This is a genomic window from Pseudomonas sp. P1_F1_2, assembly GCF_056405815.1.
In genome coordinates, this window is the sequence record NZ_JBFUBK010000011.1 from 1 (window position 1) to 57,671 (window position 57,671).

At 59.2% G+C, this 57,671-nt stretch carries 42 protein-coding genes and 2 pseudogenes (1 of these 44 running past the window's edge); 27 read left to right on the forward strand and 17 right to left on the reverse strand.

The window, feature by feature from the left end; genetic code table 11:
* The coding region (locus AC1D2P_RS05135; protein WP_477811334.1) for an AAA family ATPase at positions 1–2,673 on the forward strand (2,673 nt) is incomplete at its 5' end.
* On the opposite strand, the gene AC1D2P_RS05140 is transcribed toward AC1D2P_RS05135, so the two are convergent.
* Complete coding sequence (locus AC1D2P_RS05140; RefSeq protein WP_109784733.1) at positions 2,670–3,506, reverse strand: hypothetical protein; 837 nt, start codon at positions 3,504–3,506, stop codon at positions 2,670–2,672. The genes AC1D2P_RS05135 and AC1D2P_RS05140 overlap by 4 nt on opposite strands.
* Before the next feature lie 234 nt (positions 3,507–3,740).
* On the opposite strand from AC1D2P_RS05140, the gene AC1D2P_RS05145 reads away from it, so the two are divergent.
* From AC1D2P_RS05145 to AC1D2P_RS05215, 15 genes and pseudogenes are all read left to right on the forward strand, one after another.
* Complete coding sequence (locus tag AC1D2P_RS05145; protein ID WP_077430226.1) at positions 3,741–3,956, forward strand: hypothetical protein; 216 nt, start codon at positions 3,741–3,743, stop codon at positions 3,954–3,956.
* 117 nt (positions 3,957–4,073) lie between these two features.
* Positions 4,074–5,597, forward strand: coding sequence for a TolC family protein (locus tag AC1D2P_RS05150; RefSeq protein ID WP_077430227.1), 1,524 nt, complete (start codon positions 4,074–4,076; stop codon positions 5,595–5,597).
* 30 nt (positions 5,598–5,627) lie between these two features.
* Positions 5,628–6,740 carry an efflux RND transporter periplasmic adaptor subunit gene (locus AC1D2P_RS05155; protein WP_109784731.1) on the forward strand — a complete coding sequence of 371 codons (1,113 nt, stop codon included), beginning with the start codon at positions 5,628–5,630 and terminating at the stop codon, positions 6,738–6,740.
* Positions 6,737–9,832 carry an efflux RND transporter permease subunit gene (locus tag AC1D2P_RS05160; protein ID WP_477757286.1) on the forward strand — a complete coding sequence of 1,032 codons (3,096 nt, stop codon included), beginning with the start codon at positions 6,737–6,739 and terminating at the stop codon, positions 9,830–9,832. Before AC1D2P_RS05155 ends, AC1D2P_RS05160 begins: the two co-directional genes overlap by 4 nt.
* Before the next feature lie 417 nt (positions 9,833–10,249).
* Entirely contained in the window at positions 10,250–10,519 is a 270-nt protein-coding gene (locus AC1D2P_RS05165) for a hypothetical protein (protein ID WP_477757404.1), read from the forward strand.
* Positions 10,520–10,650: 131 nt separating this feature from the next.
* Positions 10,651–11,484, forward strand: coding sequence for a phytanoyl-CoA dioxygenase family protein (locus AC1D2P_RS05170; RefSeq protein ID WP_258668330.1), 834 nt, complete (start codon positions 10,651–10,653; stop codon positions 11,482–11,484).
* 14 nt (positions 11,485–11,498) lie between these two features.
* Positions 11,499–11,915, forward strand: coding sequence for a RidA family protein (locus tag AC1D2P_RS05175; RefSeq protein WP_258668251.1), 417 nt, complete (start codon positions 11,499–11,501; stop codon positions 11,913–11,915).
* An 83-nt stretch (positions 11,916–11,998) separates the two neighbouring features.
* On the forward strand, positions 11,999–12,295 hold the full coding sequence (locus AC1D2P_RS05180) for an EthD family reductase (RefSeq protein WP_258668250.1): 297 nt from the start codon (positions 11,999–12,001) through the stop codon (positions 12,293–12,295).
* A 226-nt stretch (positions 12,296–12,521) separates the two neighbouring features.
* Entirely contained in the window at positions 12,522–13,202 is a 681-nt protein-coding gene (locus AC1D2P_RS05185; protein WP_258668248.1) for a TetR/AcrR family transcriptional regulator, read from the forward strand.
* 317 nt (positions 13,203–13,519) lie between these two features.
* A pseudogene (locus AC1D2P_RS05190) lies at positions 13,520–13,924 on the forward strand (flavin monoamine oxidase family protein); the annotation flags it as partial.
* A gap of 229 nt (positions 13,925–14,153) precedes the next feature.
* Positions 14,154–15,875 carry a response regulator gene (locus tag AC1D2P_RS05195; protein WP_258668247.1) on the forward strand — a complete coding sequence of 574 codons (1,722 nt, stop codon included), beginning with the start codon at positions 14,154–14,156 and terminating at the stop codon, positions 15,873–15,875.
* Positions 15,876–16,011: 136 nt separating this feature from the next.
* The gene (locus AC1D2P_RS05200) at positions 16,012–19,524 is read left to right on the forward strand and encodes a two-partner secretion domain-containing protein (RefSeq protein WP_258668246.1); all 3,513 of its coding nucleotides are present in this window, start codon (positions 16,012–16,014) and stop codon (positions 19,522–19,524) included.
* A gap of 5 nt (positions 19,525–19,529) precedes the next feature.
* Entirely contained in the window at positions 19,530–21,302 is a 1,773-nt protein-coding gene (locus AC1D2P_RS05205) for a ShlB/FhaC/HecB family hemolysin secretion/activation protein (RefSeq protein ID WP_258668245.1), read from the forward strand.
* A 69-nt stretch (positions 21,303–21,371) separates the two neighbouring features.
* Positions 21,372–21,581: a hypothetical protein gene (locus tag AC1D2P_RS05210; protein WP_258668244.1), complete on the forward strand. Its 210-nt coding sequence runs from the start codon at positions 21,372–21,374 to the stop codon at positions 21,579–21,581.
* 68 nt (positions 21,582–21,649) lie between these two features.
* Positions 21,650–21,874, forward strand: coding sequence for a hypothetical protein (locus AC1D2P_RS05215; protein WP_258668243.1), 225 nt, complete (start codon positions 21,650–21,652; stop codon positions 21,872–21,874).
* 10 nt (positions 21,875–21,884) lie between these two features.
* Here AC1D2P_RS05215 and AC1D2P_RS05220 read toward each other — a convergent pair whose 3' ends face one another.
* Together AC1D2P_RS05220 and AC1D2P_RS05225 are read right to left on the reverse strand one after the other, a co-directional pair.
* On the reverse strand, positions 21,885–22,208 hold the full coding sequence (locus tag AC1D2P_RS05220) for an MBL fold metallo-hydrolase (RefSeq protein ID WP_258668242.1): 324 nt from the start codon (positions 22,206–22,208) through the stop codon (positions 21,885–21,887).
* A gap of 527 nt (positions 22,209–22,735) precedes the next feature.
* Positions 22,736–22,885, reverse strand: a complete 150-nt coding sequence (locus AC1D2P_RS05225) for a hypothetical protein (RefSeq protein WP_258668241.1) — start codon at positions 22,883–22,885, stop codon at positions 22,736–22,738.
* On the opposite strand from AC1D2P_RS05225, the gene AC1D2P_RS05230 reads away from it, so the two are divergent.
* A complete protein-coding gene (locus tag AC1D2P_RS05230; RefSeq protein ID WP_258668240.1) occupies positions 22,875–26,723 on the forward strand; it encodes an autotransporter outer membrane beta-barrel domain-containing protein in 3,849 nt (1,282 codons plus the stop codon). The genes AC1D2P_RS05225 and AC1D2P_RS05230 overlap by 11 nt on opposite strands.
* 36 nt (positions 26,724–26,759) lie before the next feature.
* On the opposite strand, the pseudogene AC1D2P_RS05235 reads toward AC1D2P_RS05230, so the two are convergent.
* Positions 26,760–27,668: pseudogene (locus AC1D2P_RS05235) on the reverse strand (transposase); the annotation flags it as partial.
* A 274-nt stretch (positions 27,669–27,942) separates the two neighbouring features.
* Here AC1D2P_RS05235 and AC1D2P_RS05240 point away from each other — a divergent pair.
* The gene (locus AC1D2P_RS05240; RefSeq protein ID WP_258668239.1) at positions 27,943–28,341 is read left to right on the forward strand and encodes a LysE family translocator; all 399 of its coding nucleotides are present in this window, start codon (positions 27,943–27,945) and stop codon (positions 28,339–28,341) included.
* Between the two features lie 17 nt (positions 28,342–28,358).
* Complete coding sequence (locus tag AC1D2P_RS05245) at positions 28,359–28,691, forward strand: hypothetical protein (protein ID WP_258668238.1); 333 nt, start codon at positions 28,359–28,361, stop codon at positions 28,689–28,691.
* A gap of 833 nt (positions 28,692–29,524) precedes the next feature.
* Here the strand turns inward: AC1D2P_RS05245 and AC1D2P_RS05250 are convergent.
* From AC1D2P_RS05250 to AC1D2P_RS05270, 5 genes are all read right to left on the reverse strand, one after another.
* Positions 29,525–31,111 (reverse strand): arylsulfatase, encoded by a 1,587-nt coding sequence (locus AC1D2P_RS05250; protein ID WP_477757285.1) that lies wholly within the window; start codon positions 31,109–31,111, stop codon positions 29,525–29,527.
* 175 nt (positions 31,112–31,286) lie between these two features.
* On the reverse strand, positions 31,287–32,396 hold the full coding sequence (locus tag AC1D2P_RS05255) for a CaiB/BaiF CoA transferase family protein (protein WP_258668236.1): 1,110 nt from the start codon (positions 32,394–32,396) through the stop codon (positions 31,287–31,289).
* A gap of 93 nt (positions 32,397–32,489) precedes the next feature.
* The gene (locus AC1D2P_RS05260) at positions 32,490–33,575 is read right to left on the reverse strand and encodes a Zn-dependent alcohol dehydrogenase (protein ID WP_258668235.1); all 1,086 of its coding nucleotides are present in this window, start codon (positions 33,573–33,575) and stop codon (positions 32,490–32,492) included.
* A gap of 79 nt (positions 33,576–33,654) precedes the next feature.
* Complete coding sequence (locus AC1D2P_RS05265) at positions 33,655–34,776, reverse strand: acyl-CoA dehydrogenase family protein (RefSeq protein ID WP_258668234.1); 1,122 nt, start codon at positions 34,774–34,776, stop codon at positions 33,655–33,657.
* A complete protein-coding gene (locus AC1D2P_RS05270) occupies positions 34,773–35,915 on the reverse strand; it encodes an acyl-CoA dehydrogenase family protein (protein WP_477757284.1) in 1,143 nt (380 codons plus the stop codon). The genes AC1D2P_RS05265 and AC1D2P_RS05270 overlap by 4 nt, the downstream gene beginning before the upstream one ends.
* Before the next feature lie 143 nt (positions 35,916–36,058).
* On the opposite strand from AC1D2P_RS05270, the gene AC1D2P_RS05275 reads away from it, so the two are divergent.
* Together AC1D2P_RS05275 and AC1D2P_RS05280 are read left to right on the forward strand one after the other, a co-directional pair.
* Entirely contained in the window at positions 36,059–36,847 is a 789-nt protein-coding gene (locus AC1D2P_RS05275; RefSeq protein ID WP_477757283.1) for an enoyl-CoA hydratase/isomerase family protein, read from the forward strand.
* A gap of 10 nt (positions 36,848–36,857) precedes the next feature.
* Positions 36,858–37,505: a TetR/AcrR family transcriptional regulator gene (locus AC1D2P_RS05280; protein ID WP_477757282.1), complete on the forward strand. Its 648-nt coding sequence runs from the start codon at positions 36,858–36,860 to the stop codon at positions 37,503–37,505.
* Between the two features lie 58 nt (positions 37,506–37,563).
* Here AC1D2P_RS05280 and AC1D2P_RS05285 read toward each other — a convergent pair whose 3' ends face one another.
* Both AC1D2P_RS05285 and AC1D2P_RS05290 read right to left on the reverse strand, forming a co-directional pair.
* Entirely contained in the window at positions 37,564–38,976 is a 1,413-nt protein-coding gene (locus tag AC1D2P_RS05285) for a coniferyl aldehyde dehydrogenase (RefSeq protein ID WP_477811335.1), read from the reverse strand.
* A gap of 16 nt (positions 38,977–38,992) precedes the next feature.
* Positions 38,993–40,771, reverse strand: coding sequence for a hypothetical protein (locus tag AC1D2P_RS05290; RefSeq protein ID WP_477757280.1), 1,779 nt, complete (start codon positions 40,769–40,771; stop codon positions 38,993–38,995).
* Between the two features lie 286 nt (positions 40,772–41,057).
* On the opposite strand from AC1D2P_RS05290, the gene AC1D2P_RS05295 reads away from it, so the two are divergent.
* The 6 genes from AC1D2P_RS05295 (at position 41,058) to AC1D2P_RS05320 (ending at position 46,949) form a co-directional block, all read left to right on the forward strand.
* A complete protein-coding gene (locus AC1D2P_RS05295; RefSeq protein ID WP_258668228.1) occupies positions 41,058–42,197 on the forward strand; it encodes an acyl-CoA dehydrogenase family protein in 1,140 nt (379 codons plus the stop codon).
* A gap of 30 nt (positions 42,198–42,227) precedes the next feature.
* A complete protein-coding gene (locus AC1D2P_RS05300) occupies positions 42,228–43,415 on the forward strand; it encodes a lipid-transfer protein (RefSeq protein WP_258668227.1) in 1,188 nt (395 codons plus the stop codon).
* A 54-nt stretch (positions 43,416–43,469) separates the two neighbouring features.
* The gene (locus tag AC1D2P_RS05305) at positions 43,470–43,907 is read left to right on the forward strand and encodes a MaoC family dehydratase N-terminal domain-containing protein (RefSeq protein WP_258668226.1); all 438 of its coding nucleotides are present in this window, start codon (positions 43,470–43,472) and stop codon (positions 43,905–43,907) included.
* Positions 43,908–43,916: 9 nt separating this feature from the next.
* On the forward strand, positions 43,917–44,333 hold the full coding sequence (locus AC1D2P_RS05310) for a MaoC family dehydratase (protein ID WP_477757279.1): 417 nt from the start codon (positions 43,917–43,919) through the stop codon (positions 44,331–44,333).
* Between the two features lie 33 nt (positions 44,334–44,366).
* Positions 44,367–45,197: an SDR family NAD(P)-dependent oxidoreductase gene (locus tag AC1D2P_RS05315; protein WP_477757278.1), complete on the forward strand. Its 831-nt coding sequence runs from the start codon at positions 44,367–44,369 to the stop codon at positions 45,195–45,197.
* 183 nt (positions 45,198–45,380) lie between these two features.
* On the forward strand, positions 45,381–46,949 hold the full coding sequence (locus AC1D2P_RS05320; protein ID WP_477757277.1) for a long-chain-fatty-acid--CoA ligase: 1,569 nt from the start codon (positions 45,381–45,383) through the stop codon (positions 46,947–46,949).
* 320 nt (positions 46,950–47,269) lie between these two features.
* Here the strand turns inward: AC1D2P_RS05320 and AC1D2P_RS05325 are convergent, their stop codons facing one another.
* The 6 genes from AC1D2P_RS05325 to AC1D2P_RS05350 form a co-directional block, all read right to left on the reverse strand.
* A complete protein-coding gene (locus AC1D2P_RS05325) occupies positions 47,270–49,699 on the reverse strand; it encodes an efflux RND transporter permease subunit (protein ID WP_477757397.1) in 2,430 nt (809 codons plus the stop codon).
* Between the two features lie 26 nt (positions 49,700–49,725).
* Positions 49,726–50,802 (reverse strand): WD40/YVTN/BNR-like repeat-containing protein, encoded by a 1,077-nt coding sequence (locus AC1D2P_RS05330; RefSeq protein WP_477757276.1) that lies wholly within the window; start codon positions 50,800–50,802, stop codon positions 49,726–49,728.
* Positions 50,803–50,873: 71 nt separating this feature from the next.
* Positions 50,874–52,238 (reverse strand): DUF1329 domain-containing protein, encoded by a 1,365-nt coding sequence (locus AC1D2P_RS05335; protein WP_258668220.1) that lies wholly within the window; start codon positions 52,236–52,238, stop codon positions 50,874–50,876.
* A gap of 32 nt (positions 52,239–52,270) precedes the next feature.
* Positions 52,271–54,100, reverse strand: coding sequence for a DUF1302 domain-containing protein (locus AC1D2P_RS05340; RefSeq protein WP_477757275.1), 1,830 nt, complete (start codon positions 54,098–54,100; stop codon positions 52,271–52,273).
* A 350-nt stretch (positions 54,101–54,450) separates the two neighbouring features.
* Entirely contained in the window at positions 54,451–57,183 is a 2,733-nt protein-coding gene (locus AC1D2P_RS05345; RefSeq protein ID WP_258668217.1) for a winged helix-turn-helix domain-containing protein, read from the reverse strand.
* 127 nt (positions 57,184–57,310) lie between these two features.
* Positions 57,311–57,671, reverse strand: partial view of a lipid-transfer protein gene (locus AC1D2P_RS05350; protein WP_258668216.1) — the end only. It continues 833 nt past the right edge of the window; 361 of the gene's 1,194 nt are visible here — the last part of the coding sequence; the start codon falls outside the window, past its right edge; it ends in the stop codon at positions 57,311–57,313.

Below are 57,671 nucleotides of genomic sequence, written 5' to 3' on the forward strand. Positions count from 1 at the left end.
GTCCTGAAGACGGCCATCAGCGATCTGCGCAAAGTGTTGCGCGATGACCCCAAGCACCCTCGTTTTATCGAGACGGTGTCGCGGCGTGGCTATCGCTTCATCGCCGTATCGCCCCCTGCTGCTTCGATACCGCCTACTTCCATGGCAGTTACGGCGACCGACACACATCCGTTTCCGCCATTCATCGGTCGCATTGACGAGGCCTCGAGGCTGAAGCGGGCGTGGGAGCGAGCCGGTGTTGGCCAGCGTGCCGTGGTCTGGCTTGCTGGAGAACCGGGGATCGGCAAAACCACATTGATCGAACATTTCCTCGCCGGCCTTGGCGGCATCGCCTGCGCACGCGGCCATTGCATGGAGCACTTCGGCACCGGCGAGCCATACCTGCCGGTGCTGGAGGCATTAGCCGATCTGTGCCGCAACGACCCGAGCCTGCCGGCGTTGTTGCGCGATGTGGCACCCACCTGGCTGCTGCAATTGCCGTGGTTGAGTAGCACGCAGGAGCGAGACGCATTGCGGCGCGAGCTGGCCGGTGTCGGCCCGGAGCGCATGCTGAGGGAATTCGGTGAACTATTGGACCGCTACACAGAGCTGCGCCCTCTCTTGCTGGTCACCGAAGACCTGCACTGGAGCGACCGGGCGACGGTCCAGCTCATCAACTACATGGCGCGACGACGAGGCCCCGCCCGGCTCATGTGGCTGTCGAGCTTCCGCCTTGCCGAAGTGGTAGCGCTCGACCATCCGCTCAGCTCATTGCGACACGAACTGCGACTGCAACGCTTGTGCGAGGAAGTGGTGCTCGACCCTTTTTCGGAAACCGAGGTCGCCGACTATGTGGCGCTGCGTTCAGCCTCACTGGCACGCGATGAAGCCTTCGTGCGCGCCCTGCACGAACGGACCGACGGCGTGCCGTTGTTCGTTTCCTCGATCATCAGTGAAGTGATGGATGCAAAAGAAGACGAAACCACCATCGAAGCTCGACTGACGGATCTGGCGGTTCCCGACAACCTGGCCGCCATCATTGATCACTACATCGCCAAGCTGGGTCCGGAGCAACGTGCACTCCTTTCGGCGGCTGCGGTGTGCGGGGCCGACTTCCGGGTTGAGACGGTTTCGCTAGCCCTGGGGCGCAATCTCTCTTCAGTGATCGGCGCCTGTGAAGAACTGATGCGTGAGCAGGTATGGCTCACACATTCGCGGGCTCCCGATGTTGACGAGGCGGTAGAGCCTCCTTACTCGTTCCGGCACGCCCTGTTTCGCCAAGTGCTGTATGACCGCACGCCGCGTTCGTTGCGCATCGATCTCCATGGCCAGGTGGGCACTGCCCTCGAACGCGAGCGCTCGGCCGGTGTGTCGGTTGCGGCCTCGGAACTGGCGATGCACTTCGACCGTGCTCGGCTGCCGATGATCGCGCTGCGCTACTACGCCGAGGCCGCAGAAGCCGCGCTACAGCACTTCAGCCCGGACTTGTGCATCGGCCTCACTGAGCGCGCCCTGATCCTGCTTATGCATGCACCCAAAGGGGTGGAGCGCGATACGCTCGAAATTACCTTGGCCACGTTGCAGGGGGTTTCGGCCTTCCACATGTTCGGTGTCGGCAGCGAAGCCAAGGGGGCTTTCGAACGTGCGTACACACTGCTAGCGGATGTACCCGAGCACCCTATGCGCGGGCGCCTTCTGCACGGATTCGGCTATCTGCTCGGTTTGCGCGGCGATTATTCGCAGGCTTTGGAAGTGGCAGTGCGTGCTGAAGCGCTGTCCCGGAACGCAAACGATCAAGTGCTCATGCTGGCAGCATGCATCGTTCAGGGCGAGGTGCATCACCTCCAGGGTCGTACGAAAACGACTCGCCGCTGGTTAGAGCGCGCCCTCGCGATCGCCGAGCCGCTGGACATCGGGACCAACGAGATCTTTGCAGCGGATCCCCAAGTCATGCTGCACGGTATGCTGGCCATCGAGCTGGTGCGTTCTGGCCTGATTGAGCAAGGACGAACCCATATGCAGCGGGCACGAACCCGCGCACATGCGCTTCGACAACCCATGACATGGCTGGTCGCTGCATGGCAGGAGGTGTTGATCGAGGTACGACTGGGAAACCCTGAACGTGTGACAGTGTTGGCTGACGACATGCAGAAGCTCGTCGATGAAAATTCCCTCGCACTCGGGCGCACGGCTTGCCGCTGGTGGCGCGGCTGGGCCGACGCACGCAACGGTGCACCCCGCGACGGCTACCGAAATATCCGCGAGGCCTACGAGGAACATACCGGACTCGGCATGCGCTCCGGTGCCAGCGAAGTACTCGGCTACGCCGCCGAAGCGCGGCTACTGGCAGGCGATTACGACGCAGCGCACGTTGAATTGCAGGAAGCCTTCCGGGTGGGAGAGGAACTGGGCGAACGCGTATACCTGCCGCAGCTGTTGCTGCTGGAGGCCGCGATCGCGCGAGTTCAGGGTCGATCAGATGCCAGCAGCGTGGCGGTGCGGCGTGCGATTGAGGAGGCACGCGCCCAGGAAGCATCGTGGCTGGAGCTGCTCGCAAGGGTCGAGCTGTGTGAGCAACACGACGCTACCACTGAAGATCACCAGGCATTGGTGAGGCTGATTGACCAATTGCCCGAAACGCATGGGACTGAATTGGTAAAACGTGCGCGCGGCCTCATTATTTTCAGCCCCTAAAATTTGTCACCGCTATACAGATCAACCAATTCCTCTAAAGAACTAATTGTATTCTCCATAATCGTTAATTCTTTTTTAGCTTGAAGTTCCAACAACTCAACATCCGAAGTCAAACCCAGATCGTTCCGGATACCAATGAGAACTGAAACCTGAAACTCAGCAATGTCCTTGACGTTTGGCAACAAGCGCTTCAACAAATTAAGACGCTCTACTCTCACCCGTGTTTCAGCACCGTTCAGCGCCAGCCTTGCCTCTTCCGCCTCGTTAAAATAACGTTCATAAGACCCCATCACCGCGTCAATCATTTTCGAATCTGTAGGTGGCACTTCTTTCAACCTGTTGAGCTCAAGCAGCACTCGCTCGGACTCTGAAACTGCGCGTTCGCACTTTCTTTCCCAGCCATTTCTGTCACTGATAGCCTTACCAAGTACCGCTCTACTGAAGGCGGACTTCATCAAAAGATCGTTATATTTTGATACCAGCTCACCGACTAACGATGCCGTCACAGGCTCCGCCACTAGCTGAATCTGCGCGGCAACGGAAAAGAAATCGCTTAAACCAGGGCTAACGGTGAATGACTCATCCCTATCGGAAGGCTCGATTAATGAACTCAACGCTTTCGGCATTTTTTTCGCCGCATCCAGATAAACATCTCGCCTTAGCGACGCGGTACGCTCTTGAGACTTTATGGTCGCATCATGATTAAGTTGCATTTCCAACCGCGATTTATTGCTCCTGTTGGAAATAAGAACACCCCCGAGTGTCAGACCCGACGCTAACAAGCCAGACCAGACAACATCTGGAACTGATCGGATGAAATCAAAAAAATTCATTCCCTGATGCTCCTGGTAATGCCGTGTGAATGAACGTGCCTCAACGCCATGATCCGTCGAAATTCAATGTTCGAAAAGAGATCCCTGTAGCGTCATGAGTCAGTTTGGGGAACGATAGGTGACGACTGTTGTGGCAGACAGACGTTATCCGACCAAACCCTGACCTTTCGCTTACGACTCCTCCCAAGGGGCGGCTTACGCTGGCGTCGAACTTTCTCGATCCCCAGGTCTGCGATGAGCCTTAACCCTGAATCCAAATACCCGAGCCGACGCTCCTACGTCGTCAAATTGCGCAGTGATGCCGGACCGAAGGCCCTGATGGGCCGCCTCGAGAACCTGGTCACCGGGCGTCAGCGCGAGTTCTCGTCCGCCGAAGAGTTGCTGGAGTCAATTGGCTCTGATCTGGCGTCAGCAGACCGTGAACAGGCGATAGAAAGGGACGGCGAATGACCGTTCCGACATCGACATCACGTGTGCATGGCGACCGAACGGCGACGTTTCGCTGACTACTTCGCGCACAGAGGCCCCTACGCTGACGCCACCTCGAACTACACGAGTCCATTTCTAATGCTGCGACTTTCCACCCTCCCTCCGCTGCCTCGCCATACCGGTGGGATAACCTTGCAACGGACCCCATGCTCGACTGGGTTCGCCATGGCGGCAACCCTTGTCACTTCGATTGCCCTCGCCCTTTCCGGTTGCTCCACGCCGGTCGTCAAGCCATCAGTAGACGTGCCGAGCCACTTCGCCGCGAGTACGGCCTCCGAAATGGAGCCCGAGGCGGCGTGGTGGGAGGTCTACCACGACCCCTTACTGTCGGATCTGGTGCGCCGCGCCGCGCGTGAGAACCGCGACGTCAAGATGGCCGCCGAACGCTTGCGTGCAGCGCGAGCCGGAGAAACGGTCAGCCAATCCTGGCTGCTCCCGAGTGTCGGTGCATCGGTGTCCGGCAGCGACCGCAGCAGCGGCTTCAACTCGGCGGTAAAACAGGGCTATCCGGATACCAGGACCGCCAGTGCGGGTCTGGATGTCTCGTGGGAAATCGACCTGAGCGGCCGACTACGAGCCGGTGCAGCGGCGGCAGACGCCGATGCACTGGCCGCCGAACACAGCATGCGAGGCGTACGCCTGCTGGTGATGAGCGATGTCGTCAGCAACTATTTCACACTGGTCGGAGCACAGCGCCAGGTCGCGACGCTCCGCGCAATTTCGGCCATGCAGGATGAGACGCTGCGTCTGGTCTCCGCCCGTCAACAGGTGGGGCTGGCATCCGCCTTCGACGTCGAGCGTGCACAAACCGACGCCTTGTCGGCGCGGGCGCAGATTCCGCCGCTGGAAACCCAAGTGGCGGTGGCACGTCACCGTATCGCGGTGCTGATCGCCGACCAGTCTTTCAACACCACAAACATCCAGCCTCCGGGCGCAGACCTGGCCGATGTACCCGAGGCCAAGCCCGGTCAGCCCGCCGAGTTGCTGCAACGCCGACCGGACGTACTGGCGCTGATGGCACAGCTCGACGCCGCCAATGCCCGTCGCCAGCAAGCGAAAGCGGAGTGGTTCCCGCAACTCTTCCTCGGCGCGTCCTTCGGCCGCCAGGGTCTCAACCTGAACGGTGCCGATCTCGGCGCTGCGCGCTTCACCAACGTCGCGGGCCTGCTGGCGATGCCGCTCTTCAATGCGGGGCGCACACAAGCAATCAACGATGCGGCTGAAAGCGCTCAACAAGAGGCGCTGTTGCGCGCCGAAGACGGCATCGTGCGGGCGCTCGAGGATGTGGAAAACGCCCTGGTCACGCTGGCGCAGGAACGTCGCCGTTCCGGGTCACTGCAACTGGCCGCCGCGTCTGCGGAGACGGCACAGAATCGCGCTCAGTCGCTCTACACCCGCGGGCAGATCGACCTGTTGCCCCTGCTGGATTCGCAGCGTGCGCGCCTGACTGCACGCCTGAGTGCCAACGAAAGCAACACCCGACTGCTGCTCGACAGCGTGCAGCTTTACAAAGCACTGGGCGGGGGCTGGCAGGTGTTCGAACACCCCGCCAACCCGACCGCGTCCGCGTCCGCTAAAACCGACCGACCACCACTTTCCTGAGTTTTTGTCGTTTTCCAAAGAGGAACCGTCTTGAAGAATTCCCTTACTGCGGTCGGCGCCCTGGCCGTCGCCGTGATGCTTTGCGCGTGCAGCCCGGATCAGCCGTCCGTACCGGCCCCCAGAGCGGTACGTACCGTTGAAATCAACTACGACAATGCCCGCGACGTCAGTCGCTACACGGGCACCGTGCAATCGCGGCATGAAGTCGAGCAATCTTTTCGGGTGGGCGGCAAGGTGGCTCAACGCAAGGTTGATGTGGGTCAGTTGGTGCACGAAGGTGACATATTGGCTGTGCTGGACGACAGCGACTACCGCCTCGCGGAGGAAGCGTCGCAACAGCAGTGGGCGGCTGCCGTGGAGCAGACGCGTCAGGCGGAATCGGATCGCCAGCGCCTGACGGCCCTGAAGGCTGATGGCTCAGTCAGCGCAGCCGACGATGAGCGTGCGCACACCAATGCCCAGACCACACGTGCGACCGCCGAGGCCGAGGCACGTAAGCTTGAACTCGCACGCAATCGCCTCAAGTACACCGTGTTACGCGCGTCCCGCAGCGGCGTGGTCACGGCGGTACGCATCGAAGCGGGCCAGGTCGTTGCGGAGGGTCAGCCAGTGATCTCGGTGGCGAATCCGGACGAATCCGAGATCGTCATCGATGTGCCCGAAGATCAGCTGTCCACCTTCAAGGAGGCGCACTTCAAAGCCTCGCTGGCCAGCGCGCCGAACGAGACCTTCGATGTCACCCTGCGCGAGCTGTCGCCGCAGGCCGCCACGCAGACGCGCACCTATCGCGCCCGGCTCAAGCCGGTGCAGGCGCTGCCGCTGGGCGCCACGGCCACGGTCATGGCCGAGCGCGAGATGACCAGTGTCTCGGTCGCGGCGGTGCCCGCCACGGCACTGACGCAAAGCGGTGGCCAGCCATCGCTGTGGGTGGTCACGCCCGAGGGCAAGAATCCGCTGGGCACTGTCGAGCTGGTGCCTGTGGCGGTATTGGGCTATCGCAACGATGAAGTGCTCGTCTCCGGGCCACTGGCCGGCGCATTGGTCGTCACCGCCGGGGTGCAGAAGATGGCATCCGGACTGAAGGTCGCGCTTCCCGGCACGGCGATTGTTGACACGAACACCACGCAGCAGGCCGCCCGATGAACAATTTCAACCTCACCGACTGGGCGCTGCGCCATCGCGCCATCGTTCTGTTCATGCTCCTCATTGTCGCTGCGGCTGGCGCGTTCAGCTTCACCCGCCTCGGCCAGCTCGAAGATCCAAATTTTTCCGTACCCTCCATGACCGCCATGGTCATCTGGCCGGGCGCTACCGCCCAGCAGTTGCAGGACCAGGTCCTCAACCGCATGGAGAAAAAATTCGAGCAGATCGATAACTTCGAGAAGGTGGTCACCTACGCGCGGCAAGGCTACGCAGGCATGACACTCACCGTGCGCGGCGGCACTTCCAAGGCTGACCAGCGCGAGGCCTGGTACCAGGCGCGCAAGAAACTCAACGACCTGAGCCTGGAGATGCCTGACGGCGTGATCGGCCCGATCCTGAACGACGAGTACGGCGACGTGTATGGCCTGATGTACGCAGTCAAGGGCGACGGCGTCGGCCACGCCGACCTGACGGACGCGGCCGAGGACATCAAGCGCCAGATGCTGAAGGTGCCGATGGTCAAGAAGATCGATGTCATCGGCAAGCAGGCCAAGCGTGTCTACGTCGAGTTCTCTCACGAGCGCCTGGCAGCGCTGGGCATTACACCGCTCGCCATCGCCGAAAGCCTCAAGAGCCAGAACGCGATGTTGCCCGCTGGCCAGATTGATACCCGCGGCGACCGCGTCATGGTGCGCGTGAGTGGCCAGTTCACCAGCGATGAGGCTATCCGCAACGTGCCCATCTCCGCGGGCGGCCGGCTGATCAAGCTCGGCGACATCGCGACCGTTACACGTGGCTTCGAAGATCCGCCGACCTACACGGTCCGCCACAACGGCCAACCCGTGCTGATGCTCGGTATCACCATGACCAGCGAAGGCAACATCGTCGACCTTGGCAAGGCGATGGACACGGCCGTCGCGAAGATCCAGTCAGAACTTCCGCACGGCGTGGAGCTGGAGCTGGTGGCTGACCAGCCCACCACGGTGAAAGATGCAATCCTGGACTTCGGGCGCGCGTTGGCCGAGGCGCTGATCATCGTGATCGCGGTAAGTCTGGCCAGCCTGGGCTGGCGTGCCGGCCTCGTGGTCGCGGCCACGGTGCCGCTGGTGCTGGGCGGTGTGGCGCTGGTGATGTTGGCGATGGGCTGGAACCTCGAACGCATCTCGCTCGGCTCACTGATTATCGCGTTGGGACTGCTGGTGGATGACGCCATCATCGCCATCGAGATGATGGTGGCGAAGATGGAAACCGGCATGGACCGCGTGAAAGCGGCGGCCTTCTCCTACCAGTCCACCGCGATGCCGCGCCTGACCGGTGCGCTGATCACCGTCGTAGGCTTCTTGCCGATCGGCCTCTCGAAGTCCACCACCGGCGAGTACGCGGGCGGCATTTTCTGGATCGTCGGTGCCGCGGTGCTGTTCTCGTGGATCTGTTCCGGCATCTTCACGCCGTACCTGGCGGTCAAGATGCTGCCCAACGACTTGGGCACGCACCAGCATGCTGATCCGCACGACACCAAGTTCTACCGCTGCCTGCGCCGCCTGATCGACGCCGCCATCGAGCGCCGCTGGGTGGTCATCGGTGCGACGGTGGGCGCTCTGGTGCTAGCCCTCGCTTGCATCAAGTTGGTGCCGCAGCAATTCTTCCCCAACAGTTCGCGCCCTGAGCTGGTCATTGATTTACGCGTCAAGGAAGGCGCCTCGTTCGCCGCAACGACAGAGCAGGTCAAGCACATGGAGGAGATCCTGGCGAAGGACGAGGACGTGCGTTTCTATACTGCCTACACCGGCGCTGGCGCGCCGCGCTTCTATCTCTCGCTCAACCCCGAGCTGCCGAACCCGGGCTTTGCCCAGTTCGTTGTGATGACCAAGGATCTGGATGCACGCGAGCGGGTACGTGCGCGGCTGGTGGCCTCGGCCGACCAACAATTCCCGCAGGCGTGGGTGCGCGTGACCCGGCTCGAGTTGGGGCCACCTGTCGGCTACCCGGTGCAATTCCGCGTGGTAGGCCCCGATACCCAGGTGGTGCGCCAGATCGCCCGTGACGTGGAGAAGGTAGTTGCGTCCAACCCGAAGGTGCGCGACCTCCAGCTCGACTGGAACGACCCTGTGCGCACGATGAAGGTGGAACTTGATCAGGACAAGGCGAGCGCGCTGGGCCTCACGCCGGCCGACGTGTCGCTGGCGACCCAGACCGTGATGAACGGCGCAACCCTGTCACAGCTGCGTGAGCGCGAGGACCTGATCGACATCGTGGCCCGTGCCGTGCCAGAGGAACGCTTGAATCTCGACACACTGAAAAACATCAACCTTTACACACGCCAGGGCACCGTGGTGCCTCTGTCGCAAGTCGCACAGGTGCGCTCTGAACTGGAAGAACCGGTACTGTGGCGCCGCAATCGCGACATGGCGATCACTGTGCGTGCCGACGTGAAGGATGGAGAGCAAGGTGTATCGGTGACGCAGGAAATCCAGCCACTGCTTGAGGGCATCGAAGCGAAACTGCCGTCGGGCTACCGCATCGACACGGGTGGAGCGGTGGAGGAAAGCGACAAGGCCAACAAGGCGCTACTCGCGGTGGCACCGCTGATGCTGATCACCATCCTGCTGTTACTCATGCTGCAATTGCAGAACTTTTCCCGCATGTGGATGGTGATGCTAACCGCACCGCTGGGCCTGATTGGTGTTGTGCCCGCGCTGCTGGTGTTTCAGTCACCGCTGGGCTTCGTCGCGATCCTGGGCATCATCGCTCTGGGTGGCATGATCATGCGGAACGCGGTGATCCTGATCGATCAGGTACAAATCGAGATCGCCGGGGGGCGCGACCCTTGGAATGCTGTGCTGGATGCGGCCATTTACCGGGCCCGACCGGTGATGCTGACGGCGCTGGCCACCGTACTTGCAATGATCCCGCTGACGCGCAGTGTGTTTTGGGGGCCAATGGCAATTGCGATCATGGGCGGCCTTACCGTGGCAACGCTACTGACGATTTTCTTCGTCCCGGCGTTGTACGCCGCATGGTTCAAGGTGGGGCGCCAGATGGACGCTGACACCCAACCGGTGAGGGGGCACGCCGCACTCGCTGCGGAGTAATGAGTACCGTAGCGTTATGCCCCTGATTTAGCCCCGCTACTCCGTGCCATAAACTCTGTTTTGCTGATTACAGTCGTCATGGAAAACGGTCAGCCGATGACGACCGGAATGCTCAGGAAACGATTTGATGATGCACGGGAGGACGCCAGCATTCCGAAAGCTGACTTTCAGATGCGCGACTGACGGGCAAAGACGGCGACGGACAAGGAGGAATTGACAGGGAATATACGCGTAGCACGAGATCAACCAGGGCATACCACTGTGGGCATGACCGAACAGTACATTCGGATGCACAAAGGCATGAAGGTCACTCCTACGAAATGACCAGCTGTAGCGAATTGCGGAGTAGAGATTGGTTTTTGCGGAGCAAAAAAATAAGGGCTTGCATGAGATTTCTCACGCAAGCCCTTGATATTCATGGTGCCCGAAGCCGGAATCGTACGCATCTCTTTGTTATTGAAAATAAATGGAAATTTTGAGTTCGAAAAATTTTCTACCTCTATGTGTACCCTCAGTCTGCGAGCAGACTCGGTATTGAGCGTTGCTACCGGTTTCCACCGACAAGTAAAAACGACGAAGGTGCAAACGCTGACCGTCCAGAATCTGGTCAAGGCGTGGCTATTGAATGGCATGGCACGCAAAGACGGCAATGCCGAGTTGCAGCGCCGTTTTAACAAGGACCTATAGCCGGCGCCATCACATCAAAGAAATTGGCACATTCGGTGCCAGCCATAATTAACATAACGTTCGTTGCGCTAAATAAGCCTGGCTGCTAGGATCAATCTCACCTTAGTAACATTTCGTGGGAGAAAGCCGCTATACAAGACTCTCTGCGCAAGGCATTCCTGGAAGACGGAGCAGTCCTGATCAAAGGACTTTTAAACGAGAAGCAGCTGGCTCGATGTCGGACTGCCTACGACTGGGCAGTCCAGAACCACGGCCCCAACGCATTTCGAATGTTCGATGGGACCTTGCAACAGTCGCATGTCGACAACGCCAATCCGCTCGCCAAGGAGCGCCTGGAGGAATTGGTCTCTTCCCTCCCCTTTGGCCAGTTATTCGCACACCTCTGGGGTTCCGAAAACGTCTGGTATTTCGCCGAGGAAGTGTTCCTCAAGGTCGGCGGACGTGGTTCGCGCACACTCTGGCATCAGGACACCTCTTATTTGCCCTGGGCCGGCATGCATTGGGGAAATGCATGGATCAGCTTCGAATCCGTTCCCAAGCAGAATGCTTTGGAGATCATCCGGGGCTCGCACCGCGGAACGCGTTTTGATGGCACCACCTTCCTCGACCCGAACGACCCAACCCAACCCTTGCATGGAGGCGGGATGCTGCCTCGCCTTCCCGATATCGAGGCTGAGCGCGAGCAGGCACCCGATGCGTACGAAATTCTGTCGTGGGCAACGGAACCCGGGGATGTGGTCGTGCTCCATCCCGGCTCGCTACACGGCGGCGCACCGGTCGACGAAGCCTTCCCGGATCGCCACACCTTTGTTTTCCGCTTCTTTGGTGACGATGCAACCTTCAATCCCCTGCCGGAGCACAGCGATGCGGGTTATCCGAAGGAAGGCGTTCTCTTCACCGAAGAATTGATGACCTTGAAGCCGGGAGATCCCTTCCGTCACCCCACCTACCGCCAGCTCGTATGATCGGAGATCAAGCAATGAGTACCCAGAACCTGAAACGGCAAACCATCACCCCTCCCCAATCCCAAGTGCTCTACGATAACTATCACTTTCCGCAAGCGACGCGTGTCGGGGACATGATCTGGGTTTCCGGCCAGATCGGAATCGACGCCACAATGACACCGGGCAATGGTATCGAAGAGCAGGCGCACTTAACCTTCCAAGGCTTGAAAATCGCCCTTGAGGCGGCGGGCGCGACCCTGGCGGATGTTGTCGAGCTGATGACATTTCATACTGAGCTTCAAGCTGATACGCACGCATTCATGCAGGTCAGGCACCAGTACTTCCTCGACCGCTACCCGTCCTGGACCGCCATCGGCATCTCGCAACTGGCCCTTCCCGGGCTTCGCGTGGAAATTCGCGCCGTTGCGGTCGTGGGTTGCGGCGAAGCCTGATTTCACAAAAACATCGCTCTTCAGGTTGCCGACCCGCGCGTGATGCCCTCAGTGCCCCATCACAACAAGAGCAAGGACTACCCATGGCTACCCTTATCGTGAGCTACCCCTTAACCGAAGGTGCAAGATTCGACCGGGAGTACTACCTTTCCACTCACATCCCGCTCGCGCGCTCCGCATGGGGTGAGTCTGGACTGCAATCGGCGGAGGCCCTGTTCCCGGCCGTCGGTCCGCAGCCCCTCGCGGGCCTGGTGATTCTGCGCTTCAACAATCAAGCCGGAATCGATGCCGCGCTCACCTCCCCCAGGACGGCTGAGGTTCTCGGCGACGTGGCGAACTTCACCAATATCGCTCCGGTGATTTTCCGCGCGGACGACTGACGAATCGCACGGCTGCCCGAAGGCCGCTGATGCGCCCTTCGGGAGAGCCCTGGCATAGCGGACCAGCTTCTGCGTCGAGTCTTGCAAGGGTGCTTTCTTCAAATAAATTCCATATGCTGAGCCGCAAATAGCAAGTTGCAGCTTTTTCACTGCAACTGTTACTCCGATCAATAGAGCCAGCGAAAATTACCCCTTTCCTATGCCTGATTCACGACCCCAGACTCCCATGAACAATAGCTCTCGAGCGAGTGATAGCGAATCCGAACCGGTCTCCCGCCGGGGTCGGCCCGTAGGCGACCACAAGGCGAAACGGGCCGAGTTGCTGGCGGCGGCGATCGCGGTGATCGCATGCGAGGGCTATGCCGGAGCTTCGATGCGCAAAGTGGCGCAGCACGCCGGGTGCACGACGGGAGCGGTGACCTACTACTTCGCAAACAAGGAGGAGATGATCACCGCTGTCGCACAGAGCCTGTTCGACCAGATCGACACTTTGCTGGAGATCAACCAGGAGCGGATCGATATCAAGGCTCTCATCGAACAATGGCTCGATTGGACGAACACCGACGAGCCGGACGCATGGCTCGCATGGCTCCAATTGCTTGGCTACGCAAGGCACGAACCGGCTTTCGCAGGCGTCATCAAGCAACGATATGCAAGGTTCCGCCAGGTGTTTACATCGGTACTGGAGAGAGGGCAAAGCCAAGGCATAATCCGCGACGATATCCTCGCCGAGCTTCTCGCCGATCAGCTCAGCGCGATCAGCGATGGATGGATGATGATGTTGCCGATCGAACCTGAACGGTTCGGTTCGAGCCGAGGTCAATCCCTTCTCGATGCCCTCATGACCTTGATCACTCCACCCCAACCGCAAAAACCATCTCCCAAGAGAAAAGCAGTCGCTAAGTAAAGCAATTGTTGCGCGCAGCTGAGTTGGCTTTCACGGGCAGCGCGCTTCTCCAGGATCATCAGGTCGTGGCGCTGCGCACCGCGCTTTCTTGCCATGACCATTAAATGGCACCGGCTGCTTTGTTCTGACCGCCCTATCCAGCAGGACACCTGCCCTTATCATGCCGCGGCCCACTCCACCGGCGCCAAGGCCTGCGTCGTCGTCCCCCTCCTCAACACCAAACGCCCTTCTATTCTGCTTTGCACGGTTTCAAATGTGCTGTATTTTTACACAACAGCTGTTATGTAATACATACAATAGATATGACAGAGGCGAAGATGGATTCAGATAACGATGAATTGTCGCTGCCGGCGCGCCAGCGACGCTTGCTGCTTCAGGCGATTGGAAGCGTCACCTTGATCGGAGGGATCGCACTGAGCGGGCGGGCCACGGCTCAGGTGCCACGTGCTGGCCAGGACGACGTCCTTGACGTAGCCATCATCGGGGCAGGACTCGCCGGCCTGACTTCGGCGCGGGACCTGCGCCGCGCTGGCTGCGAGTCCTTCGTCGTACTCGAGGCCCGGGACCGTGTCGGTGGGCGCACCTACAACCACGACCTGGGCAAAGGCGTTGTGTCGGAAGCCGGTGGCGAGTGGATCGGCCCTGGCCAGACGGCCATCTTCGACCTGGCCCGCGAACTCGAGATCGACACCTTCCCGACCTGGTACCAGGGCAAAAACGTCTAAGCTGCGTGAAATCTGCGCCTGCAAACCTTTGCCGAAAGTAAAGATTTCAATCTCGGACGTGTATTCTTCAGCTGCGAAAACCATGGCCGACTTTTTCAACAGAACCGGCCATAGCGGACGTTCACACTCAATGATGATCGAATCGATCAATGACATTTTCTTTCGGCCTGAGCCGAGAGATTAGATGCGACTAAACTGACCGGACTTCCAGCCAGGACAGCCCGGAATGAGCCAAATTTTGATCGCCGACGAACAACCACTTTTTCGTCTTGGCATACGCCAGGTACTCGAAGCAGAGGGCCATTCCGTCATCGCAGAACTGGATGACGGGGCCGACGCCTTGCGCCAGACACTTCAGGTGAAACCGTCGTTGCTGATTCTGGATCTTGCGCTTCCACGCCTCGGCGGCCTGGAAGTCATCCGTCGCCTGCGCCGACAGGCCTGCAAGATACCGATCCTGGTACTGACCGCACAAAGCAGCGAGCACTTTGCAGGTCTCAGTCTGCAAGCCGGCAGCACGGGGTTCGTCAGTAAACAGGATGACTTACACGATTTTGGCGAAGCCGTGCGCACATTGCTGCACGGGCACAGCTATTTTCCCAGTCATCTGGTAGGCAATGTCGCACCACAGATCGGTTTGAAGGCTGAAGAAGCGCAACTGGGCAGCCTTTCGGCGCGAGAATTAACCGTGCTGCGCTACCTTGCCAACGGCCACAGCAATAAAGATATCGCCGATGAATTGGCGCTCAGTGATCGCACGGTAAGTACCTACAAGGCGCGCCTGCAGCGCAAACTCAATGTCGATTCGCTGGCCGAGGTTCTGGAAATCGCCTGGCGTCAGGGCATGATCGCCAGCATCGATCCGGTCGCCGAGGGCAGCGGAGCGGACAATTCCAAGCAGGAACGCTTCCACCAGATATTCGACGCGATGCCCATGCCGGTTTCCCTGCGAGATACTCAAGGTTATCTGCTGGCGTGCAATCGTCAGTACCTCGAGTTTCACGGCGTCACTCAGGAACAGGCCGTAGGTATGCGCATTATCGACAGCAGCGTGCTCACCCCGGAAGAAGCCTTGAAGCTGCACCAGGATTACCTGCAAGCCGTCACACTTGGCCAGCCTTTTAGTCTCCAGCAGGTTTTGCGCTACCGGGACCGTCAAATGACGGTGCGCAGTTGGGGCGTGCCTTTCCACGACGCTCAAGGAAACCTGACAGGGATGCTCTGTTCTTCGGTGGATATCACAGAGCAGGACCAGCAGATTTCGTTCTTGACCCGCGCCAGGGAGCAGCGCCGGTCCTTGACCCGCACCCGCACGTTGTTCCTGCATGATGCCGGCGAGCAACTCATGGAGCAGTTGGGCGATATCGTCAAATCAGTCCATCGGGCCTGTCACCAACAACCGGGCAACGAGCATTTGATCACCCTCCAGTCCGCAATTCTGACTGTGCAGGAACATATTCAGGTGCTGCTGGATGTGGTGCGAATTGAACGAGGAATCCTCGTTTTGATGCCTCGTGCCAATGAGCTGAATAAGCTGATCGGTCATGAGGTTGCGGACTTCAACCGAAGGCATCCTGGCGCACACGAGGCGATTGAGCTGAATGGCGATCCTGTGCCCGTCAACGTGTGGGTTGACCCGGATCGGTTCCGGCAAATGTTGCGTTCGATGTTCATGTATTGCCTGGACCTGGGACTGCCGGACATCACATTGCACGCTCAAGTGACGCCGTCTCCCCGGGCGGAGCTGCTCTGGCAACTGAACGTCGCACCCGGGCCAGTGTCGCGGGCCGAAGGCCTGGCCGAATACCTCACACAAAATGAAATCAGCCCGCAACTGGCGCTCTGTACCCGCTTGATCGTCCTGATGAGCGGTGAACTGTTGCTCGAACCCCCTTCAGCCGACGGGCCACTGGCCGTCTTAAGCCTACGATTCTCCCAAACACTTTAGTGCCGCCAACCTTGACCTGTAGTGATTGCACTACAGCGTTCTCATGATTCCCTGATCGTACCCGTACTGCCCTCCTCGCAAGAATGACTGCATCGGCCGCAACGCATTGCGCCACTTTCTTCGAGGACACACGGATATGAAAAACGCCAAGGGACACGCCCCCTTTCAACACCCCGATTTTTCGGTCAAACGCCTCAGCCAGGCCATCGTGATCGCCTTGGGCATTGCCAGCCTGGGCCTGAGTTGCCCCGTCACTTTTGCCCTAGACGCCTTGCCCCAACAAGGTGAAGTGATTTCCGGCGCGGCGAAAATCTCCCAAGACGGCAACAGTCTGCATATCCAGACCCAGACGCCCCGTACCGCTATCAACTGGCAGAAATTCTCCATCGGGCCTGACAACAAGGTGCACTTTCAGCAACCCGACGGCAGCTCCGTGACTTTGAACCGGGTCACCGGCGGCGACCCTTCCAATATCTACGGGATGCTCACCGCCAACGGCAAGCTGATCCTGCTCAACCCGGCGGGTATCTGGTTCGCGCCCAACTCGCAGATCTCTGCCAGTGCGCTGATCGCCGGCGCCGGCGTGATCACCGATGAACAACTCAAGGCATTCGCCGACATCGGCAAACTCGACATTCAGCTCAAAGGTCTTGTACGCAATGACGGCCAGATTTCCGTCCACGACAACGGCATCGTGGCATTGCTCGGCGCGCAGGTCGAAAACAACGGTGTGATTCAGGCCCGTAAAGGCCAGGTAACCCTGGCCACCGGCCCACAGGCATCGCTCGATTTTCAAGGTGACGGCCTTATCAGCCTGGCCATTGGCGGTACGCCTGGTGACGACAATTCGGTTGATCCGTCACTGACCGGCGGTGTCCAGAACAACGGGCACATCGAGGTCGGTGAAGGTGTTGTGGCAATGAGTGCGCAACGTGCGGCCAAACACCTGGATTCGGTGATCGGGGTCGGCGGCGCAGTGATTGCCGACTCGGTTAGCCAACAAGGCGGCAGCATCGTGCTGGGCAATGCCGATCGCACCGTGGTCAGCGGCAAGCTTTCTGCCAAAGGCAGCGATGGYGGCAATATCAGCGTTTCGGGCAAGCAAGTGACCCTGTCCTCGACCGCCGACCTGAATGCCTCCGGCAGCCAAGGCAAAGGCGGTTCGATCGCTGTGGGCGGCAGTTTCCAGGGTAAAGGCAATGCACCCTCTTCCACCCGCACCACGATTGAAAAAGGCGCCAAACTGGTGGCCGATGGTGCCCGCGACGGCGGCCAAGTGGTGGTGTGGTCCGACGGCACTACCCATTTTGCCGGCCAGACCAGCGCCAAAGGCGGCGACAAGGGCGGCATCATCGAGACCTCCGGCAAGATCCTGAGCATCAGCAAAGACGCCAGCATCAACGCCTCCGGTGGCAAACAGGCCGGCCTCTGGCTGCTCGACCCTGTGGCAGCGACCATCTCCAATATCGACAACGGCACGGACATCAGTGCCCAGACCATCGTCGACAGCCTGGCCAACAACGACGTACGCATCGAGGCCAGCGAACGCATCAACGTCAATGCCCCTATCGTCGCCAAAGACGTGGCCGCCGGCAAAAGCCTGGCGCTGATCGCCAGCGGTAACGTGGGCCAGGTCAGCACCTATGAAGGCACCGACAAAAACAATGACAGCGGTTCGGTGTACATCAAGGCACCGATCCTACTCAAGGACGGCAACCTGTTCATCAGCGCCACCGGTGACGTCAAACTGATCGATGACGCGCTCGCTGGCCAGACCGGTGATGCCGCGTGGGATCGTCGCGCGATCATCGATGTCGGCAAAGGTATCGTCTGGATCAAGACGTCCAATACCGCCTCAGTCACTCAAGACGCCAATACCGCACTGATCGGTTCACAGGTGGCCGTGCAAGGCGCCAGCGTGCGTCTCGATAGCCCGTTGAACCATGCCGGGACCCTGGCCGGTAAAGCTACCAACGGCATTTTCACCTTCAATCAAACCAATGCCGGCGGCACCAACGTGGGTACGGTCAGCGCACCCTACTCCGGCGAATCCTTGAGCGGTGTGACGGCTCAGCAGATCAAGTACATCGGCTCTCAAGACGTAGTAGCCGACAGCAACATGTACAAGGAAGTGGTTCTTGGGCAGAACGGCCAGGCCTTCGACTACCTGGTGTTTGAAGCCACCGGTTTTGTCGATGCGCAAGGCAATGAAATTCCTGCCAGTGAACTGCTGCACTACCTGGACAGTTCCGACTATCTGGTCAGCGGCTTGAAGTTCACCGACAGCGCCGGTGTGAAATGGGAACTCAAACCCAACGCGGCGAACAGCAATCTGACCACCGTCATCCGTGATGGTCAGGTGGTCAGCGAGCTGCCGGTCGGTTTCAGCTTTGATGCCAACAAAGGCATGGTCGTTGTCGCCAATCCTGACTACGCGCCCAACGCTGGTTGGGGGGTCGCCGATTACAACATCGCCGGGCCGATGAACCCTGACGAAATTCAACACAGCAGCCAGAACGGGTCTTCTGAACAGTTGGTGATCGGTCTTGGCGACAAAGTCACCTCTGCCAATGTGCTGTTCGGTTGGCTGATGAATGACCAGGATTGGGCGCAACCCATTGGGGATGCGCCGAAGCGGCCGCTGCTCGAACGTGCGCGAGTGCATTTTCTGCAGACCCAACAAGCGCCGGAGTCGGCCATCGTCTTGCAGGCGCAACAGGCCAATCTCGACCTTAACATCAATGATCAGTCGCGGCAGTATGGCGACGCCAATTCGGCATTCAGTCACTCAGGTCTGATTGCCCAGCAAAATGCTGCACAGGTAAAGGACGTAGACAGCTTCGTCGACCGGCAACTGGCGCAAGACCGCTTCATCCCCGGCGTCAGTTATAGCACTGCGGCGAACGAGCGTTCCAACGTCGGCAGCTACGCCATCAACGGTCAACTGACGGCCGATGAGTACGTCAGCAAGCGTTATGTCCTCGACACCCACGCCGGCAAACTGGTGATCAAACCTGTGCCACTGGTGGTGACGGCGAACGATCAGGCCAAGGAAGTCGGCCAGCAAGACCCGGCCCTGACCTATGACGGTAAAGGCTGGAAATTCGCTGATGACGAACAGCCTTTCAACCTTGATCGAGCCCCTGGCGAAAAACCCGGCAACTACAGCATTTTCGAAAAAGACGGGCAGCGACTGGTCAGCGCCAACTATGAAGTGACCTTCATCAACGGTGTGTTGACCATCAACGGCCCGGTCGCTGAAGACCCGATCACACCGGTTCCGGATGTTCCGCAAGTGCCCGGCCAACCCATTCCAATCCCCGAAACCGGGCCAGTGCAAACGTTCATCAATCGCGCCGACCCGGCAGCCGTTGCACAGGTTCCTGGCGACGAACGCTGCACCCCGCTGGAATCGCCATCGGCGGTCATCGCCAACCATACCGCGAGCCCTGCAATCGTACGTACTTACAGCGTGCAACTGATCTGCAAACCCCGTTCCCACGGTTCCGCACAACAGCAACTGCCAGATAAAGCCGAGTTGCTGGACTACGCCAATCGCCTGATTGACCGCGGCACTTATCCATTCCCCGAATGGAACCGCAGCGTGATGCCCAGAACCATTGACCAACACGCCAAGGGAGGCCTGTGAATATTATGAAAACTTCAACCCCATTTACTCTGCGTCCCTTGGCCATCGCACTGTGCGTATGCCTGGCCAGCGCATCGTTCGCCTCGACTGGCTTTGCCGCCACGCCTGTGCCCTTGAAACCACTCGATCCAGGTCGGGTCGAGTTTCCCAACGAGCAAGGCCTGCGTACATCACCCAACAACATGCCGGGCTCACTGGAACTGCCTGCCACAACCATCAGCCCTCAAGAAAAACTGGTCGAGGACCAACAAGCCCAGACACCGGTGATGAGTAGCAATGTGCCGTTCAAGGTGAACAAGGTGATTCTCGATGGCATCCACAGCTACCCCGCCGCCACCTTCAAGCCACTGCTGAGCCAACTGGAAGGACACGAAATAACGCTGGCACAGGTCAACGTGGTCGCGGATGCCATTACCCAGCGTTATCGTGCCGCCGGTTTCATTCTGGTCCGCACCTTCGTTCCTGCGCAGCACATCGATAAAGGTGAGTTGCATCTGCAAGTCATTGAGGGACGCGTCAACAGCGTCAAGGTCGATGGCACCAGCAACCGTGCGATCAACCACTACGCGAAAAATATCAATGATGAAGTGCCGCTCAAAGGCGAAACCCTGGAGCGCAATCTGCTGCTGATTAACGACCTGCCTGGCTACGAAGCCCGAGGCGTGCTGTCGGCCTCGCCAGTACGTGAAGGCAGCGACCTGAACTTGCAGACCGAACTTCGGCGCTGGGAAGGATTCGTCGGTGCAGACAACCGCGACAGCCGCTACTTCGGCCCTTGGCAAGCTTACGGTGGAGTGGCGCTGAATGATCCCTTCGAGATCGGCGATCAAATTTCCCTGCGTTATGGACGCTCGCTGGAGAGCGACAAAATGTCGTTCTACGAAGGCCAGTATGAGATGCCGGTCGGAAGCCAGGGCACGATGCTCAGTGTTCTGGCACAACACAACGACGGCAAACCCGATGTGGCTTCCATTCTCAATGCCAACAGTTCAGGCGATACCGTTGCCGTCAGGGTGATCCATCCATGGATTCGCACACGTGCGCAGACCGTCAAGACCTCGGCCGCCTTCACCTGGTTCAATGGTCAATCCGAGTACCTCAACGACCCGGACCTGCCCCCTTCGAGCGATGACCGCATTCGTGCCGTGCGCCTGGGCGCCAGTTGGGACTTCACCGACCACCATGGCGGCCGCAACCTGCTCAAAGGCGAATTGAGCCGTGGCTTGAACGTGATGGGTGCCAGCTCGAAAAACCGTACCAATCCATCGCGCGAAGGTGGTGAGACTGACTTCACCAAGCTGCAAGTCGATGCCCAACGTATCCAGGACCTCAGCGCCATTACCCCCGGTCTTGACCTATACTTGGCCGTGACCGGGCAGACCAACTTCGGCAACCGTTTACTCACCCCTGAACAGTTCGGCGTGGGTGGTAGCCAGTTCGGTCGAGGCTATGACCCCTCGGAAATTACCGGCGACAAAGGCGCCGCCGGCAAAGTCGAGTTGCAGTACAACCGTCAGCACCAGATCAAGGATTTCGTCGTACCGACCCAGTACTACGGCTATTGGGACATCGGCAAGGTGTGGAGCGAACAGCCAGCCTATACAGGCTCGGAAAGTCTGTCTTCCGCCGGCGTGGGTGCTCACGTGCAAGTTGGCAAGGATCTGTTCATTTCGCCGGAAGTGGCCTTCCCCCTAACCCGTTCGGTCAGCGCCGAAGAGCTAGAAGACCGCAACGGCAAGGAGCCTCGCCTCTACATCAACTTCCTCAAATTGTTCTAGCAATGACACCCACCGGTTATGGGCCAACAGGTCCATAACCGATGGGCCCTGTCTCCAAGGAGAACCCTCATGAACCGTCATTTTCGTGTGATCTGGAACAAAGCCCGGGTGTTGGTTACACACCACGCGCCGAACTTCGCCTTCACCCGTAACCACACCGCTGCGCTTCTCGAAGCCCTGGAAGTACAAGAAGGAGAAAACCTCGCCTGGATCATGCAACTGCACAGCCAGTCTGCGTCCAGCCGGAATCAATGCTGCATGCCTGATAGGAGAAGGTGAAGCTCAGCAACCGGTTGCTACTGAAAAACGCTTTTTGTGTGTTTGTACTTTTAACGAGAGATGAATCGATGGACGCCGTGTTTCATATTCAACAGCTTCAGCTAAAATTCCTAAAGTCGGCCTCAGTCAATGAAAACTGTGCCATAGATCTGCTGGCTATTCTTCACCGGTTGTCGGCAGAGGAAACCAGGAACGTCCTCGGCATCATTGACCTGCTGGTCAACGAGGCCGAGGTGTTGAGAGGGCTCTCAAAGGACGTCACGGCCAATCATTTCTTTGTACTGTCGCATTAACGCTGACGTCTCAGTGATCGAAGCGTTTGAAAGAGGTGTAAGGATCAAAGGGTATGTATCGTGACTGCCGGTCACGCATGACTTTGACCATGACAAAGTCTGGGTCCCGTGAGAAAAACAGACGTCCGCGCATCGTCACCAAATGATCGAGCAGACGTGCTTTATCGCCTGCCACGCATTCCGGATTCCGATCATAAGCACTGTTGATGTTCAGACTCAGAAAGTGAGTTCCCGGGATCAGATCGCCCACAAAAACAACCGGGCCAACGAGCAGCTGGATTTTCGGTAACAACTGTCCCGGTGTAGCAGTCGCTGACATGGAAGTGCCAGTCATTGCCGAGCTGCTCTCAGGCATGGCCATCGATCAGGATTAGGCGTGCGCTGTTTTTCCAAGCGTGAAGCGGCCCTAGATTCATAGACACCTTCGAGGGCCACTTCTGGCTGATTTCTGCTCTTGGCCAGAGGGGTAAAACGGCCAAAAACGGCCACCCCGTTATGTATGACGTAAGGTTAAGTCATAAGTTTGGAGTCCTCTTCTTACACTATTGGTTTATTGGATCCGAAATCAGACGAGGCAAGCGGCAAAAAATCACAGGTTGGACTACACCTAACACCAGACATACCCCAAGCAGTCTCAAGCGTCGGCCTGTTCGCCATCCGAATCGCGCGTAAATCACGGGTGAAGCGACGCTTCTGAGGGGGGATCTCGACAGGGTATTTCGAGGATTCACAGAGGGAGTTGATCGCAATGGCTCAGCACTTGAACTCGTCCGGGTTGTTCATTCATCGCATGCGGGCAATGAAAGGAAGCACAACGTATCCCCTACCTTTTCTCGCAAAAGTCTCGTCTCTAGGTATCAATCACGTATGGCGACTGCGGCTGCACACAGCAGCCACGGTAGCGCTTTTGGCCGGAATGGAGTCGCCAACGTGGGCCGCGAACTGCCCTTCACCGGTGGTGGCCAATAACACCACCTGCACAGTACCGGCCGGCACAACCGTGACAGTCAACGCCGTCAATGCCGTTGGCTTGAACGACAGCGGTCTGTTGGGGCAAATCATCGGTGACGGCATTACCGTCAATCTGGCGGCCGCCACCACTACCGGCGCAATAGCGCTGCAAGGCGCCGCCATCAGTTTTAATGCCAGCACTGTGACTACCACCTCCGTCGGGGCTGCCGCCAACGGACAAATCGGATTACGTGCGGCTGGCGCAGGCAGCACTGTCTCGGCGACCGGCGCCACGCTCGACCTGACACCCGCCTCAGGCACCTCGCTGAACATGGTCGGTGCTGGGGCCGATCATGGCGGTGCGCTGACGTTGAGCAACACTACCGTGCTGGTCACTGGTGGTGCCAATGGCACGGGCAACTATGGTTTGGTGGCGACCGGGGCGGGAAGCCAGGTCAACTTCAGCGGGGGCTCTGTCAACACCAATTCCCGGGGGGCCTTTGGGGTGTTGGCCGAGAACGGTGGGGGGGTCAATTTATCAAACGGAGCGCAGATCACTTCTGCCGGTACAACGAACGCGACCACGCTAGCAGGCAGCCATGCCCTGTACGCCACCGGTGCCGGCAGCCAGATCAATGCCACGGGCATCATGGCGAGCGCGTCCGGCCTCAATGCGTCAGCGGCGCTGGCCGACGCCGGTGGCACCTTGGTCTTGACCAGTAGCTCGTTCACCAACTCGGGGGCCGCCAACATAGACAGCACTCCCAATGCCGGGGTGCGGGCAGTCAACGGCGGCAAGATCGTGATGAGCGGAAGCGGCAGTGCGATATCCACTACGGGCGTGCGCGGCTTTGGCCTTTCTGTGGAGGGCGCCGGTTCGCAGGCGCAAGTGGCGGACACGGCCATCCAGTTGTCGGGCAGCCGCGCATTCGGGATTTCCATCAAGGCCGGTGGTAGTGCGCAGGTGAACAACAGCAGCGTTGCGCTCAACGGTGTCACCGGACCTTTCTCACCCGCAGTACAGGTAGAGGGCGTGGGCTCGACCTTGACGCTGACCAATAGCAGCATCAGCACCACGACCCCCACCATCGCCGTGGGCGTGACGGCCCGGGATGGCGCAAACCTCATCATCAGCAATAGCTCGATCACGACGACAGGCCCGAACTCCGCGGGGCTGACCGCCAGCAGTCTGACGGGCATACCCGGCACGGTGACGGCGAACAATGTGACGATCAACACTACCGGCGACGATAACGCCATGGGGGCGATTGCCGACCTCAACGGCACGATGATGCTCAACGGTGGCACGATCACCACCAGCGGTAACCAGGTCAGGCCATCGTCATTCGCCCATGGCCTTGGCGCACGCAATCCCGGCGGCACCCTGACTGCCAACGGTACGGTGGTCAACACTTCCGGGCTTTCCGCCATGGGTGCCTGGTCCGACGATGGCGGTCATTCGACCCTCAATGACGTCAGGATCACCACCTCAGGCGAGTTGGGTGTCGGGGTATTTGCGATAGCGGAACAGGTGGGTTCTCAATTCAGTGCCAATACCACGACCAACCGCACCACCGTGCAAACCACCGGCCTCAATGCCTACGGTGCACAGGCGCAATCGCGCAATGACCAGCCGGTTGATGTCGCCACGGTGACCCTGAACGACACGTCGATCACGACGCAGGGAACCGGTGCCGCAGGCCTTCGTGCAGTGCTCGAGAACTACGGTTCGACACCCACCGGTCGCGGGCAAGCCGATGTAGTTGCCAATCGCACCACGGTGCTCACTCAGGGCGTCGGCGCGCATGGTGCATTTTCCCGCGATAGTCCTACTTCGGTGACGATCAACCAGAGCTCGATCCACACCATCGGCGCGACCGCCCATGGCGCGGTCGCGGTCATCGGCGGGCGTATCGTCGGCACTGACTCGACGGTGGTGGCCAGCGGCGCCAACTCCATGGCGCTCTACGCCTTGGGCATACCGGCGGCGGTCTCCTCGGCCGACTTCACCCGCAGCACGCTGACCAACAGCAGCGGGCCGATTATTGGTGTTGCCGGCGATGCCAACATCACCCTGACCAACTCGACCGCGACGGGTGCCAGTGAGTGGCTGCGCGTGGGTACGCTCAGTGACTTCCCCTTGCTGACCGCTTCGCCTCCACCCCTGACCGGCCCGGCGGATTTCCCGGATGAAGTCACCGGCGCCTTGCCTCCGTTGCAATCTCCCCCGATCACAGCCCCTGCCCCGCCCGTAGTGCCTGGCCTGGCCAATATCAACCTCTCCGGATCGACGGTGGTCGGTTCGGCCTTCACGGCGCCCGGCAGCGTTTCCAACCTGACGCTGACCAATAACAGTGTCTGGCGCATGACGGGAGATTCCAATCTGACCAACCTGGTCAATGACCCCAGCCTGATCGATTTCTCCGCGCCCACAGGCGGTGTCTTCAAGACTCTCACCGTCAACAATTACAGCGGCGATGGCACCATTGCGCTCCATACATTCCTGGAGGGCGACGGCTCGCCTTCCGACAGACTGGTGATCGACGGGGGCACCGCAACGGCGCTGGCCACCGGCAACACGGCGTTGCTGGTCCGTAACGCCCGGGATGCCAGCGGCGTCCTTGGGCGAGGTGCCCTGACCACCGGCAACGGCATCCTCGTGGTGGATACGCAGAACGGCGGCACCACCGCCGCCAATGCTTTCCGCCTGGGCAATCGGGCGATCGCCGGCCCCTACGAATACACTTTGCATCGGGCGAGCGTGGATGCAACCAACGGTGAAGCGTGGTACCTGCGTTCCAGCGCCGATCCAACCCCACCGGTTCCGCCTGATACGCCTGATACGCCCACGCCCCCTACTCCGTCCGTGCCGAACTTCCGCCCGGAAACCTCGTTGTACGGAGCCATCCCGGCCATGGCGCTGGTTTATACCCGCGGCATGATCGACACCTTGCACGAGCGGGTTGCTGAAGAACGCCGGATGCCCACCGACCCGTTGCCCAAGGAGCATGAAGAAACCTACGGCCCGTCGCTCGGCTGGGGGCGGATGATCTTTCGCAATGGCGAACGAGAAAGCGGTCACAACGGCCCGTTTGGTAACTCCCCAGGCTACAACTATGACATGCAGGCCTTCCAGGTCGGTCTGGACCTTTATCGCGGCGAGGACACCGACGGCAGCCATGACCAGGCCGGGGTATCGCTGGCGGTCGGCAACATCTCGGGGGGAGTTGATCACTACAGCGGGATTGGCGCCGGTGATAACGAACTGCGTGCTTACAGCCTGGGTGGCTACTGGACGCACTTTGGGCCCGACGGTGGCTATGTGGACGGCGTGTTGCAACTGCACCGCTTCGACATCGAGGCCAAGCCGGGCGACATCGATGAACTGGACACCCAAGGCTGGGGCTACTCCGCATCACTGGAAACCGGTTACCCGTTTCTGGTCGATGAGGGCGATGAAGAACACAAGAATGAAAACCTGTACCTCGAGCCACAAGCCCAAGTGATCTATTCCCACATCGATCTCGACAACAGCGATGACATCGCTGCCGACGTGCGTTTCAGGGACGTCGACTCGCTGATCGGCCGACTTGGCGTGCGTCTGGCCAAGGACTGGTTCCGCGAGAACGACAAGGGCGAGGCACTGCGTACCAATGGCTGGCTACGTCCCAGCGTCTGGCATGAGTTCAAGGGACAACCCAAGACCGAATTTTCATCGGCCAACGGCTTCGTGCCCTTCGAGGCGGATATTGGGGGGAGCTGGTGGGAGGCCAACCTGGGCGTTGATTACCAGGCGGACAAGAAAGTCACTTTCTATATCTCCGCGGGCTATCAGAAGTCCTTCGATGGCGACAGCCACAGCTACGAGGGCATGCTGGGTGTAAAATACGACTTCTGATTCTGCCAGCGTGTGCTAGGGGTTCAGGCTGTGTGAATAGCCTCGGTCGGCCACCACCGTTAGCGATTCAGCCTCGATTTCATCACGCGCCTGGTTCGCCATATTGCACAGTTGCCCACGATCATTACTAACATTGGTCACCTCATGGGCAACGATCAAATGGTGCTTGTCGTCGACAGCTGTTTGGACGTTATAGCCAACCGTTCCGGTGCCTCGTCCGCTCGAGGCCATTGAGCGTTCATCTGGGTCTGTGAGGGAGATTTGCAGGTCTGGACTGTCGTGGAGCTGTGCCTCGATATCCTTGAGTTTCTGCATCTGCTTTTTCAGCGTTTCGATTTTTTCTTTCAGCCGCTCGGCCTTGGCCTCGGCCACTTCGGGCGTTGCCCGATCCGCCGAATCCATCGCCGCCAGATACCGGTCAATGCTCTGTTCGATCTGCTGCATGCATGCGTGCCTTCACTTTGCCCTGGGTGAAGGTACGGTCACGATTGTTGTCTGCTTTGAACTTGCTGCCATCGATGGCGATGAGCGATGCAGAGAAAAGATTGAGGTTGCGATAAAGCACTACGAACTGACGGCAGACGCTGCGAATGGCTTTGCCGTTGTCTTTGGGAAAGTCGGCGATGGTTTTGAAGTCAGGAGCCAAGCGCCCCGTCAGCCACATCAACTCGACGTTGCGCTGAGCCTCACGTGCAAGCCTGTGACTGGACTGAATCCGATTGAGATAGCCGTAGATATAGATTTTCAGCAACATCGCGGGATGGTAGGCCGGACGCCCCGTTGCAGCAGGATCAATACCTTCAAAACCCAAGTGCACCCAGGGCGAGTTTATCGACGAAAACGTCGACCACTCGCACTGGTTTTTCCTCAGCAACGTAATCGTCCAGGCACTCAGGCAGCAACGTCACTTGTGTCCGAGCCTCCACCTTCGATGAATCGCTTAATGATCGCCCCCGATACGATTTCGACGATCTGAAGGTTAGACAATCAATGGCGTTTTCACACAGCCTAGACCATTGATGCCTTTCGCTAGCGACCGCAATTCGTTGAAAGTAGCATGCCTACGGTTATGGGCTGTTGTGAACCTTCTGTAGAATGTAGTCATTCGCCTGCAAGGTGACTTTAACAATAAGAGCCTGAGGCATTTTATGATTGACGTTTCTGTAGCATTACTTTCGCAAGCGCTTGCGTTGCGCTCACACTGACGCCTGGCCCTGACATGCTGTTGATCGCTTCGCGGAGTCTGAACCAAGGTCGAGCGTCGGGTTTTGTTTCACTTGCAGGTATTCAGGCAGGCACTTATTGCCACGCATTAGCCGCAGCACTCGGACTGTCGCAGTTGATGACCGCTGTACCTGCGGCTTACGACCTCGTCAGATTTGCCGGTGCGGCGTACCTGGCATTTCTTGCCTGGAAAGCTCTTACCAGCAGCTCATCACCCCTGGCACCCGATGAAGCCTTGCCGCCCACGCCGCTGTTGCGCATTTTTCGACAAAGCCTGGTGACGAATCTGTTGAACCCAAAAATGGCGCTGTTTGTACTGGCCTTGTTTCCACAATTTGTGGACCCGACTAAAGGCTCGCTGTCGTACAAATGTGGGCATTTGCGACCATTTTAAATGCCATAGGACTGATCGTGAATGTTGCAGTGATTCTCTTGGCCAGCAAGGTCGGGAGTAAGCTGGCAAGCAATGCCAACATTGCCAAAAGACTCAATCAGCTATTGGGCGCGGTTTTTATGGGGCGGGCTGTTCGTTTGGCTCTGTTTACCGGGAAGTGGGTCGAAGCAGGGTGTCTGTTTTTGGCCGATTTCTGTCTGATGCCAAAAGGCCAAAAGGCCAAAAGCCCGCTCAATGGCGGGCTTCGTAATCGACTTTTCTTATGGCGCGTGGTTCAAACTCTCGCGCAATTCGTCCTCCAGCTTTCGACACACGTCTGCGACGATATTTTTCCCGACTTCCGGACCTGAGTAGCTGTCGACTGCCTCGCGGCATCGTTCGGCGGCTTCTCGGGCCTGTATTCTTTCCTTGTTTTCCGATGTGTTACTGACATAAAAACCGAACGCCACGTACAAGGCGATGGCGATAAGATGCCTGCAGCGATCTTGCTGCACAGGCCAAAACTTTTTTCTGTTGGTCGTGGCCACCCAGGTGAGATTCGTGTTTTTTGCCTGAGGTCCAATTGGCAGTGTTTGCATAAGATGGCATCAGTCATGATGACTTCCGCGCAATGGGGCAACTCTTTTTTCCAGCCTCCACAGATGAAACTCCTTTTTCAAAACAAAATTCTAACATTGGGGCTGAGGGGCCAGCGACGCGACTCTGTTTCTCGCTGAAGGTTTTCTAGCGTCGTGACGTCATCCCAAGCTGAGTCGCTCCCAATAGGTTCGAAAAAAAAATCCGATTTCGAAAGAGTGCTTTTGATCTTTTTTTGCCCGTCGCAATAAGCAAAAAACACCCTATTCAGTTAATTCGTCTGAGTTGAATACATCAGATCGAAGACACGGCCGAATGCGGTCGATAGAGGTACGTTCAGACACGACGAATCGCTAATGGGTACCGTCATAATCTATCCTCATCGCCCGCGCAACCCAGTAAAACTGAACTGCTCGCCTCCTCGCGCCTGGCAGATTGCTTATTCGATATTTGACGGCGAATCAATCATTTGAGCTTTAAATGCCCTAAAGCCGTTATGCATTAAAGGCCCAATGTTCTTTCACAGAGTTACTGGGCTAGCTGGAAGCAGCTTGGGGACGTGGACCGGGTGCCGCTCGCCGGTGAAACGAGCGGCGGTCGGGCGGACTTACTGTGCAGGTTGATCCTTCATCTTCTCGGCAATTTTCGCATCCACGGCAGCACGAATCTGGTCAATGCTGAAACTGGCCGGTTTTTGACTTGGCGGATAGTCGATGAAAGTTTGCAGGAACTTCGCGGCTTTGCTCACCGCTACCGCAGCGAGATAAATGTTCTTGCTCGACCAATCGTAATACTGGTCGGACACCACATCTGCACGCTCGTAGGGGTCCATGCGCAGGTTGAGAATCTTCGGTACCCGCAGGCAGACGAAGGGCTCGCTCCAGACCCGGAAACCGCCTGGCTGTTGTTGCTCACAGAACACCACTTTCCAATTGTCGAAGCGCATGGACACCAGCACCCCGTCATCGTTGAAGTAGTAGAACTCGTGCCGTGCGCCGGTTGGTTGCTGGCTGGTCAGGTACGGTAGTTGATTATAACCGTCGAGGTGCACCTTGAAGCTGGCTCCACCGGCAGTCGGAGCCCACCCCTTGAGTAGCTTGTCCTTGACGTCTGCGTCGCCAGCGGCCGCCAACAAGGTCGGAAACCAGTCCATGCCCGAGAACATATCATTAGACACCTCACCGGCCTTGATCTTGCCCGGCCAGCGGATCATCGCAGGCACCCGAAATGCGCCTTCCCAGTTGGAGTCCTTCTCGTTGCGAAACGGCGTGGTCGCCGCGTCTGGCCATGAAAACTGATTCGGGCCGTTGTCGGTGGTGTAAACCACGACGGTGTTGTCAGCAATTTTCAGATCGTCGAGGGTTTTCAGCAGCTTGCCAACATCATTGTCATGCTCAACCATGCCGTCGGCGTACTCATTACCGGGCATTCCGCTTTGGCCTCTCATCGAATCGCGCACATGGGTGAATGCGTGCATCCGGGTGGTGTTCATCCAGACAAAGAACGGTTTGTCCGCCTTCACCTGTTTCTCGATGAACGCTTGCGCCGCTGCGGTGGTTTCGTCGTCGATAGTCTCCATGCGCTTAGCGGTGAGGGCTCCAGTGTCTTCAATCTTGCCGTCGGCGAAGCTATGGATCACACCGCGCGGCGCGTAACTCTTGAGGAAATCAGGATCGTCTTTTGGCCAGTAGGGGCGTTCGGGTTCTTCTTCGGCATTGAGGTGGTACAGGTTGCCGAAAAACTCGTCGAACCCGTGGGCGGTGGGCAAGTATTCGTCCCGGTCACCTAGGTGGTTCTTGCCGAATTGGCCAGTCGCATAACCTTGGGATTTAAGGGCTTGGGCAATGGTGATGTCACGTTTTTGCAGGCCCACAGGCGCACCTGGCATGCCCACTTTGGATAGGCCTGTACGCAGCGGCGTCTGACCGGTAATGAACGAAGAACGTCCAGCGGTGCAACTGTTCTCCGCGTAGTAATCAGTGAACAGCATGCCTTCTTTGGCGATACGGTCGATATTCGGAGTCTTGTAGCCGACCACGCCCATGGAGTAGGCGCTGATGTTGGTCTGGCCGATGTCATCACCGAAGATCACGAGGATGTTGGGTTTTTCAGCGGCTCCGGCAGTAGCCGAAATCGCCATCACCGAGATTGCCACCAAGGCCAATCGCGGTAGCCATTTGTGTTTGCGGGTCATATTGACTGCTCCCATACGCCTTAGTCGAGGTTAACCACCAACCCTGTATGGCAGCACTAACTAAAAATCATTAGGGTCAATGCGACCAGACAGGTGCCCTACAGCCACCATGATTCACGGTAGACCAATTGAGGTTTCCAGCTTTTTTAATCGATGGTTGGCTGCTTTTGAGGCTTCAAGACCAAAGCCCCTCGCCATTCGCATCGAGTGCCGCTTTGACTTGTTCTGTATTTTCGCCACGGGTCGGTGTAGGGCCCGGCGTCACCACTTGGCTATCAAAGCGTGGTGCGGGGTGGGCCTGCAACATGCCATCACGCTCGAAATACACACCTCGCGCGACCATGTGCGGATGCTCGACAGACTCATGCGGGCCGAGTACCGGAGCAAAACATACGTCTGTGCCTTCGAACAGCTCGCACCAGTGCTCGCGAGTACGGCCAATAAAGATTTGTTCGAACGCCGAGCGCATTTCGCTCCAGTGCCCTTTATCCCATTGTTTGGCGAAGCGAGGGTCATCGACCAGGCCTAGTTTTTCCAGTAATAGTGCATAAAACTGGGGTTCCATCGCCCCCAGGGTAATGTAGTGGTTGTCGGCGCAACGATAAGTAGCGTAGAAATGGGAGCCATCGTGCATGCTCTTGCCTCGCTGCTCCTGGATACCACCACGGGAAGCCATCGACATCAGCAACTGCATCATGTGCGCCGATCCGTCGACGATCGCGGCATCCACCACTGTGCCGTTTCCTGTAGTGCGCGCATTGAGGATGCCGGCCAGTAGACCCACCGCGAGATAGAGTGCCCCGCCACCGATGTCGCCGATTAGCGTGATAGGGGAAGACGGCGCTTCTCCCTCTGTTCCGCAGTAATACATCGCTCCGGACAGCGAGATATAGTTGTTGTCGTGGCCTGCCGCATGAGCCATCGGGCCACTCTGCCCCCAGCCTGTCATACGCCCGTAAACCAACCTCGGATTACGGGCCAGCAACACCTCTGGACCAAGCCCTAGACGCTCCATCACCCCGGGGCGCATCCCTTCGATTAACGCGTCCGCATTTTCGATCAACTTCAGCACAGTCTCACGCCCCTCGAGCGTTTTCAGATCGACTACGACAGAGCGCTTGCCACGATTCATCGTATTCGTCGAGGCTTTCTTCTCGCCTGTAACATAGGTAGTTTCGCCACGCTCAACGGCGATGACTTGCGCCCCGAGATCTGCCAGATGCATGGCACAAAACGGTCCGGGACCGATGCCGCAGATTTCTACAATTTTAATGTCGCCAAGCATGGGTATCCTCTTCTCTCGTCCGTTTTTGGTTTGCTAGTCGGAGTCGGGCGGTAACCGCGTCTACGCGCCCTGCCCCGACCACTCAGCCAAATCTCATTGATCGAAGACGATCACCGAACGCGCCAACTCGCCACGACGCATTTCGTCGAAGGCAACATTGATATCCTCCAGTTTGATGCGCTGCGAAATCATCTCGTCGAGTTTGAGTCGGCCCTGCATGTAGAAATCGGTCAAGCTCGGCAGATCGACCGGAAAGCGGTTAGAGCCCATGATCGACCCTTGGATGCGGCGCGCTTGCAGGAGCTGGAAAGGGTCGATTTCGAGCTTGATGCCAGGTTTCATCATGCCAATGATCGTGGCGCAACCGCCGCGTTTGAGCATGCCGAACGCCTGCTCCGCGGTCTGCTTGAGGCCGATGCATTCGAACGAATGATCCACACCGCCCCGGGTCAGCTCCACCACCTGCTGGACCGTTTCGCCCTGCTTGGCGTTGATGACATCGGTAGCGCCAAACTGCCGGGCCAATTCCAGCTTGGAGTCCACCATGTCGATGGCGATGATGCGACCGGCACCGGCCAGCACCGCGCCATTGATCGCGGCCAGGCCGATGCCGCCGCAGCCCAGCACCGCCACGGTTTCGCCGGGACGTACTTTGGCGGTGTTGAACACTGCACCGGTCCCAGTGGTCACGGCGCAGCCGAGCAGTGCGGCGCGGTCCAGCGGCATGTCACGGCGAATGGCAACCAGCGCATGCTCGTGAACCAACATCTGTTCGGCATAGGCGGACAGGTTGGCAAATTGCGGCATGGGTTTTTGCACGTACGTCAGGCGTGGCTCATCACCTTTGCCGCGACGTGTTTCCGGCGATACGCACAGCGACAAGTGGCCGGTGACGCAATGCGCGCAGTGGCCGCAATAGACTGACAGGCACGTGACCACATGATCCCCAGGTTTGACGGTGCGCACGTCCGAGCCCACCTGTTCGACGATACCGGCAGCCTCGTGGCCGAGAACCACCGGTGCGGGATGTGGGTACATCCCGTCGACGACGTGCAGGTCTGAGTGACAGACACCGACAGCGACCGTGCGGACCAGCACTTCACGCGGACCCGGCTTGCTGATTCCGACGTCCTCGATCGTCAAAGGGGAGCCCGGTGTATGGAAAACGGCAGCTTTCATGATGTACCTCGGTAAACATTATTGTTTTGTGGGCGTGAATGGTCAGTCCATTCACGCGATGACTGAATAAGCCGGCACTTCACAAACTTCGATCGGTCAACCCTACCCAGAACCCCTCGGAACCCGCGGCAATCGCCGCCTTGCCGAGCACCTTGGCCCAATGGGCATCGCTGCCGAACTCGTCACGCCAGGCCCACAGGCGACGCGTCGCAAAATGCAGTGTGTGTTCATGGGTAAAACCGATAGCGCCGTGCACCTGATGGGCCACGGACGCGGCCAGCGTTGCGGCTTCGCCGGCACACACCTTGGCCACCGCGATGTCGAATGCCAGGGTGCTGTGATTGCCGGCGGCCCCGAGGAACAGATCGCTCGCGCTACGCAAGGCAACTTGCACCGCCATCCGCGCCGCGCCTGTGGCACCGGCCATTTGAGCCAGGTATTGCTGGAGGACCTGTTGCTTGCTGATCGGCTTGCCAAATTGCACGCGTTCATTGGCGTACAACACGGCCTTATCGACGGCGGCTTCAAGCGTGCCCACCAGCGTGCAAGCGCGCACCAATGCACCGAGATGCCATATCGGCTCGGGCAGATCGGCCAGTTGCAGATGACCGGTAGCCTGACTGCTGGCGTTGGCGAACACCAGGGTGTCGCGCTCTTCATCGGCAAAATTGCTACCGGCTGCCAGGGTCACGGCTGCCTGGCGCAGGTCAACCAGCGCCAGGCGTTGGCCATCGGCAACAACCGCCCAGCGACATGTACGGGCCCAGGGCACGTTGACGGCTCGGCCCTCGAGGTGCCCCCCCTCTTGATCAAGTCGTAGATCGCCCAGTCGGCCGGCTTGAATCAGGGTGATCGAACCTTCTGGCACTTCCATCCCGGCGTGCGCCAGCAGTGCTGCCGCGAGCATGGTTTCCGCCAGTGGCAGGGGCGCCTGCCAGTAACCAATGGCGCGCAAAACCGGGCTGGCGTCGAGCCAGTTGGCACCACTCCCCCCAGCGCTTTCCGGTACCAGCGCACCGGGCAGACCGTTGTCGACGACCTGCTGCCATAACGCATCTGCGCGGTGGCCAGCATCGAAGCGCTCGAGCAATTCACGGGTGACGTGTTTGGCAAACAGACGCTCGACGCTGTCGGCGATCATGGTTTGCAAATCCGAAGGGGTGCCATCGTCCGCACCCTGGTTATTGATTGCTGTGTTCATCGCAGTCCAAGACCCCCGGCAATAATGCCGCGCAGAATTTCACGAGTGCCGCCACGCAAGGAGAAGGACGGTGCACTCTGAGTCAGGAATCGCATCGCTTGGTCGAGGTCGGAGCCTGGCTCGCGCTGATCGCCGAACAGGTCGTGAGCGACGTCAGGAATCGCCTGTTCGAGCAAGGCCCCTTGGTCCTTGACCACCGTCGCCGGGATGGCCGGGTTTTCGCCACGGGCGAGCATGCCGGCGACGCCCAGCGACATCTGCCGCAACGTCGCGTAACGCGCTGCCAGACGACCCAGGCCGACTGCGTGCCGGCTATCTTGCGGGTCGGCCTCGTCCAGCATGGCGAGATACAACTGGGTGCTGCTCAGGTAACGCTCCGGACCGCTGCGTTCCAACGCAAGCTCCGCGGTGACCTGCTGCCAGCCATTGCCCAACTGCCCAATGACGAAATCATCGGGAACGAAGACGTTTTCCAGGAACACTTCGTTGAAGTCATGCTCGCCGAGCATGTTGTAGATCGGGCGCACGGTCACACCGGGAGCCTTGAGGTCGATCAGCAATTGCGACAGCCCCGCGCGCCGATTGCTCTCCTCCTTCGGTCCGGTCCGCAGCAGCGTAATCATGTAGTGGGCCAGGTGGGCGCCTGATGTCCAGACTTTGCTGCCGTTGACGATCCAGCCACCTTCGGTTTTTTCCGCACGGGTGCGCACCGCCGCCAGGTCGGAACCGACGTCGGGCTCGCTCATGCCGATTGCCATAAGTATCTCGCCGCAGGTGATGCCGGGAACGATCTGCGGTGCCAAAACTTCCGGAGAAAACTTGATCAGCAACGGACCGCTCTGACGTTCGGCGACCCAGTGCGCCCCAACCGGTGCGCCTGCCGCCAGCAGTTCTTCCAGAACCACGTAGCGCTCCAGCGCACTGCGTTCGTGACCGCCATAGCGCGCGGGCCAGGTCATGCCCAGCCAGCCGCGCTCACCGAGCTTGCGGGTGAATTCCGGAACAAGGCCGACGAGACCTTTGGCACGCTCGGCCGGTGAATAGTGCTTCAACTCTTCGGCGAGAAACGCACGAACCTCTGCGCGTAACGCTTGCGCCTTGGCGTCTAGCCTACAGGGCTTGATATCGAGTGCCTGCATGGGGGGTCTGCTCATGTGGTGTTGAGTTACGGTCGACCAACACACTTGCTGGTCAGCCAATAAGTAAATAAGCTATCAGCATTCTCGTCACAGGATCAAGCGCCATCGATCCAGTCAATTTCCCTTCCCCTACGGAGCCTCAGATGACTACCCTCGCCCCCTTTACTCCCGGCCGCGGCTTGACCCTGGAACTGCAAGGGCATGTCGCCACACTTGAGTTCAGCCGACCGCCGCTGAACTTCTTCGATCAGGAACTGATCATGGATCTGCTGGCGGCATTGGCGCATCTGGATCAATTGCCGGCCTGCCGCGTCGTTATCCTGCAGGCCGAAGGCAAAACGTTCTGCGCGGGCGCCGACTTCACGGGACTGGCGGAGAACGGGGAAAAAATTCGCCCTCGTCAGCTGTACACACACGCCGTGCGCCTGTTTCGCACGGCCAAGCCACTGATTGTCGTGGTGGAAGGCGCCGCCATCGGCGGAGGCCTGGGTTTAGCACTGGTGGGCGACTACCGTGTCACCAGCGAGAAGGCCCGTTTCTCGGCAAATTTCAACCGCCTGGGCATGCACCAGGGGTTCGGCATTTCTGTTACGCTGCCGCGCGTCGTCGGCATCCAGATGGCCTCACTGTTGATCGCCACCGGCCGCCGTATCGACGGCGCGCAAGCGGTACGTATTGGCTTGGCGGACGTGCTCGCCGAGCCGGGCCAGGAGCGCCAGGCGGCTCGTGCCCTGGCTGAAGAAATCGCCATGAGTGCACCGCTTGCCGTCATGTCGAGTCGCCAAACACTGCGTGCCGGCCTCGCCGATTCAGTGGAGGCAATCATCGATCGCGAGGCCAGCGAACAAGAGTGGCAAGTCCTCACCAGCGACTTTGCCGAGGGCAACAAGGCGATGCGCGAGCGTCGCGATCCTGAATTCACCGGTAACTGATATTTCGTCTATGGACACTCCCGACCCAAGCACACCCAACAGCCCCCGTCGAACCCAAGTGGAACGACGCGCCGAAGCCGAACAAAGCATGCTGGAAGCCGCACGCCAGATCGTCGCGCGCAAGGGCTGGATCGGCATCACCCTGGCCGAGGTCGGTCTACAGGCGGGTTACAGCCGCGGCCTGGCGGCGCATCACTTCGGCACCAAAGCCAGGCTGCTACGTGCGTTGGCCGGGTTCGTGAATACCCGGTTCATGGAAGTCATCGATGACAAGGCGCCCCAGCGTCAACCCGGGCTGGGCACTTTGCTTGGGTACATCGATGCGTACTTCCTGCGTGACGACGCCGAATGGACCAACGCCCGTGCCTTGCTGGCGCTTATGGCCGAGGGCGTGACGCTCGAATCGGAATCTGGGGCGATACTGGCCGAGTACAACAACTCGGTACGAATGACCCTGGCAAAGCAGGTGAACATCGGCATCGCCAACGGCGAAATCCATGCTGGCACCGATCCGCTGGCAGCCGCCACCCTGTTGATTGGAACGATGCGCGGCATGATGCTCCAGCTGTTACTCGATCCATCGACGGCGGACCCGGCACGGGTGCACAAGCAACTGCGCCGACTGATCGAGACCCTGCTAACCCTGCCCAGCGATTAATTCTGGGCTATAAAAAACGCCCACCGGTTCTCACCGGTGAGCGCTATTCCTTCAAGGCTTATCGCTTGATCATCGCATCAATCATCTGCCGCACTTGCTCGGTGAAGGGTGGACGGGTGATGTCCGGCCCCTCTGCCGCACGCAGTATTGGCTTGGGATGGCTGAACGTAATAAAACCCTGGTGCCCCAGATAGCTGCCCATGCCACTGTTGCCAACCCCGCCAAACGGCAGGCTGTCGACACTGGCGTGAAGCGCCACGTTATTGACCGTTACTCCACCCGAGACCGTACGCTCGAGGACAAACTGCTCCTCGGCCACATCGCTGCCGAAGTAGTACAGCCCCAGCGGACGCGGATGAGCGTTGATGTAGCCCACCACCTCTCGCATGTCCTTGTATGGCTTGACCGGCAACAGAGGACCAAAGATCTCGTCTTGCATGATCTTCAGTTCATCACCCGGATCGCACAGCAAGGTCGGGATCATCTTGTGGTGAGGCTGGTCGGAGAAATCTTCATCCGCCGGGTTCATTTCGATTAACTCGACACCCGYCAAACGGGCCTCATCCAGGTAACTCTGCAAGCGCGCGAAGTGACGGGCGTTGATGACCGAGGTGTAGTCCGGATTGTCCTTGAGGCTCGGGTAAAGTCTAGCGACCGCCGCTTTGGCGTGCACGATGAACGCCTCCATCGACTCCTCGGGAACAAACACATGATCCGGTGCCAGGCAGACCTGTCCGGCATTCAACAACTTGCCGGCCATGATCTTGCTCGCGGCAGCCTTCAGATCGGCGGAGCGCGACACGATGGTGGGCGACTTGCCACCCAGCTCCAGGGTGACCGGCACCAGGTTCTCGGCAGCGGCGCGCATCACATGCTTGCCAACGCTGCTCGCACCGGTGAACAGCAGATGGTCGAAAGGCAGGCTACAGAACGCCTGACCGACTTCGGCGTCCCCGGTGACGATGGCGATTTCATCCTCGGCGAAGGTGGCGCTGAACATCCGCTGCATCAGTTCGGCACATTTGGGGTTCAACTCAGAGACCTTGACCATCGCCCGGTTACCGGCCGACAAGGCGCTGGCCAGCCCCTGGATCACCATGCCCACCGGAAAATTCCAGGCGGTCACGATGCCCACCACGCCTAGTGGCTGGTACTGAATCCAGGCCTCGCCACGATCGGCAGCGCGTTGCTCGGGCTGCATCCACTCGGCAATTCTGGCCTTGGTTTTCTTCAGTGACGAGAGTGGGCCCAACACGTCGATGATGCGCGTCAGATCGTGGCTGCGATGGCCGAAGTCGGCCGCAGTGGCTTCAACGATTTCCTGTTTGTACTCAACCAGCATGCCGATAAGGCGGTTGAACAATTCGCAGCGTTGTTCGGCGGTCCAGATGTCGTTGGACAGGTAAGCCGTGCGCTGCCTGGCGAGGATTTCGCGCAGTCGCACCACTTCGGGTAGTTCAATCTTGCTCATTGGAGGATTTACCTTCTCATTGTGGGTCGTTACGACCCTTCAGGTCGGCGCTGGACACTGACTGCACGCCGCTGTCGTTGAAATCGACTTTCTTCATTTTGGTGGTATCCAGACGCACCAGGCCGAAGGCCATGCCGTACTCAATGGCACCGTCTTCGTTGACTTTGACGGACGAGTACATGCCATTGAAGCGAGGGTCGCTGCCGGTGTGGACCGTCAATACGGTTTTACCCGTGTCGAGGTCCATCCCGATGTGATAACGGTCGTTCCAGTTGCGCGTGAAGTAACCGTCAATGATCGCCATACGGCCGCCGCCACTGATCATCGGCACGGACGAGATCGACGATACGTCGTTGCGCATCCACAACTGTTTCCACGTATCGGTCTTGTGGTCCCACTTCAACATGGCGACGCCTTTGGGCCCTGGACGGGTGGCACCGTTCAGGATGCTCACGTAGAAATGATCACGCGCCAGATACGGCGCATCCTTGCTGACCAGGTTATTCACAACGAAGGCATAGTCGCCATACGCGGACACCGACTGCTCGGACTGCACGATCTTGCTGTCCGGGCCCATGTTCACCTCCCGCTGATCAGCAATGCGTGCCGACAGCGTTCCGGGCTTCTGCTTCCAGTCAGCAGGCATCTGGTCGCGCCAGAAAGCCACCATGCGCATTTTTTGCGCGCCGTCGGTGATGACTACCAGCTTGTCTTCGTCAGGCCCGAAGCCCATCAACGTGGGAGTGGAGCCCGTGCCATCGGCGATTTTCGGGGCCGAGACGCGAATGCCTCGATCATAGGCGGCTTTCCAGGCACCACTGGCTTCATCGCTGTGAATCTTGCCGTTGGCGTCCACCACCAACCGGTACATGTTCTGATTCGACGCGACATAGACCGCGCCGCCGCCCGCCTCATCACCGCTGGCAAAGGCGTTGAGAAACAACTCGTCCTGCCCCTCGACGGCATAGGTGTCGACCACCTCCAGGGTTTTCGGATTGAGGGTGATCACCTTGCCGCCAACGGTATTAAGGACCAGAAAGCCGTTGAAGGTCATGCCCATGCCGAAATTGAAGTCGGCAGGGAAGTCAGTGCCACGCTTAACTTTTTCGTTGTCGTACAGTGTCTCCGGCAGCACCTTGACCAATGGAGCGACCATGCCCGATCCTGGTTTTTTCCAATCGACTTGATCAATGCGGAAAATCTGCCGGCCACCGGCACCAATGAAAGCATCCTCACGGGTCAACACCGAATAGAGCGCCCCGCCACGAAGCTGGTCAGTGATGCTGGTGAGCATCCGGTTGGGCTGTGCGCGCATGTAATCGAGCAGGCCTTTCTCGTCCTTGGCATCCAGGAACCGTTTGACGTCCTGGGTCTGCTTGAGACGCTCCTCGTCGCCAAGTTTCTGAAAGCCGGGCAAATTAAGTGGCATATCGACACGCGCCACCTCAACCAGCTTGCCATCGATTTTCTGGTATTTGCGCAGGCCCAGGCCGGACCACCACCACGTCACGTCAACGTCGGCGACCTTGTCGTCGAAGTGCGGCATACCGCCTGCTTCACTCGGGAAGTAGGTCACCGACTCCGGGGTCAATTCGTAGGAACCATGCGGCACCGCAATCTCGGTGCTGTCAGTCTGCGCGCTGTTCCAATGCGCCTGATTGTTATAGGTGTTGGCCAGATAAGGGTTCATCGGCGGTGGTGCAGCCTGGGCAGCGGCCGCAACGGACAAGGCTGCCAACGTCAGGCCCGCGCTCAACTTCACGAAGCGAGGTTTTGTGATTGTTATGCTTCTCATGGTGGAAACTCCTTGAAGGAATGACTCGGTGCCCGGGCGCTCACGGCGCGGGATCAACACCAACCCGCAGAGCCTACTAAGCCCCTCTGATTCACCCCCCCCCCATGATGAGTAGGTCACCAGGGAAGACCGGCAAAGCACTGCCCTTGCCACCCTCAAAATCCTCCCCCCCCACCGTGGGGAGGGATGCTACGACAGACGCCCCGGCAGCATTCCTCCAGTCCTTCGAGCACATGGCTTCCCCTGTTGAGCCGTTTGCCGATTTTTTCAGACACTGGAGTACGTAATGCACATTCAAAGATCCATCTTCCGCGAAGACCATGAAATGCTCCGCGAAACCGCCCGCCGCTTCTTTGAGCGTGAGTGTGTTCCGCGTCAAGCCCAATGGGACGAGGCCGGTAAAGTCGACCGCGAGACCTGGTTGAAGGCCGGTCGAGAAGGTTTGTTGTGCACCATGATTCCGGAAGAATACGGTGGCGGCGGTGGCGACTTCGGCCACTCGACGGTCATCAACGAGGAAATGCACCGCGCTGGCGTTTCCGGCGTCAGTTTCGGCCTGCACTCGGACATCATTGCGATGTATATCGTGCGCTTTGGTACCGAGGAGCAAAAGCATCGCTGGCTGCCGAGTATCTGCAGCGGCCAAACCATCCTCGCCCTCGGCATGACAGAGCCAGGTAGCGGCAGCGATCTGAAAGCTGCGCGTACCACCGCAGTCCGCGATGGCGACGACTACGTCATCAATGGCAGCAAGACCTTTATCAGCAATGGCCTCAACTGCGACATGGTTTTGCTGGCCTGCAAAACAGACCTGACGGCGGGTTCCAAAGGCATCAGCCTGATCATGGTTGAAACCAGCCGTGAAGGTTTTCGACGTGGTCGCAAGCTCGAAAAAGTCGGCCAGCGTGCGTCCGACACCGCAGAGATGTTTTTCGACGATGTGCGCGTGCCCGTCAGCAACCTGTTAGGTGAAGAAGGCAAAGGCTTCGCCTACATGATGCAGGAGCTGCCACAGGAGCGACTGGGCATCGCCATCTACGCCGCTATTCACCTGGAACGCTTGCTGGAGCTGACCGTCGAGTACGTCAAGGACCGCAAGGCCTTCGGCGGAACGGTGTGGGATTTCCAGAACACCCAATTCAAGCTGGCCGACGCCAAGGCCGCCTCTGTCGCGGTACGCACCATGGTCGACTACTACATCAGCGAGCATATGCGTCGCAAGTTGACCGTGGAAGAGGCCGCCATCGCCAAACTCTTCGCCACCGAGACCCTGTGGAAGCACCTGGACGACATGGTCCAGATGCACGGCGGTTACGGCTACATGCTCGAGTACCCGATCGCCCGCGCCTTTGTCGACTTGCGCATATCACGCGTCTTCGGCGGCAGCAACGAAACCCAGCGCGATTTGATCGCTCGCAAACTGTAATCCCCCTCCTCTTTTTCCGAGACCCATGACATGAGCGATAAAGTTATTGTTGCCGGCGTCGGCATGATTCCGTTCAGCAAACCCGGCGCAAGCCCGACCTACACCGAGATGGGCGCCGAGGCCCTGCGCCGTGCCTTGAAAGATGCCGGCATTGGCTACGACAAAATTCAGATGGCCTTCACCGGTTACGTATTTGGCGATTCCACCAGCGGCCAGACCGCGCTGTACGAAGTGGGCCTCACCGGTATTCCGGTGGTCAACGTCAACAACAATTGCTCCACCGGCTCCACCGCACTGTTTCTGGCCCGTGCCGCCGTGGCCAGCGGCCAGGTCGAATGCGCCCTGGCGTTGGGCTTCGAGCAGATGCAGGCCGGCGCGCTGAGATCGCATTGGGATGACCGCCCGCGTCCCCGCGCGCGTTTCCTGCACGTACTCGAGACGCTCACCGCCGATGCCGCAGACATCCCTCAGGCCTTGCGTGGTTTCGGCGGCGCCGGTCGCGAGCACATGCAACGCTACGGCACCTCGATGGAAGCCTTCGCCGCGATCCGCGCCAAGGCCAGCCGCCACGCGGCCAACAACCCGTTGGCGCTGTTCAAGAACGTGGTGACCACCGAAGAGGTAATGAACGACAAGGTCATCTGGCCCGGCGTCATGACTCGCCTGATGGCGTGCCCGCCAACCTGCGGTGGCGCCGCGGCGATCGTCTGCAGCGAAGCCTTTGCGAAAAAGCACGGTCTGCGCACCGACGTGGCGATCCTCGCCCAGTCGATGACCACGGACTCGGTGGTGTCTTTCGATCCACCGTCGATGATCAGCTTCGCCGGTTTTCACATGGCCCAGGCGGCGGCCAACCAGGTCTACGAACAAGCCGGCATCGGCCCTGAAGACATTCGCGTGGTCGAGTTGCATGACTGCTTCGCCCATAACGAACTGCTGACCTATGAAGCCCTGGGTTTTTGCCCGATCGGTGGCGCCGAACGTTTCATCCTCGATGGCGACAACACCTACGGCGGCCAGGTCGTGACCAACCCGTCCGGCGGTCTGCTCTCCAAGGGTCACCCGCTGGGCGCAACCGGTCTGGCCCAATGCTATGAGCTGACCCATCAGCTGCGCGGTACCGCCGACAAACGCCAGGTGGACGGTGTGCAGATTGCCCTGCAACACAACCTGGGCCTAGGTGGCGCCTGCGTCGTCACGCTGTTTGGCAAGAACTGATCGCCACGCTAGCGCGCCTGATGAAGGCGCGTTTTTGACTAGGAGCCAAATGAAATGGCAGACAAAAATCTGATCGGGCACAGAACTGGAGTGTTCAGTGTTGACGTCGAAAAGGGCCGCCTGCGCTTCTTCGCCAAGGCCATCGGCGAGACCGACCCGATCTACACCGACGAAGCTGCCGCGAAGGCTGCTGGCCACCGCGCTTTGCCGGTCCCCCCGACGTTCCTCAAGTGCATGGAAAGCGAAGGCCGCGACGTGGTGGAACTGCTCAACCTGGTCGGCTTCGACCTCGGTCGGGTCCTTCACGCCGAGCAGTCCTTCGTCTACCACAAGATGGCTTTTGCAGGCGATGTGCTGACCTTCGACGGCTTCATTTCCGACATCTACGAAAAAAAAGGTGGCGCCCTGCAGTTCGTGGTCATGGAGGCCCGGGTGACCAATCAGCATGGCGAGCACATCGCCGACATCCGCTCCTCCCTTGTGCAGCGCTAAGGAGTCCTCATGACCGTTCAATATTCCGATATCCAGGTCGGTGACGAGATCCCGCTGCTCAAGCTGCAGCCGGTCAATCGCACCACGCTGGCCTTCTATTGCGGCGCTTCGGGTGACCACAACCCGATCCACGTCGACCTCGACTTCGCCCGCAAGTCGGGGATGGACGATGTATTCGCCCACGGCATGTTGTCTGCGGCGTACCTCGGTCGTCTGCTGACCGCCTGGGTGTCGCAGAGCCAGGTGCGCAGCCTGTCAGTCCGCTTTACCGGCATCACTCTGCTCGGCCATGTACCCACCTGCACCGGCAAGGTCACGGAGAAGTTCGAGGAGGCCGGCGAACAGCGCGTGCGCCTGGCACTTCGCTGCACCAACCAGTACGGCGACGAGAAGCTGGCCGGTGAAGCCATCGTCGCCCTGGCTTGATTTTTCAACCCACACACTCTCAGGAACAACACAATGAAAAAGCTTGAAGGTAAAGTCGCCCTGGTCACGGGTTCCGGTCGTGGGATCGGTCGTAGCGTTGCGCTGCAACTGGCCGCTTATGGCGCCAAAGTGGTGGTCAATGACCTGGACGCGGCCCCGGCCGAAGAAGTGGTAGCAGAAATTCGCAATGCCGGTGGCGAAGCGATTGCCTGTGTTGGCAGCGTGACCACCGCCGATTTCGCTGAGCGTTTCGTGCAGACCGCGGTACAGAACTACGGCGCCATCGACATCATCATCAACAACGCGGGTTACACCTGGGACAACGTCATCCAGAAAATGACCGACGAACAGTGGTACGCCATCATCGATTGCCACCTGACTGCGCCGTTCCGCATCCTGCGTGCGGCTCAGCCAATCATGAGCGCCCAGGCCAAGAAAGATGCCGCCGAAGGCCGCGAAGTGTTCCGCAAGGTCGTCAACATTTCCTCGGTTGCCGCGGGTGGCAACGCCGGTCAATCCAACTACTCCGCCGCCAAGGCCGGCATCATCGGCATGACCAAGACCCTGGCCAAGGAGTGGGGCCGCTTGAAAGTTAACGTCAACGCCGTGGCCTTCGGTTTCATTGAAACCCGACTGACCCAGCCACTGGCCGGCAACGAGAGCAAGACCGTCAACATCGAAGGCCGTGAAATCAAGGTCGGCGTCCAACAGGAACGCCTCGATAATGCCAGCACTGCCATTCCTCTGGGCCGCCCGGGTACGGCGCAAGAAGCCGCCGGTTCGGTGGTGATGCTGTGCCTACCGGAAGCCAACTACGTGACGGGGCAAGCATTGGTGTGCGGCGGCGGCTACGGCAACCTCTAAACGGCCGTTCGTCTCCCCGGGCACTCTTCCCGCCCAAGGCTGGAAGAATGCCCGGACAATGAAAAAGTGGCATCCAGGACACCTTGCCAATCACTTTCGATGACATCGACGTTCCGCCCGGCTGCCTGGCCGGCGACAGCGAGAAAGCAAGGAGTCCTTACAAAAATAAGATTGGAGGTTTCGATGTACATGACTCAAGGGCTGCAACGCCATCGACAGCAGCGCCCCAATGCCACGGCAATCCGTTTTCAAGGCCGCAGTGTGACTTTCGCTCAGTTGGCTGATCGCGTTGCCCGGCTCGCTGGCGCGCTCAAACGCCTAGGCGTGGCCAGTGGTGAGCGTGTGGCAATGCTCTCACTCAATTCCCAACGCTACATCGAGTATTACCAGGCAGTGCCATGGGCCGATGCCGTGCTCAACCCGGTGAATATCCGCTGGAGCGCGGCAGAAATCGTCTATTCCCTGAATGACTCGCAGACCTGCGTGTTAATCGTCGACGACGCCTTTCAAAAGCTGGGTACCCAGGTAGCCGTCGAGGCAAAGAGCGTTCGGTTGATGATCTACGCCGGTGACGGCGAAACACCCGAGGGCATGCTCAATTACGAAACGCTGATCGCCGAAAATGAACCGGTGGAAGACGCACACCGATGCGGCGACGCCCTGCTGGGAATTTTCTACACCGGCGGCACCACCGGTTTTCCCAAAGGCGTCATGCTCAGTCACAACAACATCGGTATCTCCGCCCTCGCCAACCAGGATCGTGTGGGCTATGGCACACATACGCGCTACCTGCACGCCATGCCGATGTTCCATCTGGCCGACCTGGCCGCGATTGTCGTGCTGTTCCTCAGCGGTGGTATGCATATCGTGCTGCCGGCCTTCAAAACGCAAGAGGTGCTCGAGCAGATCAGCCAGGAGCAAGCCACCGACACCTTCTTGGCGCCGACCATGCTGCAAATGCTCCTCGACTGGCACCAGGCAAATCCCCCCCGAACAGCACTGGACCTGAGCTCGCTTCGGGAAATCACCTACGGCGCCTCGCCCATCACCCCCGTCTTGCTCAATCGCGCCCGTCAGACCTTCCCGGCGGCCCAGTTCGCCCAAGGCTATGGCATGACCGAAATGGCGCCCGGGATCACCATGCTGGGTGCCGAATACCACTGTGAGGAACATCAGCGCAGCGGCAAGATGTATTCGGCCGGGCTGCCGATCAGTTGCGTGGAAATCCGCATCGCCGATGCCGAGGACCGTGAAGTACCCCGTGGTACAGTCGGCGAGATTCTTGTGCGCGGGCCGAACGTCATGCTCGGTTACTGGAACAAGCCGGAGGCCACCGCCGAAGCGTTACGCGGCGGCTGGATGCATACCGGTGACGGCGGCTACATGGACGCCAACGGTTTCATTTACATCTGCGATCGCTTGAAGGACATGATCGTCAGCGGCGGCGAGAACATCTTTACCGCTGAAGTCGAAAACGCCATTGTCAGCCATCCGTCCGTTGCCCAGGCGGCGGTCATTGGCATCCCTTGCGACAAGTGGGGGGAAACTGTGCACGCGGTGATCGTCCTCAAGCCGGGCGCCAGCGTGCCTGAAATCGAAGTGATCGCACACTGCCGTGCACTCATTGCTGGCTACAAGTTGCCACGTAGCATCGAGTTCCGTGAGGCGCTGCCGATGTCCAGCATTGGCAAGGTGCTAAAGAACGAACTGCGCAAACCGTTCTGGGAAAACCGTCAGAGCAACGTTAACTGAGGTTCGCGCCGGTGTTCAGCAACCGGCATCCACGGCGACAGAGGGTTAACTTGTTGGCCGCCAGGACCACGTAGACAAACAAGCAACGCATTCGCCCGGTTAATGACCGGGCTTTTTTTTGCAAGAAGAAGGCTCGGGCCCGTGTGTCAGTCCGCTATCGCGAGCAGGCCCACGCCTGCCTTTGATCGAGGATAACGTAAGGCTCGCGGGGCAACACAGAACGAAATGCAAGAGTCCGGCTGGCCGGCGATGGCGTCTTTAACGTCAGCCATCGCCAGCAAGCCGGACTCCTAATATGGGTTTGTATAGGTTGGTTTGCCTTATCGCACTTTGCGCAACAGAAAGTGCGACAGCGCCGGGATCAGCACCAGTGCCCCGACCATGTTCCAGATGAACATGAACGTCAGCAAAATCCCCATGTCTGCCTGAAATTTGATCGGCGACCAGGCCCAGGTGATCACACCCGCGGCCAGGGTAATGCCGACCAGTGCAACCACCTTGCCGGTAAAGGCCACTGCATTCTTGTAGGCCTCGGTCAACGACAAACCAGCACGTTGCTGCGCCAATTGCACGCTCAGCAGGTACAGGGCGTAATCCACACCGATCCCCACACCCAATGCGATGACGGGCAACGTGGCCACCTTCACGCCCATGCCCAGCCAGACCATCAACGCTTCACACAAGATCGAGGTCAGCATCAGCGGCACGACGGCCACCACCACCGCGCGCCAACTGCGGAAGGTAATGAAACACAGAACAATCACCGCGCCGTAAACGTACAGCAGCATGGTGTGGTTGGCCTCGCGCACCACAATATTGGTCGCAGCCTCGATCCCGGCACTGCCGGCGGCGAGCATGAACTGACGGTCACCGGTACTGTGTTCACGGGCGAAGGTTTCGGCCACCTGCACCACGCGGTTCAGCGTCTCGGCCTTGTGATCCGACAGATAGGCCACGATCGGCATCATCGAACAATCGTTGTTGAACAAATCAGGGCTGCTGACCGAGGCCTGCTGGGCGCCGTAGTTCAGCACATTCTGGTTGCGGGCGATGGTCTGCCATTTCGGATTGCCCTCGTAGGAACCGGCCGTGATTTGCTGGACCGCGTTCACCAGCGACACCGTGGTTTGTACGCCCGGTTGCTGCTGCAGCAACCAACCCAAGCGATCGGCTTCCACCAGGGTTTCGTACTTCAAGCAACCTTCAGAGGGGGTCTTGAGCATGATCGCGAACTGATCGCTGGACAGCGAGTAGTTGGCGGTGATGTAGGCATTGTCGCGGTTGTAGCGTGAGTCCGAGCGTAGTTCAGGGGCACCGGGGTCAAGGTCACCAATCTTCAGGTGACTGCTGACGACGAGACCGCCGACGGCCAGCAAACCTGCAATGCCCACGGCAACCGTTGCCCAGCGGCGCTCAGTGAAGCGGTCCAGAAAGGTCCAGACCACGCCCACCCCCTTGCCGCGCAGCTCCTGATTTTCTGCACGCAAACTGCGCACCGCGGCCTTTGTGCTGACGCCACAATAGGACAGCAGCACCGGCAGCAGCACCAGGTTGGTGAAAATCAGCACCGCGACGCCGATGCTCGCGGTGATCGCCAGGTCCTGGATCACCGGGATGTCGATCAGCATCAGCACCGCAAAACCCACGGCATCGGCGAGCAGCGCGGTCAGACCGGCGAGAAACAAGCGGCGGAAGGTATACCGCGCGGCGACGAGTTGGTGCGTGCCGCGCCCGACGTCCTGCATGATCCCGTTCATCTTCTGCGCGCCATGGGACACGCCAATGGCAAACACCAGGAACGGCACCAACATCGAGAACGGATCGAGCGCAAAACCGAACAGCGCTACAAGGCCCAACTGCCAGGCGACCGCCACCACCGAACACAGGATCACCAGTGCGGTGCTGCGCACACACCGGGTGAAGTAAAAAATAATCGCCGTGGCAATCAAGGCGGCGGCACCGAAGTACAGCATGACTTGCATCAGGCCATCCAACAGGTCGCCGACCAGTTTGGCGAAGCCGATCACCCGGATCTTGATCGGGCCTTTGCCCTCTTCCCCACTGACGCGAACATGTCCTTCAAACTCATACTTGTCGCGCAGTTTCTCTTCCAGGTTTTTCGAAAACTGGTGGTAGTCGATTCCTTCGCCTGTGACCGGGTCTTTTTCTAGCAGCGGCACGAAGATCATGCTCGACTTGAAGTTGTTACCGATCAGGCTGCCGACGATCCCCGAGCGTGCAATATTCTGGCGCAACTGCTGCACGCTTTGCGTTGAGCCGTCATAGGAATCGGGCATCACCGGGCCACCCTGGAAGCCTTCCTCGGTGACTTCGGTCCAGCGCACCGCTGGCGTCCACAGAGACTTCATCCAGGCACGGTCGACGCCAGGGGTCACGAACAATTCGTCATTGATTTCCTTCAGCGCATTGAGGTAATCCGGGTCGAAAATATCGCCACTGCTGCTTTCCACCGCGACCCGCACCGCATTGCCCAACCCGCGTAGCGACTGGCGGTTTTCCAGATAATTTTTGATGAACGGCTGACTCTGCGGAATCATCTTTTCGAAGCTGGCATTGAGCGTCAGCCGTGTGATCGCAAAGTAACTGAGCGCAACCGTCACCAGCAGACACGCCAATACCACCCACAGGCGGTTGTTGAAAATCAGCCGCTCAAGGGCGTTACCGGAGCGCGCGTCGAAGCCCTTCAGCTCACGGATGACCGGCATTGTGTCGAGTTCGTAGTGACCCATCATGGAGTTCTCTTTGTTCTACCGGACTATTCGAGGGGTATCAGGCGTAGGCCACGGGTGCCCGCGAGCACCAATGAACCGCCGCTGGCAACGTGTGCGGCGGCGACCGGTGCCAGCGAGGTGTTCGGTTGGAGGTGAAAACTGGCGCCGTCGTCGCTGCTAACCAGCACGTGACCAGCCTGACTGACCAGTACAATCCGGCCATCGGCCGTGACGCTGCTGGCGGTGACACTCAGGGGTAAGCCCAGGTCGACTTTGATCCAACTACCCCCGCTGTCGGTGCTGCGGTAGACATTGCCGCGCAAGCCGAATACCAGCACAATACCGGGTTTACCGGTGATGCCGAAGAAGCTGCCGTTGTACGGCGTCGGGGTGGAAACGAAGCGCCCCCGGACACGGTCCAGTTTCAGCACCAGGCCTTGTTCACCGGCGATGAACAGGTCATCACCGATCGGGCGTATCGCGTAGAGGTTCAGCGCCGTCGGGTTATCGGTACGGTCCAGCCACGGTGTCCAGTGAATGCCGCCGTCATCGGTGCGCAAAATCAGGTTGAAGGCACCGACGATATACCCCACCCGTTCGCTCTCGAACCAGACATCCAGAAAAGGCTTGTCGGCACCCTCTTCTATCATCCGCTGAGCGTCAGCAACCCGCGCTTGCAGGTCCGGATTGTCCGGTTGGTCGGCGAGTTGCTCCTGGTAGTAAGCGAGCAGGTTCGGGCCGACTTGCCGGCCGTCGAGTTGGCGGGTCCAGGTCTGGCCCGCGTCACTGCTGTGCAGGACCACACCGTCATGCCCGACGGCCCAACCCTGTTGCGCAGTCGGAAAATGCACCGCGACCAGGTGCGAACTGACGGGCACGTGTGCCTGCTGCCAGCCCTGGCCGTTGTCGTCGGAATAGAGAATGTGGCCGCGCTGCCCCACAGCGAACAAACGCGTACCGGCCTGCGTAATACCTGTGAGCATGCCGTGGCTGGCGAGCGCACTCGGCATGGCTTCAGTGTCCAGCACATCGACAAATTCACCGGCAAACGAAGTTCGGGGGAATGGCACCGCCAACGCTGCCGTCAGCGAAGCGAGCAGAACCCACTTGATCATTGTCATTTTCATCTCGACTCAAAAACCACCGGGACTCAACGAACAGTCCCGGAGGTGTACGCCTACTTCAGACCGGGTTAGCGAACGCCTGTGCCCGCCAGTGATTCAGGGGACCATTGGGCCTTGGACTGCGGCTGGATGTAGCTCATGCCGCCGTAAGCACCGTATAAGCCCGTCACGCTGTAAGTGCCTGCCGCGAAGTCATAGATCATGTGGTTAAGGGTGTCCGGCGCCTGCGCGTCATAGCTGTAGGTCAGATGAGCAAAGCCACCACGGTACAGTTGGCCGCGCGTGTCATATTCGTCGGACGCCAAAATGGTCCAGCTGTCTTCGTCGATGTAGAAGGTGCGCTTGCTGTAGATATGGCGTTTGCCCGGCTTCAACGTCGCCTCGACTACCCACACACGATGCTGTTCCCAGCGCACTAAATCAGGGTTCAGGTGCTTGGCCGTGACGATGTCAGCAGGGTTCTTGTGGTAGTTCAGCTTGTAGGTGTTGTACGGCACGAGCATTTCTTTCTTGCCGACCAGCTTGAAGTCGAACCGGTCCATCGCGCCGTTGAACAGGAAGGTGTCGTCGTAAGTCATGACACCCGAGGTGCCCGGGTTCGGCGTGTCATAGGCCAGATCCGGCGCCAACTTGACGCGACGTTGCCCCGGCAGGTACTGCCAGGCCCGGCGTGGCTGTTTCAGCGAGTTGACCGCATCGAGCACCAGGATGGCTTCACCGACACGTCGCGCCGGCCCCGTATAGGTCAGTTTGAGTTTGTAGTAAGTCTCATCCGGAGCCACCGGGCCCGCCGGGCGCTTGGGATCGTAGACCGGACATTCGATGCCGGCGACACCCGAAGAGGCCAGCGAGGAGGAACCGGTCGCATCATTGACCCACGTATCATACTTGTTGGTCATGGCCGCCCCTTGATACCGCAAGAGGTGGTTCCACATCGCTTCATTGCCAGTGCCGGGAATAGGGAACGGCACGCCCGGCAGGGCATTTTCCAGCGCCAGGCCGTCGTCGCCGGTCTTCGCCGCCAACGCGTTTGCAGCCGTGTTCTCCAGCACCTTCTGTGGCAAGGCCACCGTGCGGTGAGTCGGGTAAACGTCTACCCGAAAGCTTGGATAACGCTTGAGCAGTTCCTGGGTCGTCGCGGTCAGCTTGTCCGCGTACTCGGCGGCATTTTTGCCGCTGACCACCACGCGTGGTTTTTCGCTTTCGAACGGGTCTGGGCGGAACGTATCACCAGCCTTGAATCCCGCAGGAATAGAGGTGAGGCCACCGGTGTACGCCGGGATGTTGCCATCGGCGCTAGCGGATTTATCGGCGCCAACCGCCGTCAGGCTAGTGCCGAGTTTGGCAGCCTGGTCTGGGGTTACCGCTGCATGGGCAGCACCGGCGATGACCAGCGCCAACGTAGCCGTCAGTAGATTTTTAGCAAACTTCATGGGTTGTCTCCTGTTATCAGGCAACACTGCGATCAGAATGTGGTTTTGAACGTCGCCGTGACCATGCCGCGGTCACTGATCTGGGCACTTGAGCCCGCAAACGTGGTGGGTTGACCGACGACACAGCTGTAACTCCCGTTGACGCCCGGCGTTGCACCGTCGCCTGGCCTGCCTACGCTGCCGGGGGATTTACACATATCGAAATCGCCAAAATTGGCCACATACTTCAAGTCGAAACGGTACTCATCGTGCACGTCCATGCCGACGCCAACCGAGTAGCTGCCGGTGCCCGTGTTGCCGCCCATCTGTACCGAAGAATCACCGCTGAGACCGACGGTATAAGAGACCGGCATATACATGTTGATGCCGGGGAATACCTGGTACCAGGTCGGGTTGAAGTTCATGCCCAGGACGTAGTTATCCTTGGAGACCTTGTCGATACCGTGGTACCAGTCCTCGCCTTTGAACAATTGCTCGTTATCCGTGACGGACAGCCAGCGGCTGTAGGCAAGTTCGACCAGCAACGAAGAGCTGTCCCACACCGGCGTGTTGCCGAAGGTTGCCAAGCCGTTGAGCACGGCATGCACGGTATTACCGCGAGCGACGGCGTTTTCGCCATTAAAGCTGGAGATGAAGCCGGGTGTACCCGCAGCGGCCGCAGCCGGGCTGACGGTCGCGGCAACACTGGACAGCGGCATGTTGTGGCGGTAGTTCACATCCAGCCCGACGCTGACCCCCTCGATGTTTTTCGACAGGCTGATACCGTAGATATCAATGTCATCGGCATAAAACTGGTTGTAGCTGCCCACCACACCCGAGATCAGCTGCGCGGGACCGACAGCGGTCGGGTGCAACACCACGTTCGGCAGGATGTCGGACGTTTTGCGGTAGTAGAAACCCAAGGTACCGTCCAGCCACGCAGGACTCCACTTGGCCATCAGCCCGAAATCGCCCGTCTTGTCCGGTGTATAGGTATGACCGTTCTGGAGTCGCAGGAACTGATTGGCGCCTAGCGGCCCAGCCTCACCGAACAGCGGATTGGCTGCCCCGATGATCGACAGGTTGTGCCCGCCACTCTGGATGCCATCGTTAAAGCCCAGATACGTACCGGACTCGGGGATACGCGCGGCGTTCCAGTCCAGAAAATACTGCGCCCCGATCGACCACTGCGGATTGATCGTAAAGTTGGTGGACAACTGGGTACGCGGGATGAACAGTTCTTTCGCTTCGGTACCAGGTACGGCCAGTGCCTTGCTGATATCAAGCCCGGACTGGCCATAGCTGACACCGTGAGTGAAGGACAAGACGCTTTCACCCCAGTACTGAGTGGTTTTACCCAGTCGGCCACTGAGCAGCGACTCATCACCGATTTCCGTATTGCCAAATACGAAGGCATCGAGAATTTCGGAAGAAGGACCGTTGTTGTAACGCTCGGCATAACCGCTCAAGTGACGGGAGTCCGGCTTGCCATCGTTGAGCTGGTTGGTCGATGGATTGAAGCTGCCGACATCGTCATAGGCGTGGTCGTACCAGCTGTTGGCACTGACCCTGAACCCTGCCGTTTTCTTGAAGGCCACATCCAGTTCGGAGAGTACGTCCACACGCTGGGCAACAGGACTGCCGGACGAGAAGTTGCGATCACCGTCGTTGTTGTTCCAGGCGTTGGCCAGCTTGGAATCGGCACTTTGCACGCGCTGCGCGTAGTTAAGCTTGACCGTGTTGTCAAAACGGACCGAAACATCCTGGCTGCCCGTATCGATCTCGAAAGCCTGTACGGGGGCTATCCCCAGCCCCGTCAGAATTGCCGAAGCAAGAAGACCTCGATGGATGCTGGCATGACAGATCTTATTATTTTTATTCATCTAACTTGCTCACCTTCTCTGTGGTTTACGAAAAGTTGTTCATCGAATCCGTGACACGCAAGGATCGCTCCCTGGGTGCACTAAAGGGCCTTAACGTAGACCTCAGGCTATTGCGTCATGCGCAGGCAGCCACCCCCGTTGGAGGGGGGGAAAAAGGGGGGGAATGAAAAATAGGAAGCATGTGAAGTGCCCGCGTTACGGCGCAGCAAAACGCAAGCGCAAGGGCTGGCAAATCGCAATTGACCTGACCTGGAATAAAAAAGGCCGGCATTGCTGCCGGCCTATGTTTTATTGCCATTGCCATCGGAAACCAAACCTGAGACCTGTCGACGCTAACCGTCCTGGCGGGACTAGTCGATATTCTGATCACGCCATTTAGCAATCGCTTCTATCCGACCAGCCACACCCAGCTTGGCGAACAGATTCTTGACGTGCCATTTCACCGTTTCCGGCGACACGCCAAGGGTGCGGGCAATCTTCTTGTTGGTCATCGCTTGTGCCATCAACTGCACGACCTCGGTCTCTCGCTCACTCAGCGATGCCATTGGCAAAACCACCTTACGCTCGGCGTTCTCTGCCTGCGTAGCGGCCGCAATCAGCCGTTGTGCATAGAAGGCGAGCACCGGGTCGAGCGCCTTGGCTTGCAGCAGGTCGTTCAGCATGCTCGGCAACGGCGGCGCCACATCGAGCAGGCTGCGAACCAGGCCCAACCGGTGCCCCTGACGCAGGACCTCGATCAGGTGCTGATGGGCCTGCCCATCGTTTCCCTGGCCTTTCTCGGCCATACAGAGTTGCAGTCGCACAATGGTCGCTAGTTGCCAATGTGTTGCCATTTCGCACAGTTCGATCAGCGGTGCGATGTGCTGAATCGCCTGGCTGAATTCTCGCTGATAGAAACTCAACTCGACTGTGGCCCGCATGGCCAACAACTGGATCATCAATGGGGTGCCGCGCAGGATACCGGCCTGTTTGTCGGCCAGCCCCTGGAGTTGCGCCAACAGCACTTCGGCCTGTGAGGTCTGGTATTTTTCGAGGTGCCAACGCATCCGCACGTACAGTGCCGTGGCCAGCAGACGCTCCAGGTCGTAGCGTTGCGCATACTCTTTGAGACGGCCCAGATAGACCAGCGCCTGGGTTTGCTCGCCCTTGAGCCAGTAAGCCCGGCTCAGCGCCAGCAGACTGTGAAGCACGATATTGGGCAGGGAGATCCGCTCCAGCACGTCGAGGCGCGGTTCCAGCAATTGGCAGACCTCGGCCAGGTTGTTCTGTTCGTACAACAGGCTGGCCAAGAAAGCCGCGGCCGCATGACCAGCGACCGCCGCACTGCTGCCGTGCGGTTTGACCTCTTCCAGGGTGTTGCGAAAGATATTTTCCGCCTCACTGATACGTCCTTCGTGCACCAGGCTCACGCCATAGATACAACGGCCGATCAGGGTCCTGCGCGGCGATGTGTTCGGGCGGTCGCTTTGCTGGATGATCGCTCGCACTCGCTCGTGATCGCCGCTGAACAGAGACAGCCATGCGAGAATGGAGGCGCGCCCGGTCAGGATCAAATCGTCGGCATCGTCAGGAATCGCTTCCAGTTCCGGAGCAAGGGACCAGGCCGCCTCGGTCAGGTCGCGCTGCATGGCCAGCGTGCCACGGGTGACCAGCAGGCCCTGGCGTTGCTGGGTATTGAGCCGATCCTGATGCGCCTCCAGGTGATCGAGTATCGCCTGTCCTTCTGCGAAGTTATGCGCATGGAGCTGCAATTGGGCCATCACCAATTGCAGGCTGTAGCGCTCACGCATTTGTTCCATAGGCAACTTGCGCAGCAGGTTGGGCAGCTGGCTCAGGGAGCCACGCGCCATCAATTCGTGCGCACACGCTTCGACAATCTCGGCGGCAATCTGGAAATCGCCGGCCATGACCGCATGACGAACCGCCTCGTCGATATGACCTTGTTCAAAGAGCCAGTCCCGAGCGACCGCATGCAGTTTTTTCTGCTCTTCTTCGGGCTCACGGCTCAGATGTTCACGCAGTACCTCGCGCAATAGCGGATGGAGGCGGTACCAGGTTTCCCGGTCGTGGCTTTTAATCTGAGTGATAAACAGGTTATCGCTGTCCAGTCGGGTCAACTGGCTCATCATCCCGGCAATCGCATGCGGCTTGCCGACGAGCCGGGCACACAACGGTGCCGTGAAGCGATTACAGATTGAAGAGTGAGTCAGCAATTGCCGGTCGGCGAGTGGCAAATGGACCAGCACCTCCTGCTCAAAATACTGCGCAAAAGCACCCGCACCACGAACCTGCATGCGACTGAAACTGCTGCCCTGCTTGGATTTCAAGTCAATCGCAAACAGTTGCAACCCAGCCACCCAGCCATCGGTCAAGTCGTGCAAGACCTCGGCATCGTGGGTACTTATTTCGCCAAACTGGCGCAGGTAGCGCTCTGACTCTTCGACGTTAAAACGCAAGTCCCGCAAGTCATACTCGGTCAGATGACCTTGCGTGCGCAGGCGGGCAAGCGGAAGTGTGGCGGGTAAAACGCTGCGCGTGCCGAGCACCAGATGCAGGTTCGGCGGTGCATAGTCGAGCAGCCAGCCCAGCACCTTGAAGATGTCGGGGTCATTCAGGTGATGCACGTCATCGATCATCACCACCAAGTCGGTGCCGTGCTCCGCGATGGCCTGGAGCAAGACGATGATCCAGTGCTCGAGCGCCAGCTCGCCGCCACCCTCTGCGAGCAGCAGTGCGGCCTCCCGAGCAAGTGTGGCATCGACTTCGGCAACACTGGCCAACAAGCAATTGGCCAGCCGTGCGGGCTCGTTGTCCTCGCCCGTCAGCGACAACCAGGCCACGTCGAAATCGATCGCGATCAGTTCTCGTCGCCAGGCCAGCATGGTGCTGGTCTTGCCACTCCCGGCCGGCCCCTGAATGGCTACGCAGCGTTGTCGGCGCGCCTCCATCAAGCGGCTCATCAGCGATGCGCGGGGCATCAGTTGACGGGCGCCGCGAGGCGGAATGACCTTCGTATCCGGGATGAGTTGCAGAGCCCGGTCGGCTGACAGGTGGAGCTTGGGGCCTGAGGGCGGAATGGGCATCAACTGAATTCCAGAAACAATCTTCTTCAAGTACAGGCCGGCAGTTTAATACAGCGGGGACAACCGGTTGAATCGCTATGCCCAGCCGCGTGAATGCGTGCGCCCAACGAGACGCACGCGAGCGGCGTCAGGCCCGGCCGTACAACGTGACGACGCAGGCGCCGCCCAGACCGAGGTTGTGCTGCAGGGCGAGATTCACGCCTTCGACCTGACGTTTGTCGGCGGTGCCTCGCAACTGATGGGTCAGCTCGTAGCACTGAGCCAAGCCCGTGGCACCCAGCGGGTGGCCCTTGGAGAGCAGGCCGCCGGACGGGTTGGTCACCACACGACCGCCGTAAGTGTTGTCGCCGTCGAGGACGAACTTCTCAGCGCCACCGACCGGGCACAGCCCCAGGGATTCATAGGTCAGCAGTTCATTTTGGGCAAAGCAGTCATGCATCTCGGCGACTAGGATATCCTGCGGACCGACGCCCGCCTTCTCGTACACC

Excerpts from the sequence above, each read along its gene's own strand:
- AC1D2P_RS05300 (WP_258668227.1), top strand. The coding sequence starts at position 42,228 with ATGAGCGATAAAGTTATTGTTGCCGGCGTCGGCATGATTCCGTTCAGC.
- AC1D2P_RS05270 (WP_477757284.1), bottom strand. The coding sequence starts at position 35,915 with ATGCAGGCACTCGATATCAAGCCCTGTAGGCTAGACGCCAAGGCGCAA.
- AC1D2P_RS05295 (WP_258668228.1), top strand. The coding sequence starts at position 41,058 with ATGCACATTCAAAGATCCATCTTCCGCGAAGACCATGAAATGCTCCGC.
- AC1D2P_RS05315 (WP_477757278.1), top strand. The coding sequence starts at position 44,367 with ATGAAAAAGCTTGAAGGTAAAGTCGCCCTGGTCACGGGTTCCGGTCGT.
- AC1D2P_RS05160 (WP_477757286.1), top strand. The coding sequence starts at position 6,737 with ATGAACAATTTCAACCTCACCGACTGGGCGCTGCGCCATCGCGCCATC.
- AC1D2P_RS05280 (WP_477757282.1), top strand. The coding sequence starts at position 36,858 with ATGGACACTCCCGACCCAAGCACACCCAACAGCCCCCGTCGAACCCAA.
- AC1D2P_RS05325 (WP_477757397.1), bottom strand. The coding sequence starts at position 49,699 with ATGGGTCACTACGAACTCGACACAATGCCGGTCATCCGTGAGCTGAAG.
- AC1D2P_RS05195 (WP_258668247.1), top strand. The coding sequence starts at position 14,154 with ATGAGCCAAATTTTGATCGCCGACGAACAACCACTTTTTCGTCTTGGC.
- AC1D2P_RS05335 (WP_258668220.1), bottom strand. The coding sequence starts at position 52,238 with ATGAAGTTTGCTAAAAATCTACTGACGGCTACGTTGGCGCTGGTCATC.
- AC1D2P_RS05290 (WP_477757280.1), bottom strand. The coding sequence starts at position 40,771 with ATGAGAAGCATAACAATCACAAAACCTCGCTTCGTGAAGTTGAGCGCG.
- AC1D2P_RS05220 (WP_258668242.1), bottom strand. The coding sequence starts at position 22,208 with ATGACTGGCACTTCCATGTCAGCGACTGCTACACCGGGACAGTTGTTA.
- AC1D2P_RS05240 (WP_258668239.1), top strand. The coding sequence starts at position 27,943 with ATGCTGTTGATCGCTTCGCGGAGTCTGAACCAAGGTCGAGCGTCGGGT.
- AC1D2P_RS05205 (WP_258668245.1), top strand. The coding sequence starts at position 19,530 with ATGAAAACTTCAACCCCATTTACTCTGCGTCCCTTGGCCATCGCACTG.
- AC1D2P_RS05265 (WP_258668234.1), bottom strand. The coding sequence starts at position 34,776 with ATGAACACAGCAATCAATAACCAGGGTGCGGACGATGGCACCCCTTCG.
- AC1D2P_RS05320 (WP_477757277.1), top strand. The coding sequence starts at position 45,381 with ATGTACATGACTCAAGGGCTGCAACGCCATCGACAGCAGCGCCCCAAT.
- AC1D2P_RS05150 (WP_077430227.1), top strand. The coding sequence starts at position 4,074 with ATGCTGCGACTTTCCACCCTCCCTCCGCTGCCTCGCCATACCGGTGGG.
- AC1D2P_RS05215 (WP_258668243.1), top strand. The coding sequence starts at position 21,650 with ATGGACGCCGTGTTTCATATTCAACAGCTTCAGCTAAAATTCCTAAAG.
- AC1D2P_RS05275 (WP_477757283.1), top strand. The coding sequence starts at position 36,059 with ATGACTACCCTCGCCCCCTTTACTCCCGGCCGCGGCTTGACCCTGGAA.
- AC1D2P_RS05175 (WP_258668251.1), top strand. The coding sequence starts at position 11,499 with ATGAGTACCCAGAACCTGAAACGGCAAACCATCACCCCTCCCCAATCC.
- AC1D2P_RS05250 (WP_477757285.1), bottom strand. The coding sequence starts at position 31,111 with ATGACCCGCAAACACAAATGGCTACCGCGATTGGCCTTGGTGGCAATC.
- AC1D2P_RS05185 (WP_258668248.1), top strand. The coding sequence starts at position 12,522 with ATGAACAATAGCTCTCGAGCGAGTGATAGCGAATCCGAACCGGTCTCC.
- AC1D2P_RS05145 (WP_077430226.1), top strand. The coding sequence starts at position 3,741 with ATGAGCCTTAACCCTGAATCCAAATACCCGAGCCGACGCTCCTACGTC.
- AC1D2P_RS05260 (WP_258668235.1), bottom strand. The coding sequence starts at position 33,575 with ATGAAAGCTGCCGTTTTCCATACACCGGGCTCCCCTTTGACGATCGAG.
- AC1D2P_RS05340 (WP_477757275.1), bottom strand. The coding sequence starts at position 54,100 with ATGAATAAAAATAATAAGATCTGTCATGCCAGCATCCATCGAGGTCTT.
- AC1D2P_RS05140 (WP_109784733.1), bottom strand. The coding sequence starts at position 3,506 with ATGAATTTTTTTGATTTCATCCGATCAGTTCCAGATGTTGTCTGGTCT.
- AC1D2P_RS05345 (WP_258668217.1), bottom strand. The coding sequence starts at position 57,183 with ATGCCCATTCCGCCCTCAGGCCCCAAGCTCCACCTGTCAGCCGACCGG.
- AC1D2P_RS05165 (WP_477757404.1), top strand. The coding sequence starts at position 10,250 with ATGGTGCCCGAAGCCGGAATCGTACGCATCTCTTTGTTATTGAAAATA.
- AC1D2P_RS05255 (WP_258668236.1), bottom strand. The coding sequence starts at position 32,396 with ATGCTTGGCGACATTAAAATTGTAGAAATCTGCGGCATCGGTCCCGGA.
- AC1D2P_RS05180 (WP_258668250.1), top strand. The coding sequence starts at position 11,999 with ATGGCTACCCTTATCGTGAGCTACCCCTTAACCGAAGGTGCAAGATTC.
- AC1D2P_RS05210 (WP_258668244.1), top strand. The coding sequence starts at position 21,372 with ATGAACCGTCATTTTCGTGTGATCTGGAACAAAGCCCGGGTGTTGGTT.
- AC1D2P_RS05330 (WP_477757276.1), bottom strand. The coding sequence starts at position 50,802 with ATGACAATGATCAAGTGGGTTCTGCTCGCTTCGCTGACGGCAGCGTTG.
- AC1D2P_RS05310 (WP_477757279.1), top strand. The coding sequence starts at position 43,917 with ATGACCGTTCAATATTCCGATATCCAGGTCGGTGACGAGATCCCGCTG.
- AC1D2P_RS05305 (WP_258668226.1), top strand. The coding sequence starts at position 43,470 with ATGGCAGACAAAAATCTGATCGGGCACAGAACTGGAGTGTTCAGTGTT.